This window comes from Rheinheimera tangshanensis, from assembly GCF_014645135.1.
In the GTDB taxonomy this organism is placed as follows: domain Bacteria; phylum Pseudomonadota; class Gammaproteobacteria; order Enterobacterales; family Alteromonadaceae; genus Pararheinheimera; species Pararheinheimera tangshanensis.
On the sequence record NZ_BMLH01000013.1, the window covers coordinates 1 to 57,671 of the forward strand.

A 57,671-nucleotide genomic window follows, 5' to 3' on the forward strand; every position below is an offset into this window, starting at 1 on the left:
ATGGTGCTTCCTTGGTAGGTTTGTTTGGCGATAGATCTGATCACCGAACACCATGAATGTTCTCACTTACTTAATTTTTTGTATCACCTCTATGATTTTACTCATATTTTTGTGGGGATACCTCAGATTCAGACCCCTTTACCTTAACGCACAGAAGCAGAGCGATGGGCGCTGTCGCCTTGTCTTTTTTGCAATTCCTTGTATAGAAGCTCTGAATGCAAAAACCACTTAAAGTCATACAATTCATTGTTTTTAAAGTTAACTCTTATTCTCGGAGCTCCAAGAAATCGCCTATAGTCGACAGAGACAATATCCTCGTTTTTCTTTACAAAGCTATAACCCGTACTCTTTTGTATAAACTCAAATCCACTCTGACTGAAGATCAACTGCTCAGTACCATGTAGATCAAGCGCATGCTGATAATGACGCAGCAAAGCATCAAAAAACATAAACACAGCCACACCACTGATTAACCCTAGGATAGTGCTGTTGTTGATAAGTTCAGGTTTGTAATAAATCAGAAAAAGCCAAAGTGCTAACAGCAGATAAACAGGTCTTTTCAGGTAACGGATCCGGCGTTTTAATGCGTCGCTATCAGCTATAAATTTATTCATTGATCACCAACTTTTAAACCAGAAAACTCTTCAGTGCAGCTATTTTACTCTGACATTCTGTATTCAAAGTCATCAGGTTGCGCCTTTTTGCATATGAACCAAGGGCAAACCCTGCGGTAGGTTTTGCTTTGACCCAAAGGATTAACTTAGCGCCCAAACTGGCAAAGGTCTTTCACAATGGCTTGAGTTTGCTCAGTAAACAACTCCATTTGCGCATCAGTCAACACACCATTCAGCCTAAGCGCAGCAATTTTAAAAAAGGCGTTGCTGCGTTTCAGGTCATTAAACATTTTGGCTATTTTTTCATCTTCTTTTTCGATTAATTTATAAAGTTTAAGATAAGTTTAATGCTGCTGCCCTGCTCTGCCCGCTGAAAGCTTTTCAATGCGATGGAAAATTTGTTCACAGGCTAAGTTCAGCAGCTCAGGCTTTAGATCCCGGATTATTTTCCAATCTCGTTCAGATATGGTGATCATCTCTACTATCTCCGAAAAATGCAGGGGCTTTACTCAGAAACGAATGCTTAAGATCTTGTCTCCAGGAATCCACTGAGTACAAAACTAACGTTAATGTACCGCTATTTCAACAGAATTTTAGAGGCATCATCAAGGTATAAAAAAACCCGTCACAAGGACGGGTTTCTTAGTAGAAATTACTAATGGGTGAATTACCAGCCAGTCAGTTCTTTCAGTGCTTTACCGATGTCAGCTAAGCTCTTCACGGTTTTCACGCCTGCGTCTTCCAGTGCAGCGAACTTCTCGTCAGCTGTACCTTTACCACCAGAGATGATGGCGCCTGCGTGGCCCATGCGCTTACCAGCTGGTGCAGTTACACCGGCAATGTAAGACACAACTGGCTTAGTCACGTGTTTTTTGATGTAAGCAGCAGCTTCTTCTTCAGCTGAACCACCGATTTCACCGATCATGACGATGGCTTCAGTCTGTGGGTCTTCCTGGAATAATTTCAGGATGTCGATGAAGTTAGAACCAGGGATTGGGTCACCACCAATACCTACACAAGTCGACTGGCCGAAACCGTAATCAGTCGTTTGTTTTACTGCTTCATAAGTCAGAGTACCTGAACGTGAAACAATACCTACTTTACCTGGTAAGTGAATGTGGCCTGGCATGATACCAATTTTACATTCGCCTGGAGTGATTACGCCTGGGCAGTTGGGGCCAATTAAGCGTACGCCTAATTCGTCACATTTTACTTTGGCATCCAGCATATCCAGAGTTGGAATACCTTCAGTGATACAAACGATCAGTTTGATACCGCCGTTAGCAGCTTCCAGGATAGAATCTTTACAGAAAGCAGCTGGTACATAGATTACTGATGCTTCAGCACCAGTGGCTTCTACCGCTTCTTTTACTGTATTGAATACTGGTAAACCTAAGTGAGTCTGACCGCCTTTACCAGGAGTCACACCACCAACCATTTTAGTGCCGTAAGCAATGGCTTGTTCAGAGTGGAAAGTACCCTGAGCACCAGTGAAGCCCTGACAAATTACTTTGGTATCTTTATTAATTAAAACGCTCATGGATTACCCCTTATGCCTTAGCCGCTGCAGCAGCTACAACTTTTTGTGCAGCGCTTGTCAGGTCTGTGTCAGCGATAATGTTCAGGCCGCTTTCACCCAGCACTTTAGCACCCAGTTCAGCGTTGTTACCTTGCAGACGAACTACTACTGGTACTTTTACGCCAACTTCTTTCACTGCGCCAATTACACCTTCAGCAATCATATCGCAACGTACGATACCACCGAAGATGTTGATGAATACGGCTTTCACAGCGTCATCAGACAGGATAATTTTGAAGGCTTCAACAACACGTTCTTTAGTCGCACCACCGCCAACGTCCAGGAAGTTAGCTGGTTGGCCACCGTGTAATTTAACGATGTCCATAGTACCCATAGCTAAACCGGCACCGTTCACCATACAGCCGATGTCGCCACCTAAAGCTACGTAGTTCAACTCCCATGAAGCAGCGTGTGCTTCACGTGGATCTTCCTGTGAAGGGTCTTGCATGGCTTTTAATTCTGGGTGACGGTACAGAGCGTTGCCATCGATCACCAGTTTGGCGTCTAAGCAGTGCAGATCGCCAGCAGGAGTGATCACCAGCGGGTTCACTTCCAGCAGAGCTAAATCTTTATCTTTAAACAGCTGAGCCAGACCCATGAAGATTTTCACGAACTGGTTCACTTGCTTGCCTTCCAGGCCTAATTTGAAGGCTAATTCACGACCCTGGAATGGCTGAGCGCCAACCAGTGGATCAATTGCAGCTTTCAGAATTTTTTCTGGAGTTTCGTGGGCAACAGTTTCAATTTCCACGCCACCTTCAGTAGAAGCCATAAACACGATACGACGTGAAGAACGGTCTACTACAGCACCTAAATACAACTCTTTAGCGATGTCAGTACAGGTTTCAACCAGAATACGACTTACAGGCTGACCTTTTTCGTCTGTCTGGTAAGTCACCAGATTCTTTCCAAGCCATTTTTCAGCGAAAGCGCGGATATCTTCTTTGCTTTTCACCAGCTTCACACCGCCCGCTTTACCGCGGCCACCAGCGTGAACCTGAGCTTTGACAACAAACATGTCGCCGCCGATTTTATCTGCAGCTTCTACCGCTTCTTCAACAGTTGCTGCGGCGATGCCTTTGGATACAGGCAAACCATATTGGGCAAACAGTTGTTTACCCTGATACTCGTGCAAATTCATGGCTATTTTCCGTTCATTTTGACATTGAAGGCCACACCTATGGTGCGACCTGACCTTTAGATCGGCGCGTATTATAGTGCCAATCAGTCTGATAAAAAATGCTGTTGCCCGAAAACAACAGCATTTTTAGTTACTTTTTCCAGATATTAGATATCCAGCAGAATACGGGTTGGATCTTCCAGTAACTCTTTAATGGTCACCAGGAAGCCGACTGACTCTTTACCATCGATGATACGGTGGTCGTATGACAGTGCTAAGTACATCATTGGCAGAATTTCCATCTTGCCGTCAACAACCATCACACGGTCCTGGATCTTGTGCATGCCAAGAATAGCAGACTGTGGTGGGTTGATGATTGGAGTAGACATCAGAGAACCAAACACACCACCGTTGGTGATAGTGAAGTTACCGCCTGTTAAGTCGTCCATAGACAACTTACCGTCACGGCCTTTGATGGCTAAATCTTTGATGGCTTTTTCGATTTCAGCCAAATTCATTTTGTCACAGTCACGCAGAACTGGTGTCACCAGGCCACGAGGTGTAGACACTGCGATACTGACGTCGAAGAAATTATGGTACACGATGTCATCGCCATCGATAGCAGCGTTCACTTCAGGGAAACGTTTCAGCGCTTCGGTTACAGCTTTGACATAAAATGACATAAAGCCTAAACGGATGCCGTGTTTCTTCTCGAACACGTCCTGGTACTGCTTACGCAGATCCATAATTGGCTTCATGTTCACTTCGTTGAAGGTCGTTAACATGGCTGTAGAATTTTTCGCTTCTAACAAGCGGTTCGCGATGGTTTTACGTAAACGTGTCATAGGCACACGTTTTTGTGAGCGATCGCCTTGTACCGGAGCTGGAGCAGCAACAGCAGCAGCTTTAGCAGGAGCAGCTGGTGCACCGGCCAGGAATTTCTCTACATCTTCTTTCGTCACACGGCCATTTTTACCAGAACCCTGGATTTTAGCAGCGTCTAAGCCTTTTTCAGCGATCAAGCGGCGCACAGATGGAGTTAACACCTCATCTGATTCTGCAGCAGTAGCAGCAGCGGCCGGAGCAGCTTCAGCTTTAGCAGCAGGTGCGGCGGCAGGAGCAGCAGCGCCAGCGTTCATGTGACCAATCACTTGTTCAGCCAATACAGTCGCACCTTCAGCGTGAACGATTTCGCCCATCACGCCATCAGCCTGAGCAACAACTTCTAAAACAACTTTATCGGTTTCAATGTCAACCAGGACTTGATCACGGCTAACGGCTTCACCTGTTTTTACATGCCAGGTGGCGATTGTTGCGTCTGCAACTGATTCTGGTAGTACCGGGACTTTAATTTCCACTTTGTCACCTTTTTTAAAATTGGGTTTTGTTTCGTTACTAAAACTAAAATCAGAGCGCCTTACGGCCGCACTGACAGAATACAAAAACGGCGCAGCTGATGCTGCGCCTTAATTTTTAAGCAATAGTTAAAGCTGCGTTGACTAAAGCCTGTTGCTGTTTGTTGTGAACAGACAAGTAACCTACCGCAGGTGAAGACGACGCTTCGCGGCCGGCATACGTCAGTTTTCCAGTTGCTGGTATGGAAGACCAGAAATGGTGTTGACTGCAGTACCAGGCGCCCTGGTTTTGCGGTTCTTCCTGACACCAGACAAAATCTTTTACATGCTGGTAGTCTTTCATGATGGTTGCCATCTCTTCCGCCGGGAAAGGATACAACTGTTCAATCCGAACTATAGCAATGTCAGTGATATTACGTTTGCGGCGTTCTTCCAACAGATCGTAGTACACTTTACCGCTACACATCACCACACGTTTCACATCAGCTGGCTTAATTGGATCAATTTCAGCGATAGCGTTCTGGAATACACCAGAAGCGATTTCTTCTAACGAAGAGGTGGCTAACGGGTGACGTAACAATGATTTAGGTGACATCACAATCAGAGGACGACGCATTGGGCGTACCATCTGACGGCGGATCATGGCATAAACCTGAGCCGGAGTGGTTGGAACCACCACCTGCATATTGTGATCAGCACAAAGTTGCAGGAAACGCTCTAAACGGGCTGAGGAGTGCTCCGGGCCCTGACCTTCATAGCCATGAGGCAACAATAATGTCAGACCACATAAACGACCCCACTTCTGCTCGCCTGAACTTAAGAACTGGTCAATCACCACCTGAGCGCCGTTGGCGAAGTCGCCAAACTGACCTTCCCAAATCACTAAAGCACGAGGTTCAGCTGTGGCATAACCGTATTCAAAGGCTAATACCGCTTCTTCAGACAAGGCTGAGTCGTACACCTGGAATGGACCTTGTGAGTCGCTGATATGTTCCAGTGGTGTATAGGTGCTTGCATCGTTCTGATTGTGCAGTACCGCATGGCGGTGGAAGAACGTACCACGGCCTGAATCCTGACCGACGATACGGATACGACTGCCAGCTTCCACAATAGAAGCGTAGGCCAGAATTTCAGCGAAACCCCAGTCGATTTTTTTCTCGCCTTTAAGCATTAACGCTCGGTCTTCATACACTTTGCCAACCTGACGTTGCAAAGTATGAGATTCAGGCACAGCAATGGCTTTTTCACCTAAAGTGACTAAATCCGCCACTTTCATACTGGCATCGTAAGCCGTAGTCCAGTCGTGGCCAATGTATGGAGTCCAGTCGACTGACACTTCAGTCATAGGACGCCATTCTTCAACCACGCAGTCGCCTTTATCTAAGGCATCGCGGTAGCTATCAACCATCAGCTGGACTTGTTCAGCAGTCACCACACCTTCAGCAATCAGCTTCTGGGCGTATAACTCACGTGGAGTTGGGTGTTTTTTGATTTTCTGGTACATCAGCGGCTGAGTTGCATTTGGCTCGTCCGCTTCGTTGTGACCGTTACGACGGTAACAAACTAAGTCAATCACCACATCACGTTTGAAGGTGTTGCGGTAGTCTACAGCCAGCTGAGCGACAAAAATCACAGCTTCCGGATCATCCCCATTGACGTGGAAAATCGGTGCCTGAACCATCTTGGCGATATCAGTACAGTATGGCGTAGAACGGGTGTCTTCCGGGTTAGAGGTAGTGAAACCAACCTGGTTGTTTATCACCAGACGGATAGAACCACCCACTTTGAAAGCACGGGTTTGAGAGATATTAAAGGTTTCTGCAACCACGCCCTGACCAGCAAAAGCAGAGTCACCGTGAATGGTGATAGGCAGAGCCAAGGTACCGTCAGTGCTACCGCGGCGGTCTAAACGGGCGCGGACAGAGCCCATTACCACAGGGTTCACGATTTCTAAGTGCGACGGGTTGAAAGCTAACGCTAAATGGACATTGCCACCTTTAGTTTCGAAGTCAGATGAGAAACCCATATGGTATTTCACATCACCTGCGCCAACTACTTCGTATTTACCGGCGAACTCATCAAACAACTTGCTTGGGTTTTTGCCCAGTACGTTGATCAGGGTGTTCAAACGACCACGGTGCGCCATACCGATAATACAGTCTTTAGCGCCCTGCTCGCCTGCTCTGTGGATCATGGCTTTGAGCATTGGGATCATGGCGTCGCCGCCTTCTAAACCAAAACGCTTGGCGCCAGGGAATTTAGAAGCCAGATATTTTTCCAGACCGTCTGCAGCCACTAAGCCTTGCAACAGTTTGGTTTTTTCTTCTTTGCCAAGCGCACGTGAGGCCTGTTGGCCTTCTAAACGTTGTTGGATCCAACGTTTTTCGTCCGTCGACACTATATGCATATACTCAGCACCGATAGAACCACAATAAGTGGACTCCAGCGCTTTGTATAAGTCGCCTAACTTCATACTGGTTTCGCCACCAGCAAAAGAGCCGACATTAAATTCGGTATCAAAATCAGCCTGAGTCAGGTCGTGGTAGGACAACTCCAAATCACGCACTCGCGGCTGCTTCCACAGGTTCAGCGGGTCGAGGTTTGCATGCTGATGGCCACGGAAACGGAAGGCATTGATTAGTTGCAGAACTTTCACCTGACGTTGATCTGAACCACCTGCATTCACCGTAATGACTTCACGGTGTTTGTTTTTGGCAAGTTCAGCGAACTGCTGGCGAATGTCACTGTGACGGGATTCGAGTTCTACGCCGTCAATTTTGGGCAGACTGGCAAAAAACTCACGCCATTCATCACTGACGCTGGTAGGTTCAGCTAAGTAGGATTCATAGAGCTCATCTACATAGGCCATGTTACCACCGCCTAAATGAGAAGACTCTAACCACGCCTTCATTACACCTTCGTGCATTTAGTTTCCCTTATTCGAAGCACCTGGAAAAAATTAGCAAAAAGCGCCCCATACATATGAGCGCGCTTCATTTTATACCAATCAGGGCTGTTTCGCTCTGACAAAGGGCGCTTACAGCGCCCGGTTTAACAGCATAGATTTGATCTGACCTATAGCTTTGGTCGGGTTCAAACCTTTAGGACATACGTTGACACAGTTCATGATGCCGTGGCAGCGGAACACGCTGAATGCATCGTCTAAATCGTTTAAACGCTGTTCAGTGGCAGTATCACGGCTGTCAGCTAAGAAGCGGTAGGCGTGTAACAAACCAGCTGGTCCGATAAATTTATCCGGATTCCACCAGAATGAAGGGCAAGAAGTTGAACAGCAGGCGCACAAAATACATTCGTACAGGCCATCTAACTTTTCACGATCTTCAGGCGATTGCAGGTATTCACCTGCTGGCGGTAACTCGTCATTGATCAGGTAAGGTTTGACCTTTTCATACTGAGTGTAGAACTGAGTCATATCGACCACTAAGTCACGCACTACAGGTAAACCTGGTAATGGACGGATCACCAGCTTGCCGCCTTTGCCTTTGCCCAATGCAGACAATGGAGTGATACAAGCCAGACCATTTTTACCATTCATGTTCAGACCATCTGAACCACAAACCCCTTCACGGCAGCTGCGACGGAATGATAAGGTTGGGTCTTGTTCTTTTAATTTCAACAGTGCGTCTAACACCATCATGTCACGACCCTCTGGATTATCCAGAGTATAGTCTTGCATACGTGGCGCTTTATCAACGTCAGGGTTGTAACGATAGACAGAGAATACTAACTTCTTCATTCTGCATCCCTCTTAGTACGTACGTGCTTTAGGCGGGAAAGCGTCACGGAACTTAGGTTCCATATTCACTTTACGCTTAAACATTGATTCAGTATCTGGCGTGTAGACGCTGTGGCATAACCAGTTTTCGTCGTCACGGTCCGGGAAGTCAAAACGAGCGTGGGCACCACGGCTCTCCGTTCTGTAGTTGGCAGCAACTGCAGTAGAAAACGCGGTTTCCATCAGGTTGTCCAGTTCTAAACATTCAATACGCATAGTATTGAAGTCTAAGCTCTTATCATCCAGACGTGCATATTTCAGACGCTCACGGATTTCTTTCAGCTCAGCTAAACCTTCAGCCATAGCAGCACCTTCACGGAATACCGAGAAGTTCAGTTGCATACATTGCTGTAAGTCTTTTTTGATTTGAACCGGATCTTCACCCTGACCTGGCTTCGTCTCTTCCCAACGTTGAGTACGGGCTAACGCAGCTTGCAGATCGGAATCAGATGCAGCGCGCTGTTCAGTGGTCGCAGCCAGAGCTTCACCCAAGTGTAAACCTGTAGCTCGGCCGAACACCACTAAGTCTAATAAGGAGTTACCACCTAAGCGGTTCGCACCGTGTACAGACACACAAGCGATTTCACCACAAGCGAATAAGCCTGGAACTACAGACTCAGAACCGTCCGCTTTTGGATGAATAACCTGACCATGTACGTTAGTAGGAATACCACCCATCATATAGTGACAGGTTGGAATCACAGGAATTGGCTCTTTCACCGGGTCAACGTGAGCAAATGTCTTCGACAATTCACAGACACCTGGTAAACGGCTTTCTAAAACTTCCGCACCTAAGTGGTCAAGTTTCAGCTTGATGTGTGGACCCCATGGACCATCACAACCACGGCCTTCACGGATTTCAGTCATCATAGAACGAGCTACAACGTCGCGACCCGCTAAGTCTTTGGCGTTTGGTGCATAACGCTCCATGAAACGCTCGCCGTCTTTATTCAATAAGTAACCACCTTCACCACGACAACCTTCAGTCACCAGCGTACCGGCGCCTGCAATACCTGTCGGGTGGAATTGCCACATTTCCATATCCTGCAGTGGCACACCGGCGCGTAAGGCCATACCCACACCGTCACCGGTGTTGATGTGTGCGTTTGTGGTTGAGGCGTAAATACGACCTGCACCACCAGTCGCTAATACGACTGCACGGGATTTGAAATAAACAATTTGACCGGTTTCAATTTCAATGGCAGTACAACCCACCACGGCACCATCCTGGTTTTTCACCAGATCTAAGGCGTACCACTCAGAAAATACCTGAGTTTTGTTTTTTACGTTTTGTTGGTACAACAGGTGCAATAAGGCATGACCAGTACGGTCTGCTGCAGCTGCGGTACGAGCGGCCTGTTCGCCACCAAAGTTTTTCGACTGACCACCGAAAGGACGCTGATAGACACGGCCGTTCTCAAAACGAGAGAAAGGTAAGCCCATGTTTTCCAGTTCAGTAATGGCTTCAGGACCAGTTTTACACATGTACTCGATAGCGTCCTGGTCACCGATATAATCAGAACCTTTAACGGTATCAAACATGTGCCATTCCCAGTTGTCCGGGTGAGAGTTACCTAACGCAACAGTGATACCACCTTGCGCAGATACAGTGTGAGAACGGGTTGGGAATACTTTGGATAACAAAGCACAGGTTAAACCTGATTCAGTAATTTGCAGAGCGGCGCGCATACCTGCACCACCTGCGCCTATTACTACGGCATCAAATTCGCGTACTGGAATATTCACTTAAACACCCCACAGAACAAAGAGACCAACAGCTACATAGCCAAAAGCTAAGGTGTATAACAGGAACTGCAACACGCCACGCAACGCTGCGTTTTTGACGTAGTCAGTTAATACCTGCCACAGACCGATTTTGGTGTGCACTGCGATACAAACTAAGGTTAATAAAGTGAAAGCTTTCATCAGCATACTGGAAAACAGCGCTTTCCAGACATCGTAGGTTACTTCAGGAGTAACCAGGAAAAATCCCAGAATAAACAGAGTGTACAGCGTCAGAATAACTGCTGTGGCACGTAACGAGACGTAGTCCTGGACACCGTCGCGCTTTAAACTGGCTTGATTCAGAACCATAACCAAACTCCTGCTAAAACAGCTAATACAATCCACAGTACGATAGTCACTACTGCGCTGGTTTTACCGGATTGAAGTTCTTCCCAGTGCCCCATGTCCATAATCAAATGACGAATGCCACCAATCATGTGATACAGCAAAACTGTGATAGTACCCCAAGCGATAAACTTGGCGATGAAGGATTGTAATACCAATTTCACTTGCTCAAAGCCTTCCGGAGAAGACAAAGAGACTGCCCAAGCCCAGATCACAAACACCAGAGCGAAAAACATGGCTACGCCAGTTACGCGGTGCAGGATCGACGCTAACGCAGGAGCAGGAAAAGATATTGTTGTAAGGTCTAGATTTACAGGTCTTTGCTTTTTCACAGTTTCTTGCCCATCGACGCTCTTTATAGAGCTTTGTTGTCATTATGTGTTGCTGAATAATCAGTCAACGCCCAATGGATATACAGGCTACAGCTCGTTGTGGTTCAGCCTGTTTTTTTATCGATCAAACGCTGAACAGGTTTAAAACCCGCGACAGTATATAATTCACTACTTCGGATTACAATTTATGTTTGATTTGGTTATCGAATTTCTGCGTAGACAGAGAGTACAGCATTCCACTTTGATGACAATACGACCAGAGTCGAATACTTATTATCCAATCACGCATTAAAATTGACTTTTAGGCAGCACTTGACGTTAGAATAGGTGCAATGAAGGTTTAACCCAATTAAAACAACAGGAGAAATCCAATGGCAGATAAAAAAGCTGTCGTGCAGATCGAAGGACAGGCACCATTTGAACTTCCTATCTATTCTGGCACTGCAGGCACTGATGTTATTGATGTTCGTGCTTTAGGTCAGCAAGGATACTTCACCTTCGATCCGGGCTTTATGGCTACGGGTTCGTGCGAATCAAAAATCACCTACATCGATGGTGACAATGGCGTGTTGTTACACCGGGGTTACCCAATAGAACAATTGGCAGAACATTCAGATTATCTGGAAACCTGCTACCTGTTACTGGAAGGCGAATTGCCGACGAAAGCTAAGTACGAAGAGTTTGTGCATACCATCACGCGCCACACCATGGTGCATGAAAAAATTGCCTCATTTTTTCAGGGCTTCCGCGTTGACGCTCACCCTATGGCCATGCTCTGTGGCGTGGTTGGCGCGCTGTCGTCTTTTTACCATTCAGACCTGGATATTAACGACCCGGAGCAGCGTAAACGCAGTGCTCATCGCTTAATTGCCAAGTTACCTACTATCTCTGCCATGGCGTATAAATACACTGTGGGTCAGCCTTTTGTGTATCCACGTAATGACTTAACTTATGCAGAAAACTTCCTGCATATGATGTTCTCTGTGCCAGCTGAAGATTACAAAGTCAGTCCAATTCTTGCTAAAGCTATGGATCGCATTTTTATGCTGCACGCAGACCATGAGCAAAACGCATCTACCTCTACAGTGCGTTTAGCGGGCTCTTCAGGCGCTAACCCGTACGCTTGTATCGCTGCTGGCGTAGCCTCTTTGTGGGGCCCTGCCCACGGTGGCGCTAACGAAGCCTGCTTAAAAATGTTGCAGGAAATCGGCTCTGTAGAGCGTATTCCTGAGTTTGTCGCTCGTGCTAAAGACAAAAACGACAGTTTCCGTCTGATGGGCTTTGGTCACCGCGTTTACAAAAACTTTGACCCTCGTGCCAAAGTGATGCGTGAAACCTGCCACGAAGTATTAAAAGAGCTGAACATCAAGGATCCTCTGCTGGATGTGGCGATGGAGCTGGAGCGTATTGCGCTGTCAGACCCGTACTTCATCGAGAAGAAACTCTATCCAAACGTTGATTTCTACTCAGGCATCATTCTAAAAGCCATTGGTATTCCAACCAGCATGTTTACAGTGATTTTCGCTATGTCACGTACTGTAGGCTGGATCTCTCACTGGGACGAAATGCTGTCCGACAAAGGCCACAAAATTGGTCGTCCGCGTCAGTTGTACACCGGCTACACCAAGCGCGATTATAAAAAAGCCTAACCAGCTCATGAGGCCGGATGTTATGATCCGGCCTCGTTTTTTCTGTCCGGTTGGCCATCGTGAACTTCGATCTACGCTCTTTACGTCAACAATTCCCGTTTTTTAGCGCACATCCTGATTGGATCTATCTGGATAACGCCGCCACTTTGCATAAACCTCAAGCCGTGCTTGATGCTATGAATACCTTTTACAGCCAGCATAACAGTAACGTGCACCGCTCCGCCCATGGCTTAAGCCAACAAGCCACAGCGGCGTTTGAAGCGGCCAGAAACACAGTAGCTCAGTTTCTAAATGCCCGTTTTTCGCATGAAATTATCTGGACCAGCGGCACTACAGCAGGTTTTAATCAGCTGGTATTTGGTCTGATGGGGCCAGTGTTGCAGTCCGGCGATCGGGTATTAATTTCATCTATGGAACATCACGCCAATATTGTGCCCTGGCATATCCATGCCCTGCCCTTTGGTGTGCAGCTGGATGTGGTGCCTTTAACAGCCGACCATAGATTTGACCTCGCTGCTTATAGCGAATTATTAAAGCTTAAACCTAAGGTGGTTAGCATCAGCCATGTCTCTAATGCGCTGGGCTATATTCAGCCGATAGCCGACATAGTGCGTCTGGCTAAGGAGGCAGGCGCTATAGTGGTGCTGGACGGCGCTCAGGGCATTGTCTGGGAGAAGATCGATGTGCAGGCTCTGGATGTAGATTTTTATCTGTTCTCTGGTCACAAGCTGTATGGCCCAACAGGTATTGGCGTTTTATATGGCAAAACACAATATTTAGAGCTGCTGCGGCCACTGTTGGGCGGTGGTGAAATGATTAAAACTGTCAGTTTTTCGAGCAGCAGCTGGAACGATTTACCTTACAGATTAGAGGCTGGAACGCCCAACATGGCGGGCGCTATTGGTCTTGCTGCTGCTATTTTATGGCTGCAACAGCAGGATTTGACCGCATTTCAGCAGCACAAATCAGCGCTGGTACAACGGTTTTATGCCGGTTGTCAGCAAATTTCTGCTTTGGAGCTGTTATCTGGTCCGACAACTAACGCAGGAATTGTGGCGCTCAACCTGAAAAATGAGCACCCTGCCGACCTCGCCACCTTACTCGACCAGCAAAATATCGCAGTTCGGGCCGGAACTCACTGTACTATGCCGTTGTTTCAGGCATTAAATGTCAAGGGTTCTGTACGTTTCTCATTCGCCTGCTATAACAGTTTCGACGAAATTGACCGAACTTTGACCGCTTTAGCTACAGCAGTGGAGTTACTTGCCGAATGATCCGACCAGATATCTTTACAGAAACCGCTACTGCGCTAAAAAAAATTTACGTTAACCACCTGCCACAGTTGCGCCAATTAAGAGACTGGCAAAGTAAATACCGGATTTTAATGACACTGGGCAGGGAATTACCTACTTTTGACAGCGAGTGGCACAGAGATGAATTTTTAGTACAAGGTTGTGAGAGCAAAGCCTGGCTACTGCATTATCAGGACCCAGTCACAACTCAGCATTTCTGGGCTTTTGACAGTGATGCCCGTATTGTAAAAGGTTTAGTTATTCTGATTTTGACGCAGGTAAATGGCCTGACCGCGGAAGAGTTAGCAGAGGCGACACCAGAGTTATTATTGACTGAATTGCAGCTGCAACAAAATATCAGTCAGTCCCGCAGTAATGGTTTGCTGGCTGTATTGAATCGGGTCAAGGCCTCGCTCTGACCCACACCTAAATTTAAGCGTCAGGCTTTATTGGCTTTCTCAGCGAGTTTTTTCAAAACACGGGAGACGGCCACAAAAGCAAAAGAGCCTGTCACTACAGTAACGGCACCAAAACCACCACTGCAATCTAAGCGCATTGGGCCATCCAATTCTGGTTTAGTCTGACAGACAGTACCATCGCCTTTTGGATACACCAATTGCTCAGTTGAATACACCGCATCTATGCCAAAACGTCGTTTGGTATTGCGGCTGTAGTTGTAGTCACGACGCAAGGTATTGCGCACTTTGGATAACAAAGGGTCGTAGACCGTCTGGCTTAAATCGGCCAGCTGAATTTGAGTGGGATCCACCTGCCCGCCTGCACCACCCACTGTGACTATCGCGATTTTATTGCGTTTGCAGTGCGCTATCAGCGCCACTTTGGCTTTGATGGAATCGATGCAGTCCACCACATAGTCAAAATCGGTGCTCATCAGCTCAAATAAATTGTCATGACTAACAAAATCTTCGACCTGGTGTACTTTGCAATCCGGGTTAATGGCTTGAATACGTTCAGCCATTACCGCTACTTTATCTTTGCCTATGCTATCGGATAAAGCATGCAGCTGCCTGTTGGTGTTGCTGATACAAATATCATCTAAATCAATCAGAGTTATTTCGCCTATGCCGGAGCGAGCCAAAGCTTCAGCAGCCCAGCTACCGACACCACCAATGCCCACCACACAAACATGGGCACTCTGAAAGGCGTCCAATGCTTTGGTACCATACAAACGGCCTATGCCGGCAAAACGTAATAAATAATCGGACACGTAAATTACTCTTTTACTCAACAACTTTAGACGTAGTTGGTTTTTGATAAGAAGGCCAATCCAGTAATACAGGTTCTGCCCAGTGCTGATTCAGGTGCTGCACCAAGGATGGCGATAAAAACTCTGTACCATCCGAGGGAGGCAACACCAGCTTAATTTGCGCACCATCCCAGCTAAAATACAGTGCATAAGCGTGCAGGTAGAGACGATCGGCGGCGCTGCCCTGATACAACGCATCACCCAAAATAGCAGCGCTGACACTTTTTAAAGCCACCCGCACCTGATGAGTTTTACCGGTAAAAGGCTTGACCAAAAAAACTCTGCGCCCTTCCACCTCGTAAAAAGCCGAGACAAAATAGCTGATAGCAGGATTGCTTAAAGTGCTGATCAGCTTCCAGGCCGAACGGCGCGCCTGCACCATATCACCTTTAACCCAGCCTTGTTTTTTCTTTGGTTTTTGATCGGTCAGCGCTAAATAAAACTTTTGGATCTGTTGGCTTTGAAACAATTCAGCCAACTTCGCTGCCGCTTCACTGCTTTTAGCCAGCAGCAATAAACCTGATGTGCCTTTATCCAACCGATGCACAGCATACAACTTCAGCCCAAACTGGGCTTCAGCTAAAGCGACAACACCGGGTTCAAACTCGGAATGAAAACTGATACCGGATGGTTTATCCAGCACCAGAAAATCGGTGTGCTCAAAAACCAGTTTTAATGTCATTTACAGAGTAGCCGCAACCAGGCGGGCACGTTCTAAATCCTCTGGCGTATCCACGCCCACAGCAGGAACTTCAAGCGCAGTAGCAACATGAATAGCCTCGCCTTGCCATAAGACCCTCAGCTGCTCTAAGCATTCAATCTGCTCAAGCTGAGATGCCGGCCAACGGACGTACTCTTTAATAAAACCAGCACGGTAGGCATAAATACCTATATGACGACGATAGATATCAGCCAGTTGTGTTGTAAAAGCTTTATCTCTGTCAAATGGGATCACAGAGCGGCTGAAATACAGTGCATAACCATGTTTGTCGCTTTGTACTTTCACCACATTAGGATTTTGTATTTCGTCGCTATGCTCGATAGGCACAGATAAAGTGGCCATACGGGCTTTGCTTTGACTCGCCAGGTTCTGTGCGACCTGACGGATAATAGTGGGCGGAATAAAAGGCTCGTCGCCTTGTACATTCACCACCACTGTATCGTCCGCCAGATCCAATAAAGACACGACTTCGGCCAGACGTTCAGTGCCGGAGTTATGGGCCGGACTGGTCATACAAACTTCAGCGCCAAAGCCTTCGCATGCCTGTTTCACACGGGCATCGTCAGTTGCAATCACCACCCGCTCTGCACCACTTTTAATAGCCTGACTGTACACCCGTTCAATCATGGTCTGACCTGCAATATCAGCCAGAGGTTTGCCCGGCAAACGGCTACTGGCGTAACGGGCCGGAATAACGACCAGAAACCCAGTTTTTGCTAACGCCGCCTGTACTAACGCCATTGCTCAGCCTCTTCCAGACTTAAGGTGCGAGCTTCAGAAGTAAGCAGCACAGGAATATGCTTCTTTACCGGATAAGCCAAACGATCTGCTGTGCAAATCAGTTCCTGCTTTTCTTTATCCAGTTTCAATTTGTTTTTACACAAAGGACAAGCAATGATGTCCAGTAAGGCAATATTTAAAGCCATTAGTCTTCTCTCCATTGACGCAGTTGGTGCTGCAGCCAGAATTTAAATTCGTCCGACAGGTCGGCCTCGACCGGCAGGTAATACCAATTGGGTTTAGCAAAAGCACGGCATTTGACCGCATCTTTTTCTGTCATTAATACCGGGCCTTCGATATTAGCCAGACTCTGTTCATCAAAAGCAAAATGATCACGGAAAAAGACGCTGGCTTTCACCTCAATACCAAAGTTCTTTACCGTATCAACAAAACGTTGTGGATTGCCTATGGCTGCCACTAAAGTCACAGCTTGTGCTTGTTCTGGCCATTGGCTTTGACCATCTAATGCCAGAGGCTTAACAGGCTTTAACAGCATTTTATACTGCGCCGATTCAAAGTCACCGCTATTCACAATAACCGCATCGACACTTTGTAAACGCGATACAGGTTCGCGCAAAGGCCCTGCGGGCAATAGCTGCTGATTGCCCAAACCTCGTTGACCGTCGATCAGCACCAGTTCTAAATCGCGCTGTAACCTATAATGCTGCAGACCATCGTCGCTAATCACTATATCGCAGTCTGTAGTCTCCAGCAGATACTGCGCAGCTGCCACTCTGTCCGGACAGACCACTACAGGACAATGACTTTTGCTCGCCAAAAGCAAAGGTTCATCGCCAACATCTGCGGCCAAATGCAACGAAGTAACGCGCACAGGCGCTGTGATACGGGCACCATAACCCCGGCTGACAATACCAGGAGTAAAGCCCTGCTCTGCTAAAAACTTACAAAGCCACAAAGTGAAAGGTGTTTTACCTGTGCCGCCGACTGAGATATTACCGACAATAACAACGGGTTTTTCTACAGAAAAAGATACAAACCAGCCGCGCTGATAGCCAAAACGGCGGATCACAGCGACCAGCCGATACAGCAGACTCAGTGGCCAGAACAGCAATGTAAAAGAGTGCTGGCGGTACCAGCCTTTCTCCCACCAGTTCATCCGACTTCGCTAAATTGCATTTTATACAGCTGAGCATAGTAGCCATTTTGTGCCAGCAAGGACTGATGGTTGCCCTGCTCGACAATCTGGCCCTGATCCATCACCAATATCTGGTCGGCATTTTCAATGGTAGACAAGCGGTGCGCTATAACAATACTGGTGCGGCCTTTAAACAATTCATCCAATGCGCCCTGAATTTTACGCTCTGATTCTGTATCCAGCGCAGAAGTCGCTTCATCCAGAATCAGCACAGGAGCCTGACGTAACAAAGCCCGGGCTATGGCAATACGCTGGCGTTGACCACCGGACAAAGTCACACCGTTTTCACCAATTTCAGTATCAAGCCCTTCCGGCATCTGCTGCACAAATTCCATCACATGAGCTTTTTCTGCCACTTCCAGTAAACGTTCAGGACTTAATTCACCACGATAACCATAAGCAATATTATTGGCGATGGTGTCGTTAAACAGCACCACATGCTGCGATACCACAGCCATTTGTGAGCGTAATGAATCCAGCGTACAGTCTTTGGTGTTAATGCCATCGAGTAAAATTTCACCTTGCTCAATTTCATAAAAACGTGGCAACAAGCTGGAAATAGTGGTTTTACCGCTGCCGGAGCGACCGACTAAAGCCACTGTCTGACCAGGTTCAACGTTGATATTGATCTGCTTTAACACTTGTTTTTCATGACCAGGGTAGTGAAAGCTTAAGTCTTTAATTGCAATAGCACCTGTCACCTGTTTCAGTTCAATGGTTCCAGTGTCCTGCTCTGGTTTTTCATCCAAAACAATAAAGACGTTAGCCGCTGCTGCCATACCGCGCTGAAAATCACTATTGACTGTGGTCAGTTGTTTTAGCGGTTTTAACAGCAACATCATGGCCGTGATCATCTCACTGAAAGTACCAGGCGTTAAGGTGTCCAGCATAGCCGGGAAACTGGCTAAATAAATCACAAAAGCCAAAGCAAAAGAAGCAATCAGCTGGATCAGCGAAACGCTGATAGCGCGCGTCGCTTCCATCTTTACATCCAGCTGCCGGTTGCGGTTATTCACTGCTTTAAATCTGTTGTTTTCCAAATCGCCTGCGCCAAAAGATAAAATCACTTTATGGCCGTTCAGCATCTGCTCTGAACTGGTGGTGACATCACCCATAGCGTTTTGCATATTACTGCTGATTTTACGAAAACGTTTCGATACCTGCGCTACTATGACGGCAATTAGTGGTGCTATGACTAAAAAAATCAAGGATAGCTGCCAGCTGTTGTAAAACATCAGGGCTAAACAACCTAAAACAAACACACCTTCATGAATAAGCACAACTAAGGCTTTGCTGGACGCTTGCTTAATTTGCTCAGCATCGTAGGTGATTTTTGAAATAAGCTCGCCCGTCGAGTGTTTGTCATGGTAACTGACAGGCAAAGCAATCATCTGACGGAACAGTTGCTGGCGTAAGTCTTTGACGATATGAGTACCAGCCCAGTTCAGGCAGTAGCTGGAAATAAAATGAAACACACCACGCAGGAAAAACATACCGACGACAAAAACCGGAGCCCAGGCTAAATAAGCCGTATCTTTTTGGGTGATCCCACGGTCAATAAAGCTGGAAAACTGAGAAATAAAATAAATATCGACACAGGCGTAACCCGCCATACCAAACATCGCCAGAGCAAACCCCGCTTTGTAGGGTTTTAAATAACGCATCAGGCGCTTAAAGGTACTAATTGAACCCGTTGTTTGTGAAGACAAATTTAACCCCAAAGAATAAGAAAACCGTCGCCATTCTACCTTGTTGTGCAGGCGCTTTCAGCAATTGTTCACTGCTTTTGCAGCCAAAATGGCAAAGGCTGCTGCCGATAGGGCCAGATATGGAGCTGTTGCTCAGTCATTTCAATCCGCACAGCGCCTTGATCTGCAGTATTGAGTAGTGGAATTTGCAGCAATGCCAGTCGCCCCAACACCTCTGCACTGGGGTGACCGTAGGCATTATTGGCAGCGGCACTGTTCAGCGCCAATAGTGGTTGTAGGCTGCTTAAGAAATTCAACTGACTAGAGCTTTTACTGCCATGATGCCCCAGCAACAACAAATCGGCCTTTAAGTTAGGCTGAGCAATTAATAACTCAGCTTCGACGCTATGAGCTATGTCGCCAGTCAACAAGGTTTGCCATCCGGCTGTTTTTATTGCCAGCACACAAGAGCTGTTATTGCCTTCCTCTGTCTGGAATTGACTCCGAAAAGCCCACAGCTTTGCATCCAGATAATGAGCTGGCAAAGATAAACAAGGACGCTGCGGGAAGCCTGTGTCAAAGTCAGCAATCAATTGCACTCCGGGATAAGCCTTTAACACTTCAGCAAAAGCGCCTGTGTGATCAGTATCGGCATGGCTTAACACTAAATAATCCAGTTGCCGTACCCCTTGATAATGCAAATAAGGCAACACATAAGCTTCGGTGGCATTAAAACTGCCATACACAGGCCCAACGTCGTACAACAAGCCTCTATCGCCTTTTTGCAACAGCACGGCCGTGCCCTGCCCGACATCAATAACATGCACTTGCCAGTGCGCTGCTTTGGGCCACAACAAAAAAATAAAAGGCAATAACAGCAGCGCCATTCTGTATTTTGGTGCAGCAGCGGGCAGAAAAAATAACGCGAGCAATAACAAGGCGATACAAAGGGCAGAAAATACCGTTTGCGCCGGTAGTAACCACCAATAATCCATAGAAGCTCCTGCCATCAGCCACTGCTGTAATGGAGATAACAACAGATCCGCCAGTTGCCAGTGCCAAAGTACTTCTGCAGGCAAAATCAGCTCCAGTAGTAAAGCAATCAGCAGATAAGGGATCACCAAAAGCGAGCACCAGGGCACAAAAATCAGATTCGACAGCAACGCCAGAGGCGCTATACCATGGAAAAATAATAAAGTAGGCGCACTCATTAACAGCGTCATTACCGCCTGAAATTTTAAAGCATGCTTGATGACGCCGCAGTCGCTACGATCGCTCAGCGGATAACTCCAGACGAATAAAAAAATTAAAGCCACCGCATAAAGCGTCAGCCAAAAACTAATGCTCATCACCCATAAAGGATTAATGAACAACAAAAGCCCGCAGACCAAAAGCCAGCTTTGGCTATAACTTAAGCGCCTGTGCTGCTGCAGCAAATACACAGTCAAAGCCAAAGCGAGTAAAGCTCGTAACGTAGGAATGGCAAAACCTGCCAATAAGCTGTAATACCATGCAGCGAAGAGAGCGACAAAAGGTGCTGCTTTTCTGCACCACAGCAGCTGGATATGCATTTTGGCGAAGCACAACATCAAGCCATAGACCCAGCCAAACAGCAGACCAATATGAAAACCGGATATCGAAATTAAATGACCTAAGGCTGTGGCTTGTAACCCCAACCACAACTCGTCACTAAAAGGCCGTTCACCTAAAGTAAAAGCTGTGATCAGTGAAAAAGATGGCAGGTCGCCAATTTTTTGCTGCAAGCGCTGATACAACTGCTGACGATGATCCCAGTCTGCATTAAGTAACAGTCCATCTTTCACCACACAATTACCAATAATACCCAGCACATAAGCATTGGCTTCAATATGCACTGAGCCAGGATTGGCAGGCGCCCTTACGGCTTTGCAGCGTACCTTCAGCCACCAGTCTTGCCCCTGACCCAACAGCTCTGGTGCACGCTGCCAGCGCATTCTTACTAAGTAACCTTGCAGTGGCCCTTCATTGATTTGCCATAAAAATCTGCTGAAGTCCTGATCCTGTTGTCTGATACTGACAACCTGACCTTTGAGCCATGGTTCGGACAAGTGAAGTAACAGTTCAGTATGCGATTGATGCTGCTGTACCTGCCACAACCAAAGGCTTAAAGCGCAACAAAGACCAGTGAAAAACAACAAACGATAGTAAATGCAGATCAGGATCAAGCACAGCAGGAAAATAAGCCACAAAAGCTCTGGCACTATTGGTAAAAATAATGACAATAGGCATCCGCTGATCACGCCAATGAAAAAACGGTTCACGTTAATTATTCATTAATGAGTTGTAATGGCAAAGAATCTAATTAAGAAATATCTACCAGATACAGAAAAAATCAAGCAACACCCTTCGCTAAAGATCTTTGGCACTTTGTTGCATGACAACAATTTGTGGCATTTTAACCGCCGCTCAGCCCGTGGTGCTTTTGCAGTAGGTTTGTTTGTTGCACTGATCCCTATGCCATTTCAGATGGTGTTAGCCGCTGCTTTGGCCATTTTGTTCAGAGTCAACTTACCCTTGTCAGCTGCTTTGGTCTGGCTGACCAATCCATTAACCATGGGGCCTATATTTTTTGTCTGCTATCAGTTAGGGGCACTGATTTTAGGTCATCCTGGTCATCATGTAGAAGCTCAGGTAAGTTTAAGCTGGTTACTCGATAGTCTGGATACCATAGGTAAACCCTTCTTGCTCGGCAGCCTTATTGTGGGCTCTACCTTGTCCGCCTTAGGTTATGTACTGGTGGATTACTTTTGGTGCTTGTCGGCGAAAAAAGCCTGGAAGGATCGTATTCAACAACGTCAGAGTCAGATTGAATCCGACTGACTCTGACGTTTTTTATCAACTAGCGTTGTCCTAAGACAAAAGCAGGCTGTACTTTACTGGCGCTAAGCGCAGGATAAATAGTGGCCAGCAAGCTCATAACCAAGGCGATGCCTATGGTCATCACCACTTGCACCGGCTCAATATGAGAAGGTACATAATCGACAAAGTAGATGCTGGAATCGAGCAAACTAAAGCCGGTTAAGCTGGTGATTAAACGAAACAGCGGCTCTATTTGCCAGGCCAATACTAGCCCCACGGCACCACCGACCAAAGTCCCGGTTAAACCGTTTAGCCAGCCAAGCCACATAAACGCCTTAACAATGCGACGCCTCGGCATGCCCATGGTCAATAAAATAGCGATATCCCCTTGCTTTTCCCGCACCGCCATGACTAAAGTGGCAACAATATTAAAACAGGCCACAGCCAATACCAGCACTAACACCAGATACAAAATACTGCGTACCATCTGAATATCATTGTACAAATGACCCTGAGTACGGAACCAATCCAGCATATAGACATAATCAGTGGCCATATTACCAAGCTCACGTGACAAAGTGGGCGCTTTAAAAATATCAGCAATTTTAAAAGCAAAGCCCTGCACTGCACCTGGTGGGTAATTCAGCCACTGACCTAAAGCATGAATATCAACCCAGGCTTGCTGATAATCCAGCTGACCGCCAATACTGACGATAGCGACTAGTGTTAAGCTGACATGCTTATGGCTGGCGAGCTTACCGTCTGCTGTCACTTGCGGCAGCATAAGTTGTACTTCGTCCCCTACTTTCGCTTGCACTTCGTCCGCTATGCCTTTGCCCAAAACAATCTGATGTTCGCTGATGTGGCTTAAATCCCCAGCCACCACAAAAGAGCCTAACGCGCTGATGCCTTGCTCCAGCTGCAAATCAATACCGCGTAAATTGGCCGCTTTGACCTTAGCGCCGCTACGGATCATGGTATTGGTCTTGATGTAAGGAGCACCAGCCACCACGCCGGGATGCTGTTGCAAGGGCCTGATTTTCTTCTGCCAGTTGCCAATGGGGTCAGACACCGCCTGCAACTCAACATGAGGGATCACAGACAACAGCTTGTCTTTTAATGCCAGCTCAAAGCCATTCATCACTGACAAGGCCAGAATAAGAATAGCAACCCCCAGACCTATGCCTATAGTGGAAGATGCCGCGATAAAACGAATAAAAGCGTTGCTGTTACGGCTTTTGCGATAACGCTGCGCCAGTTGCCAGGACAAACTAGCCATGAGGTAAGCCATCCATCGTTTTACCTAAATGACCATCCCGCATCCAATACTGTTGATCCAGTTTCTTCGCCAGCGCCAAATCATGAGTCACCACAATAAAACTGGTTTTCAGCTCCCGGTTTAATTCACGCAGTAGCTTATAAATACTCTCAGCGGTTTGATGATCCAGATTACCCGTAGGCTCATCCGCCAGCACCAGCGCAGGTTCCCCAACTAATGCCCTGGCTATAGCCACACGCTGACGTTCACCACCACTGAGTTCAGCAGGTCTGTGCTTGATACGATGCGCAAGACCGACACGAGTTAACATAGCTGCGGCTTTTTGCTCTGCCTTTTCATTGCTTTCACCACGAATAAGTAATGGCATAGCCACATTTTCCAGCGCAGTGAAATCCATCAACAGATGGTGAAACTGATAAATAAAACCCAGTTTTTCATTGCGCAGTTTAGCTTTGGCATTGGCCGATAACTTAGCGACAGATTGCCCCAAAAGCACCATTTCACCGCTGTCTGGCTGGTCCAAAGTACCCAGTATATGCAACAAGGTGCTTTTGCCAGAGCCAGAGCTACCGACGATAGCCAGCATATCGCCGGCTTTTACTTCAAGACTGACCTGATGCAACACAGGCGTGACATTAGCACCATCTGTGTAACTTTTACTGATTTGACGGGCCGTTAAAATACTGGTCATTAGATCCTATCCAAAAAATTGAAAGTACAGCGCGACGACACTGTAGAGGCGGGTCTTGTACCCGCCCGTCTTGTAGATAAACCGGTGTTTGAGCGAAAGCGCGCCGTCAACAAAGCTGCTGCACCCAATGACGAGGTGTCCTCTAAGTAATTGGAGTTGTAGCGCGGCGACAAGTGATTGAGCCCCCGGGAGCATAGTTCACCTATGTGCCACAGATCTTTGTAAACAGGGCGAAAGCGCGCCGTCAACAAAGCTGCTGCACCCAATGACGAGGTTTCCTCTAAGTAATTGGAGTTGTAGCGCGGCGACAAGTGATTGAGCCCCCGGGAGCATAGTTCACCTATGTGACCGGGGCGAAAGCGCGCCGTCAACAAAGCTGCAGCTTCAAGTACGACGAGGAAACTATTCATCGCGAAGAACCTCTGCTGGTTGCACTTGCACCGCACGCCAGGCTGGATAGACCACGGCCAATGCCGTCAGTACTAAAGCACAGACTACGATAAAGAAAATTTGCACGGGCTGAATATCCACCGGCAAAGCCACGCCAGCGACCACACTAATGCCCAACAGCGACAAAATACCGTTTAGTTGCCACGCAATAACAATACCTGCCACAGCACCAGTTAATGTACCGAGCAGGCCGTTATTCATACCTTGCACGGCAAAGACAGTAAAAAGCTGAGTATCTGTCATGCCCTGAGTTTTTAAAATGGCTACTTCCCGCTGTTTTTCCGTCACCATCATCACCAGCGCTGAAACGATATTAAAAGCGGCCACAGCCACTATCAGCAATAACATCAACCACATCATGGCTTTTTCCATCGCCACTGCAGAGAATAATTTGCCATGACTGTCGCGCCAGTCTGTCACTTTAGCGACGGCAGGAAAGTTCGATATTTCGTTGGCTAAAGCAGGTGCGGCAAAAGGCTCTGTTAAACTTAAACGCCACTGCGGTGCTTCTTTGGCTTTGCTGCCAAGACGTTTTAAATCAGGTAAATGCACCAAGGCCACGCCATTATCCACTTCAGAGCCGGTATTAATTAAGCCTGCTACCGTAAAGAGTCGCTGGCGTGGTAACCAGCCCATAGGCGTAAAACTGCCACCTTCGGCCAGTAATAAACGGATTTGCTGACCAGGTCCAACCTTTAGCTCATCGGCAAGACCTGCCCCCAGGATCACTGAATAAGGCTGTTTTGTTAAATCAGACCAAGCACCGGCGACCAAAGACTGCTGTAAAAAGGCGGGGATTTGGGTAGGTTCAACGCCTTGCAATAAAACAGCCGTCAGTTGACCCGGGCTTTGTGCTAAGGCTTCAAGCTGCAAATAAGGTGTAGCCTGCAGAATTTGTGGATATTGTTGCTGTAAAGCTGCTATATCCACCTGCTGAGTGGCTTCGCTTTGTACTATTAAATGCGGGATCACACCAAGGATGCGTTTTTTTAGTTCAGCTTCAAAACCGTTCATGACCGAGCTGACGATAGTCAGTGCCATTACCCCTAAAAAAATACCTGTGACAGAAAACAGCGTAATAAAGGATAAAAAGCCATGACCTTTCCGGCTTTGGCTATAACGCAAACCGATACGGACACTCAGGGGGAATTGCAGGCTTTTCACAGACTTCCACTTGGGTTGATGAAGAAATTGCTGCGATAATAGTGATTATCCGTTAAGGTTACAAGCTTGCTACCCGAGGTATCCTTATGCAACAGCCTGGCAATACAACCCTAGCCGCAGAATTAGCAGACGAATTTGCGGATTACTTTCAGATTGAACATCAGACGACTGTCAATTTAGTGCCATTTTCCGGGCCGCTGCCGGATCAGGATGGCTTTTTACGCCTTATCCCTGATGCGTTTAAAATGACCAGTGAGCTCAGTCAGTTAAACAACTCCTCGATTCGCACTTTGAATGCAATAAAAGATTTATCCAGCGATTTAGCACTGTATTTACAGCAACAAGCCCGTAAACTGGATGCACTGACTCATTATGTGTTGCGCTCGCAAGACGACCCCAAACAACGTTTTCATACCTTCAGTTATGGCGGTTCTGGTGTTCAGGTGTGGACGAATGAGGTGATAAAACAAGGCCAAATTTACGAAGTAAAACTGTTTTTAGATAACAACGACGGTGCTTTGTATTGCTTGGGTCAGGTCATTCAAGTGACTGAACAGCAAGAAGCAGAACCAGGACAGCCACCGCAGTATCTGGTGAAAATTTTATTTCGCCGCATACGCGATGAAGACAGAGACATGGTGGTCAGAGCCAGCTTGCATGAACAATCCAGACAACTGAAACGCAAAGCTGAGTTGCGTCAGCAGCAAGCGCAGCAGACTCAACAGCAGTAAAATACCCTTCGTACGTGAAGCTGCAGCTTTGTTGACTGCGTGCTCTCGCCCTGGTCACATAGGTAAACTATGCTCCTAGGGTCTCGCACTCTTGTCGCCTCTGTGCAACTCCAATTACTTTGGGTATAGATTGAGCAATGTTGAAACTAAATCAAACAACAGACCGTACTAACATGCGGTTTTTTTATAACGAGTAAAGAATTTCCCTGATGATCCGTATTGAAGCATTACCTGCCCCTACCTCCAGCAACGATGTAAAACAATGGGGCCGTCTATCCGGCGCTGCCTTGCCCTGGGCTATTTATCAGCTGTATCAGCGTCAGAAAGGTCTTTATGTCGTCATAGTGCCGGACACCACCACTGCACTGCGTTTGGAGCAGGAGTTGATGGTGTTTTTCCATGAACATGCTGCTGAGGTTTGGACTTTCCCTGACTGGGAAACCTTGCCTTACGATGTATTTTCACCCCATCAGGATATTATTTCTCAGCGCATAAAAACTCTGTACAGCTTGCCACGTTTACAGCATGGCATAGTGATAGTGCCGCTGAATACGGCCTTACTGCGTTTAACTGATGCCAGCTATTTACAGCAATACAGTCTGGTACTGAAAAAAGGCCAGCAGCTGGATTTAACAGCACTGCGTCAGCAATTGGCCGCTGTGGGTTATCGTGCTGTGGATCAGGTGATGGAACATGGCGAATTCTCAGTGCGAGGATCCTTGCTCGATCTGTATCCAATGGGCAGCACCCTGCCGTATCGGATTGACTTTTTAGACGATGAAATTGACGGTATTCGCCTCTTTGATCCGGATAATCAGCGCACTGTGCAGCAAGTTCATGAAATTGAACTGCTGCCTGCCCACGAGTTCCCGCAGGATAAAGCAGCGATAGAGCGTTTCCGTATTCGTTATCGTGAACGCTTTCCGGCGCGTAGCGAAAAAGAATCACTCTATATGCAAGTCAGCCAAGGCCTGATGCCTGCTGGTATTGAATATTACCTGCCGTTGTTTGCAGAACAAACAGTACCGTTATTTTCGATGTTACCCAAACAAACCGTGATGCTGGCTGTGGGTGATTTGGAAGCTGCGGCAGCGCGTTTCTGGCACGACTTACAACGTCGTTATCAGGACAGAGCGATAGATTTACTCAAGCCTATTTTAAAACCGCAGGAATTGTATTTAGCGGTTGATGAATTTTTTGCAGAGCTAAAGCAGTGGCCGCGCTTGCGTTTAAGTCGGGCTGAACTGCCGGAACGCGCTGGACAATCCAACGCTGCTGTGGCTGATTTACCTGAGCTGACGGTCAATCACCAGCTGAAAAATCCACTGGAAAAGCTGCAGCAATTTATTATTGATATCAAGAAACAGCAAGGGCGAGTGCTGTTTTTCGTAGAATCTGAGGGCCGGCGCGAAAGCTTGTTGCAGCTGATGCAACGCAATCAAATTCGCTTGCAGCAATTTGCTTGTGTCGAAGAGTTTTTAACTGATCAGGTTGATTTGGGCATAGTCATTGGCTCGTTAGAGCAAGGCTGCTTGCTGCAGAATAAAACCAAGACCAAAGCAGGTGAAGAGCCTTTAGCTTTAGTCAGTGAAAACGAATTATTTGGTCAAAAAGTTACCCAAAGACGCAAACGTAAACACAGTCAACAAATCTCTGGCGACACTATCATCCGTAATCTGGCCGAGTTGTCTGTGGGTCAACCTGTGGTGCATTTACAACATGGTATAGGTCGTTATCAGGGTTTGCAGGTGTTGGATGCTGCAGGCATTAGTGCAGAGTTCGTCACCATTGAGTACGCAGGTGGCAGTAAGTTGTACGTGCCTGTGTCGTCTTTGCATTTAATCAGCCGTTATACAGGTTCGGATCAAAACAACGCACCGCTGCACAAGCTTGGCAACGACAGCTGGGAAAAAGCCCGGCGTAAAGCCGCAGAAAAAGTGCGGGATGTGGCCGCAGAATTGTTGGATGTGTATGCCCAGCGCGCAGCTCAGACCGGCTATGGCTTCAAACTGGACGCTGAGCAATACGACATCTTTGCCGATGGTTTCCCTTATCAGGAGACAGTGGATCAGCTCGATGCGATAGCCGCAGTGCTGGCCGATATGCAGGCCGAGCGCGCCATGGACAGATTAGTCTGTGGTGATGTAGGTTTTGGTAAAACAGAAGTCGCGATGCGCGCTGCTTTTGTTGCAGTCAATGACAATAAACAAGTAGCGGTGTTAGTGCCCACCACGCTATTGGCACAACAACATTTTGAAAACTTCCGTGATCGTTTCGCCAACTGGCCGGTTAAAGTCGCAGTGTTGTCGCGTTTTATCAGCGCCAAAGAACAAAAAGCCATTTTGGAAGAGACCGAACAAGGCAAAGTCGATATCCTGATCGGGACTCACAAATTATTACAGGACGATATCAAGTTCAAAGACTTGGGCCTGCTGATTGTTGATGAAGAACACCGTTTTGGCGTACGGCAAAAAGATAAAATCAAAGCCTTGCGGGCCAACATCGATATCCTGACCTTAACGGCAACCCCTATTCCGCGTACTTTAAATATGTCGATGTCTGGTATGCGCGATTTATCCATTATCGCTACACCGCCAGCCAAACGTCTGGCCGTAAAAACTTTTGTACGTGAGCATGAAGAAGGCTTAATACGTGAAGCTGTGCTTCGGGAAATATCCCGTGGTGGTCAGGTGTATTTCCTGCACAATGACGTGGCGACCATAGAAAAAGCTGCAGCTGACTTAGCCTTATTGCTGCCGGAAGCTTTAATTGGTATAGCCCATGGCCAGATGCGAGAGCGCGAGCTGGAGCAAATCATGGCTGATTTTTACCATCAGCGTTTCAATCTGTTGCTGTGTTCGACCATTATCGAAACGGGCATAGACGTGCCCACCGCCAATACCATTATTATCAACAGAGCAGATAACTTTGGTCTGGCGCAGTTGCACCAGCTTAGAGGCCGGGTCGGTCGCTCGCACCATCAGGCTTATGCCTATTTACTGACGCCGCCACCAAAACGCTTAACCAAAGATGCCGAAAAACGCCTTGAAGCTATTTCAGCCTTAGAAGATTTAGGCGCTGGTTTTGCACTCGCCAGTCAGGATATGGAAATTCGTGGAGCCGGTGAGCTTTTAGGTGATGAGCAAAGTGGCCAAATTGAATCTGTTGGCTTTAATTTGTATATGGAAATGCTGGAGCAAGCGGTAGAAGCGTTAAAAGCGGGTAAAGAGCCGAGCCTGGATGCACTTCTAACCCAACAAACTGAGCTGGATATGAAACTGCCTGCCCTGCTGCCAGATTCGTATATACCGGATGTTAGTTTACGATTATCTTTTTACAAACGCCTAGCCTCCTGTCGCGATGAACAGGAACTGGATGATGTGCAAGTGGAATTGATCGACCGTTTTGGCTTATTACCGGATGCTGCGAAAAATCTGGTCAAAATTACAGAGTTAAAAATGCAGGCGCAACAGCTTGGAATTAAACGACTGGAAGCCAACAGCAAAGGTGGTGTGCTAGAATTCGCCGAACGGACCTCAGTAAACCCATCTTACATTATTCAGCTTATTCAGACTCAGTCGAAAGTCTTTAAGCTCGAAGGTGGCAATAAACTGAAATTTATCAAAGAATTACCTGATACCAACAGCAGATTCGCCTTTGTCAGCTTTATGCTGGATGACTTTGCTAAACATCAGACAGGAGCATCATGAAACCTCTGCGTTTAACATCGCTGGGACTGACGTTAGTGGCTTTATTCACCACAAGCACAGCCTTTGCCAATAGCTGGTATGAAATTGAACTGATCGCTTTTAGCCGCAGTGCGGACAAAAGTTTAAAAGAGCAGTTTGACGCACCAACTCAAGAGCTTAAAACCAGCAATGCTATGGACTTAATGCGTCCACTGGTGCAACCCGCATTGGCTGATTTAATTAAAGCCATACCTGCTTGTACTGCTAATTCTGTCACGTCAAGCACAGCCTCCCCCGCAGTTTCTGCGACTGTACAGCAACAAATTCAGCAACTATTAAGCGAACATCAGCAAAATAAGCAAGCCGTAACTGCTGAGCCTGACGCTCTTGATGTGCAATCAGATACGGCTGCTGTAGCTGCATCTTTGTATCAACTGAACATTCAGAATTGTCAGATGGAACAGTGGGATGCAGATGGCCAGTTAATCAGCAGGCCATTAACAACAGAAGAGCTGGCCTTACAGTTACCTGCACCTGCGCAAATTCCAGCCACCTTTACCGGTGATGGTCAGGCTAAAGAGGGGGCCTATCTGGTAGGCTCAGATGGGTTACAACTGAAAAACCTGGCCTATCAATTACAACGCGAAGCGGGTAAACAGCTTCTGTTGCATACAGCATGGCGCCAGCCTTTAGTGTCAGGCCGCAACAGCCGCAGTCGTTGGTATGCAGGTATATACCAGAATGAAACAGAGACCCAAACTGAACAAAACATTGATTTGATGCAGCAAGTACAACAACAGTTAGCGGCTGTGCAACAAGGTCAAAGTGGCTTGCAATTATGGTACAGCCCGTGGCAATTTGATTCTTTAGTTCAACTACGTTTGGGTCGCTTTATCCAGTTTGATGGTACTTTTTATTTGCGCCAGAGTGACGACGCCGCTCAGCCAGCCCAAATTGCCATTAAACAAAGTGCGCGCTTAACTTTAGGCCAAATCCATTATTTGGATCATCCACGTTTAGGTGTGATTATTCAGGTGAAACGTTTTACTCCGCCCGAATCAACAGGGACGGCAACACTTTAGACAATTAAATAACACAAGGAATCTGTTATGAAAAAAATCATGGTTTTGTTAGCTGCACTCAGCCTGCTGGGAGCTTGTAGCAAACTGACTCAAGACAATTACAATCAAGTCAAAGCTGGTATGACCTACGACGAAGTGTCCGGTATATTAGGAGCCGCGACGCATTGTGACGAAGCGATCGGCACAAAGAGCTGCCGCTGGGGTGATGATGAAAAAAATATCAAAATTACCTTTTTAGCTGACCGTGCTACTGTTTTTTCCAACCACGGTATTCAGTAATCATCAGCTTAAGTCACCAAGGGGCTGTAACTGGCCCCTTCTTTCTGCGTAAATCTCTGTAATGCTGCAACTTAGAGACTATCAACAACAGGCTGTTAAAGCTGTCTTAGTGCATTTTCGCCAAAAAACTGATGCTGCAGTGCTGGTATTGCCTACGGGCGCAGGCAAAAGTTTGGTGATAGCTGAATTGGCCCGCCTGGCACGTGGTCGGGTGTTGGTATTGGCTCATGTCAAAGAACTGGTGGAACAAAACCATGCCAAATACCAAAGTTATGGTTTAGAAGCCGCCATTTTTTCTGCCAGCCTCGGCCGCAAAGAAACTGCAGCCAAAGTAGTGTTTGCCTCAGTGCAGTCAGTAGCGCGCAACCTGGCTGAATTTACTGAACAGTACAGCTTATTGGTGATAGACGAATGCCACCGAGTGGGTGATGACGAGGACAGCAGTTACTTAAAAGTGATTCGCGCGTTACAAACACAAAATCCGGATTTGAAAGTGCTGGGGTTAACGGCGACTCCATACAGGTTAGGTTCCGGCTGGATTTACCAGTACCATAGCCGGGGCCTTATTCGTACCGAAGACCCCCGCTTTTTTAAATACTGCATTTTTGATTTACCTATCCGTTTTTTATTAGTTGAAGGTTATTTAACTCCAGCCGTACTGATGGATGCGCCTATATTAAGTTACGACTTCGCCGGTTTAAAACCGACGGCAAGTGGCTATTTTAAAGAAGCTGATCTGGATTTACGTATTCATCAGCAGCAGCGCGCTACCCCACAAATCATTCAGCAAGTGATACAACATGCGAAAAACCGCACTGGCGTGATGATTTTTGCCGCGACCACAGCCCACGCCCGCGAGATTTTAGGTTATTTGCCTGGCACAGAAACTGCGCTGATATTAGGCGACACCCCACAAAAAGAGCGGGATGAGCTGATCCATAGCTTTAAACAAAAACAACTGAAGTACCTGGTCAATGTGGCTGTATTAACGACTGGTTTTGATGCGCCCCATATCGACTTAATCGCTATTTTACGCCCTACTGAATCTGTCACTTTGTATCAGCAAATTGTTGGTCGGGGACTTCGATTAAGCCCAGGAAAAACTGACTGTCTGGTTTTGGATTATGCCGGGAACCGCTTTAATCTGGAGCAGCCCGATATCGGCGAGCTGCGACCAGCCCCCGGCACAGAGCTGGTGACTGTGCCTTGCCCACTCTGTGGCTTTTTTAATAATTTCTGGGGAAAAACAGAGGATAGAGGCTTAGTACTGGAACACTATGGCCGTCGCTGTCAGGGCTACAAGGAGGATGAAAACGCCAAACCTCAAGCCTGCGGTTATCGCTTTAAAGCCAAGTTTTGCCCGGACTGTGGCGCTGAAAATGATATTGCAGCCCGCAACTGCGGTGACTGCGGCCTGGTGCTGGTCGACCCGGATAAGAAACTCAAAGAAGCCTTAAGCTTAAAAGACGCATTGGTACTATATGTCACACGAATGCAGCTGCAAAGCCATCAGAGTAAAGAAGGTAAAACCTCACTCAAAGTGAGTTACTTTTCCGCTGAAGGCGCCGAAATTTCCGAATACTGGAGCTTGCAGACCAAAGCGCAAAAACAAAAGTTTTTAACTTTGTTTGTACCACCTCACCTGGTAGACAGACACAGACCTTTTACGGAAACCACGGTCAGTAAAGTGCTGCACCAAGCCCATAGATTTCAACCGCCAGAGGCTATCATAGCGCGCAAGGACGGTCGATTTTGGCAAATCCGTGACAAGTTGTTTCAAATTCAGGGTAAAGACGCTGAATAATTCCCGGAATATGGACGAAATGAAAAATTCTTTTGCTTTACTACTGGGCAAAGCCAATAAAATTCGCTAATAATCAAGCTGTTCGTCTACAACAAAATAAAAGACACCACACAGTTAGTTCTCCTTTTTTGTCACAGGGTTGCAGTTTATGTCAAACGAAAACGCGTTATTAAGCTTGCTGGTTGAAAAAATCCAGAATGATACCTTGGTGCTGCCAAGTCTTCCTGAAATTGCCTTACGAATTCGTAAAATGGCGGAAGATCCAAATGTGAATTTAAACCAGATGGCAGACATTATCTCGCACGACCCTGCCATGTCAGCACGTATGATGAAAATCGCTAACAGCGCCTTTTTAGGCCGCTCTGTTCATGTCAATTCCCTGCATCAGGCAGTGACACGTATTGGTTTACGTTATATCAAAAACATAGTGACTGCTATGGCGGTAGAGCAATTGTTTGTTTCTCATTCAACTTTAATTAAAGGCATGATGAGCAAAGTATGGCAAGACACCTTAGAAGTAGCGGCCGTAGCGCTTGCAGCTATGCAGCTTTACAACAGCAACTTAAAAGTCAGCCCGGTGAATTTTGACACTATGACTTTAGCTGGTTTAATTCATAACATCGGCGCTTTGCCTATTTTGACTGAAGCCGAAAAACATATGGATCAGTTTGGTGACAAAGACTTTATCGCAGGCTGCATCACAGATTTAGCTGGCGGTATAGGTGGCAGCATTTTACGTAAATGGGAATTCCCGGACGAGCTGGTAGAAGTAGCTGAACAATGGAACACCAAATTGCCACATACTGATAAAGTGAATTATCTCGACTTTATCCGAATAGCCACTATTCAAAAAGGCCATTGCAAAGATAAAACAGAACCTCGTCTGGCATTAAAACCTTTTGCGGATCGCGGTTTAATTACAGGTGTGGATTTCTACCGCTCTCCTGAATTTACTGTGATTTATCAGGATATGAAGCAGCTGTTTGTTTAATTTAAATTGGGGCCAAATCATTGTTAACAATATGATTTGACCCCACTCTGGTTTTTAGTTAAATAACTTCTGGTGTAACTCTTTTACTACTGAAGCAGCTGATGCATCCTGCACTAAAAAGCACAGGTTGTGGCGCGAAGCACCATGACAAATCAGCCGCATATTAATTTGTTCCAAAGCACTAAACAGCTCACCTGTTACGCCTTTGGTGCTATGCAGATGATTGCCTATCACAGCCACCAGACTTAAGCCCTGCTCTACCGTTACTTCACAGAATGCTTTGAGCTCATCCAGTGCAGGTTCAATAGCAGAATTAAAAGCACTTCCTGAAGACTCGTCCAGCGTTAAAGCCACCGAAATTTCCGACGTCGTCACTAAATCGACTGAGATCTGGTGACGGCTTAAAATATCAAAAACACGGGCTAAAAAGCCTGCCGCATGCAGCATTTCCGGGCTTTTTACTGTGATCAGCGTCTGGGATTTACGCAAAGCTATAGCGCGATAGGCTGGTTTATGTTCAACCGATTTTGCAATCCAGGTACCACCGGCTTCTGGTTCGCGGCTGGAGCCGACAAAAACTTTGATATTGCGGCGCATCGCCGGAATTAAGGTCGCAGGATGCAATACTTTGGCACCAAAAGTGGCCATTTCGGCAGCTTCATCAAAACTGATTTCATTGATACAACGGGCATCTGAGGTCAGGCGTGGATCTGTGGTGAAAATACCCACCACATCAGTCCAGATTTGTACAATGTGAGCGTTTAAAGCTTCACCTAACAAGGCTGCGCTGTAATCAGAGCCGCCACGGCCTAGAGTCGTAGTTTGCCCTGCTTCATCAGCACCAATAAAACCTTGGGTCACTACTATCTGTTCTGACAGCAAAGACTGTAAATGGCTTTGTGCCAGTTCTGCAATCAGGTGAATTTGCGGCTCACCTTTACCAAAACGACTGTCGGTACGAAGCACACGGCGCACATCAAAGCACTCTGCTGCTGCGCCGCGTTCCACTAACACCTGAGTAAATAACACCGAACTTAAACGCTCACCAAAAGACTGGATCAGATCTTTGTGCGCACCAGAATACACAGCGCCACCGGTTTCAATCAGATTACGTAAATCATCCAGCAAGGTGTTGATTTGTGCAGCCACAGCTTCAGGTTGCTGCAGAGCATTGAGCACCGCCAGCGTAATACGCTCTATGCCCTCATAGGAGGTGTAACGGGCCTGAACTTCGGTTTGTTTAGTAATATCGACCAACAAGTTAGTCACACCTGAACTGGCACTGACAGCCACCAGACGGATATTCGGATCGGCTAACACAATATCAGCACAACGGGACATAGCCGGAAAATCGGCCACTGAAGTTCCGCCAAATTTGGCGACGATAAGTTGATTAGACATTCGAGTCTCTCCTTATTCAAAAAGTCATAAGGCAGAGCATGGCATTTGCAGGCAGTAAATAAAGTTGTGATGCAGGCTCGATGCTGCAAACAACTGATCACAGACACACAAAGGCCAGAAGCTCTCCACCACAAAAAACAGGTGACAGTCGTAAGGATTCAGCCTTAACAACCGAATCATCTGCCGCTACAGCATCTGATCCTCGGCGTTAATCCCCCTCAAACATCCTGCGGCTTGTAGCAGCCTGAGATGTTCTACCTGGTTAACGCTCCTCTTCTGGTCTATACCCGTCGTTCTTGAAGCTGCAGCTTTGTTGACTGCGTGCCCTCGCCCCAGTCACATAGGACTCCTATGCTCCTGGAGACTCACGCACTTGTCGTCGCGCTGCAACTCCAATTACGTCAGGTATCTCATAATCACGTATGATTGACGGCGCTGAGCTTAAGTGACTTTTTTACAAAAGGCAACAGCCGTTTAGCCGTCTTTTCAAAAAAGCTGCAATTTAATTACAGCTTTTTGCGGTTAGCTCAGTGCAAACTGCCCAACAAAATAGACGCCAACATAACCTAGGCTGTAGCAGCCCAGCAGGTAACCTGCCATTTTAAAGTAAGTGCCAAAGGTCAGCTCTTTTACTTTACTCATGGCAATAATACCGGCGGCTGAACCTATGATCAGAATAGAACCACCTACCCCAGTCGCGTACGTCAATGTCAGCCATTCAGCAGTCGTCATGGTTAAATCTGCTTTTAATAAAGCCGCAGTTAAAGGCACGTTATCAATCAGAGCTGACATTAAGCCCATCAGGTAGTTGGCTTGTACAGGCTCTAAATACTGATACAGATGGGTGATATTGGTCAGCACACCGATTTCTTTCATAATGCCAACCAACAATAAAACACCTAAGAAAAACAGTAAGGTATCAAACTCAACTTCGCGGATATAACTTAAAATATTGACGCCGGTTTTCTTACGCAGCAGGTACTGAGCGGCCAAAAACATCACACCTAAACCAAACAAGAAAGTCAGTACAGGTGGGATCTGGAACAGAATATTAAACAGCAGTGTAGAGCCTATAGTGGATGCAAAAATGGCGGCGATAATCACATCCGCTTTTTCAATCGGCTTAGGTGATTTGTCCAGCACGATACGACCTTTCATTTTGCGGGATAATAAAATCGCCAGCACAGCGACAGCAAACAAAGACGGCAGAATTAGTAACAGTAAATTGGCAATAGTGACTTTACCCGCTAAAAAGAACATCAGCGTCGTAACATCACCTGTAATCAATGACACGCCGCCACTGTTCACTGCAAAGATAATCAAAGTGGCGTACTGAATACGTTTTTTCACTTCCAGTTTGATGCTACTAATCACCGCAATAGCCACTAGCGTGGCAGTCACGTTGTCGGCAAAAGACGAGAAGATAAAAGCGAATACCGCGATAATAAACATCAGGCGACGCTCTGATAATTCAGCCGGCAATAAGCGCTGAACGACCTGAGAAATAAAGCCTTTGCTATTGAGATATGCAACAAAAGTCATAGTTGACATTAAAAACAGCCACAACGTAGCGATTTCTAGTAAGTTATGATTCAGCTGCTCGCTGATTTCGCTGCTTGTAGCACCGTGCATTGGAAAGATAAAAGCAAGGATCCAGCAAAGAGTACCGAAAAAAAGTGTCGTTTTTGCCTTGTTTACGTGGATAATATCCTCTATAACGATCATTACAAAGGCTATTGCCACCAGAGCCAAAATTACTGCGCTTACCATGATGTAGTACCAGCTTTAAAGTTGTGGAAAAGGAAGGAATTTGCGGGGCGGTATTCTACCAGTCCGCGCCAGATGCCACTACCCTACCAAAGTCACATTTGTGAAATATTTATGATCAGCATGAAAAGAAAGGACAAATGATAGCGCCACGTAAAATTATCCGCTGCTTAGATGAGCACTGGACTGTCATTGAGCAGTTGGTTGAACGAAGTATCAGCGGTAACTTCAGTTTTCAGGATGTACAGCATCTGATCCTGCGCCACAACAATGGCATGAGTAGTGAACAGGTGTTCCGTGAAGCACAACGTTTTTTGCAACTGGAAATTCTGATCCCACTGGCTAAATCTAGTCAGTTAGAGCTAAATCGTTCTGTGCTGGAATTTGCTCAGCAACTGATGCAAGAGCAGCAATTAGGCCTTGCGACCGATATTGAAAGCCGGATTCTGGAGCTGAAACGTTTATCCGAACGTATGCAGGAGGCTGCTCAAAGCCGTGATAGCAGTGAGCTGCGTCGCTTCTCCCGTGTCATGGACGAACGTATCCGTGAAGTACTAAAACATTTTGGCCAGAATGAAAGCGCCATTTTGTCTTTAGTAGAACGCGCCAAAGCAGATGAAGGCAAGTTGAGTTTAGCGCGGCGTTATGCTGCTGTGATGGATGCTTTTGATGACTACATCGATCCTGTTTTGGCGCTGGTCGATATCAATGGCCCTTTCCAGCTGACCGTCTCAGCTGTTGAGGTTATGCTCAGCGAGTTGCTGCAAATTATCGAAGTCACAGGCACACTGAACACTGAAAAAGAGACACTCATTCAGCTGCGCACCCGATTGATTGAAATGAACCAGGTCGGCCGTGAAAGTTTAAGCCGCTGTGCTGACTTGCTGATGCCACTGCGAGACGAGCTGCGCCGTAATACATTGCTGTCCCGTAACGCCAGTTTCTTATTAGGACAGATGCGTAAAAAAGGCATAGATCTGACGTTAGAACCTTTAGTACCAGCCATCAGCTCTGACAGCCAACGTTTCTCTTTAGGCTCTGCCAATCAAATCACCAGCTATATGGCGGAGCTGTGTCAGTACGAACATGATGCTTATCAGCTACCGGAAGAAATTCTCAGCAATCACAGTATGCTGATGCAGGTACCTGAACTTAAAGATGTAGTGCACAAAGCCAAAACACTGAAAAAACTACCGGATTTAAGTCGCTGGCTGGCTGAGAGCTACCCTGAACTACCAGTGGATGAACTGCTTTTCCTGTATCAGGAGCTTTCACGCTCAGATGAGCTGACGTTAGAACACAGCGAACACCACACAGAATTGACACTCAATGGCTACAAGCTGACCTTACACCCTTTTCAAAGCAGCGAAGCCGGGACTTTATAAATGCAATTAAATTTAGATGAACTGACCCAACTGGCTGAAATCAGCAAAAAGCTGTCCAACGGTTACCATATCAGCGAACAGGATTTTGCCTTGTGGCAGGAACTGGATCTGCAGGAAGACTCCTATACCGCCTTGTTTGGCGCTTTAGGCAATACATTAAAACGCGACAGTCGTGGTTTCTTTTATTTTGAAGTCGACGACGCCACCGCCAGCATGGGTAAAATTTCCCGTCTGTTTGCGTTGACCTTATTTGCTTTGGTGGAGTTTTATGCCGATAAAGGCCAGGACCCGTTGCGCGCCTTGTTTGAACATGAAATCACCACAGAAATCTGGGGCCAGTTGCTGCAGCAGCAATACCACTTATTCGAACAATTGGAAATATTCTCAGTCACCGACATGAAACGTGAAATTGCCAACCGCTTATTACGTTATGGCCTGGCACGGCCAAGCGGCGATCAGATCAAATTATTATCCCCTGTGTATCGTTATTTAGATGCGTTAATGGATGTGGATCACAGCGCAGTCACAGAGGAGAACGCAGATGTCTGAGCAACAAAAACAAGAACTATATGGCTTAACCAAACTGGCGCTACTGAATACAGCGGGCTACGCCAAATGTGTGATCCCGCTGGATGATTCATCCTCTATTTGCGCCCCGAATAATACGGGTAAAAGTTCGGTGATTAACGCCCTGCAGTTCCCACTGATTAACGATTTGCGTTTAACAGAGTGGGACGGCCACGACTTAGACGAAACCCGTAAGTTTTATTTCGGTACAGACCAAAGCTACATACTGCTCGAAGCCAATTTGCCAGACGGCCCTGTCGTCATTGGTGTAGCAGGCCGCGGTAAAATTGCAGGTTATGCGTTTCAGTATTTTTGCTACAAAGGCAAACTGGACTTAAACCATTATTTAGATGGCAAAAGTTATGTGCGTTACAACAAGCTGGACCATCATTTACGCAGCTTAGGTTTTGATCCTATTGAATTAAAACAGTCTGAACTCAATGCGATGCTGACGGGTGGCGCTACCCCTTTTGACAGTCGCATTAACCTTCGGATGATCCCACTGGCTAACGTGTCGGATGCGCCCGTCTACAAAGACATTTTCCGTCGCATTCTAAACCTGCACCGCTTAACAGCGCAGGATGTCAAACGGCTGTTATTGCCTGTCTTTGCCCGGCATTTAGGCGACCCTAAGGTCGATTTTTATCAGGTCTGGCACAACGCCTTTGAAAAGGTCAATAAAGACAGACGTGAACTTAAAGCCCTGGAAAACCAGCAGGAAGCCGTCACAGCCCTTGAAAGCCTGCTCGACAACCGCTCAGTATTAAAAGGTCGTTTAGCCACGTATGCCCCTAAACTGGATGTGGCTTTAACTGAATTTCATAGCTACTTTGACGATCAACAAGAGCTTCTGAACGAGCAGTTGACTGGTCTTTTGGCTGAAAAAAGCCAGTTGGAAGAGCGTCAACGTTTGTATGTTGGCCAAATAAAAGAACTGTCGGGTCGTCAGCAGCAACTGCAACAGTGGTTTGGCGAATTTGATGCGTTACATCAAAAATTCAGCTTAAGTAATGAAGCTACCTTGCAGACCAATTTAAGCAATATCCGCGCAGCCTACGAGCAACTAAGTCACAGCTTACAAGGAGCCAGTCAGGTTAATGCCACCACTTTGGCGCATCAGAAAAGCCAAAGTGCCAAACAGTTGCAAAGCTTAAAACTGCAGCTGAAAAACCTCGAATTTAACCTGTATTCCCGTCTGCGCGAAGATTTAAGCTTGCCGGAAGTACAGCAAATCACCCGCATTCTGAATCCGGATTTGTTGTCGCTTTCCACTACTGGTGGCGGTGATATTGAAATTCTGGATGATGCATTGTTCTCAGAGCAACTGGAGAAAATCGCTGATTGCTTTAAACAAGGCAAACTGCATTTACCTGGTGTAGTGATAGACCTGCATCATTTACAGCCGGTCGAGCAAAATAGCCTCGAGAACAAAATCCAGCTAAAAGAGCAAATTGATGCGCTGCAGCAAACTTTACATACGCTGGAGCAGCAGCTAGCTGTTGCTGGAGATTTGGCCGGTAAAACCCGCGAAAAAGACCGTTTGTATCAGGATCTGTTGCAAGCTGAAGAAGACATCAAGAAGTTTGGCCGCTATCGGCAAATGCTGGAAATCAGCGACGAGCAACAGGCGCTGCAATCAGAGCTTGAAATTGAAGAAGACAAGCTGCAGGAACAGTTGGCTGAAGTACAGCACAAGGCCTCTACCCTGTCCGACCGTCGCAACTTAGTTTCTAATAAGCAGGAACAGATTAAGCGTCAGGCGGAGCGAATTGAGCAGGAGAAAAAAGAGCGTATCGACTTCCAGCTCGATTTCTACTCCGGCAAAGTTACGCCTTATCCTATTGAAGTAACCTTAGATTTTGACAACTTAGCCGACGTATTACGCGACTTTAATAAGCAGTGTAATGAGCTGAAACTGATTGATGTGAATATCAAAAATACCTACTTGTTTATATTTAACGCCGGTATTACCAAGTTTGAAGTCGAGACGGACGAAGAGCTGAAGTTCCAGAAACTCATCAGTGCTTTCCATCACCTGGACAAAGAGCGTGAAGCCATTGAACGTCGTGCCCGCGTTGCTTTGACTGAAGTGGCGTCTACGCTTAAAGGCTTACGTGATGACTTAAACCGTTTGCATCGTGAGCTGAACAGCTTTAACCGCGGCATCTGGCGTCATCAGATTTCCAACCTACAGGATTTTAAAATTGAAATTGTTGACCGCGCTTTATTGGTTGGCCATATCGATACTATTCTGACCACCTCAGAAGCCTACCAGCAAGGCGATACGCTGGATTTATTGGCACCAAACGCCAGCAGCAATGAACGTGAAGTGCAGGCTGCAAAGGACTATTTAATTCAGGCGGCCAGCGAAAAAGGGGGTTTAACTTTATCGGACTTGTTTGATATCCGTTTTAAAGTAGTGAACCGGGCCGGTGAAGTAGAATTTTTCGACAAAATTGACTCGGCGGGCTCCAACGGTACCCGTATTACTATCAAGTTGTTGTGCGGTATGTTATTCATCCGCCAGTTATTGTCCGAGCGCGAACGCGGTAAATACCGTATTCCAATTTATATCGACGAAGCAGCCGATATTGACCCGCATAACCAGCAGGCCCTGATTGAAACCGCGCTGAACTTCGGTTTTGTGCCAATTTTTGCATCGGTTAAACCTCAGACTTCGTGCCGTTATATAGTGCCAATCCGCACTGTCGCTGGTGGCGCGCAAAACTGGGTGGATGAAAAAGACTGGATTTTATGTGAAAAAATTCCGGTAGCGGGTGAAATTGAACAACAAGTTTCGACAGAAACAGAACCTGCCTGAACCTAAACACAACTTCAGCTCAGCCGTTTTAGCATAGAAAGCGGTTGAGCTGATAGTCAGATGGCGTCAGCTTTCGTCTGATAAATAGTACCCTATGCCTCTTAACGTTCTGATATAACTCTGGCCAAAAGGCTCATCGACTTTTTTTCGTAAACGTCTGACATAAACATCAACCACGTTAGTGAGCGGATCTTCATTAATACCCCATACCGTTGAAAGCACCCGCTCGCGACTAAATACTTTTTGTGGGCTGGACATCAGTAGCTCGAGCACAGCCAGCTCTTTGGCGGTCAGCTGCAGTAGTTGGCCTTGTCGTCTGGCCTGCATAGAATCCAAATCTAATTCCAAATCACCTACTGTCAGTTGGCGCCGAACCGCAGCAAAAGGATTACGTTTAGATAACGCCTCAATCCTTGCTAATAATTCTTCAAAAGCAAAAGGTTTCACCAGGTAGTCATCAGCACCAGCTTTTAAACCATCCACCCTGTCAGAGACTTCAGCCAAAGCCGATAACATCAGTACCTTTACCGGTAACTGTTGGGAACGTATTAACCGACAGATTTGTAAACCATCCATTTTGGGCAGCATCCGATCCAGAATCACCAGCTGAGGTTTCTGCGCCAATAATGCTGGTAAAGCCTCACTGCCATCGCCGACCCAATCGACAAAATAGCCTTCGGCTCTCAGTCCCCTGATCAGAAAGTCCGCCACCTTTTTTTCATCTTCCACGATCAGGATATGCATGCGTTGTCCTCTTCAACTAAAGGTAAAATAATTCTGACACAAGTACCTTGTTGATCATCGCTGCTCAGTGTCAGCTCTGCATGCTGGCTTTGTACTAAGGTCTGACACAATGATAAACCTATCCCTAGTCCGTCAGGTCTGAGCTGGCGGGCATTATCTGCTCTGAAATAGCGGTCAAATACATGAGGTAAATCACCAGGCAAAATACCTATACCATGGTCCTGCACCTGAATAACACATTGCTCTGCCACTACCACACTTAATTCAACCTGCTGCCCTGTACTGCTGTACCTCACTGCATTATCGAGGATAATTTGTAATGCCTGCAGCAACTTATCCAGATCAAGCCACAACAACGCTGTGGCTGCGTTAGCAGGCAATTCTGCACACTGGATCTGCACTGACTGACTGGCAGACAACTGCCGGGCTAATGCAGTGATCTGTTGCCATAACTCGCCAAGGGTCAGAGTCCGCGGCCGCACCTGTAGTTGTTGTGCACCTCGCACCAGCATCAGTAGATCATCAATACGACTGGACAACTGCACACTGGTTTGAGCGATGCGCAGCAAGCTGTCCTTATAAAAATCAGCGGTTTTGTCTGCACCACGCAGACTAATTTCGGCTTCCCCCCGAATCGCTGTCGCAGGAGTACGCAACTCATGACTAACATCAGCCAAAAAACGTTGCTGTTGCTGTTCTGCATGCTGTAACTGTTCAAGTGCGTGTCGCAATTGAGCCGTGCGCTCTGCGACCTCAAGCTCCACTCGGCGGGTATGATCCTCTTCTTGTTGTCTGGCCCGCTCCAAACCTGTAGCCATCAGATTAAAGCTTCGGGCAAGCATGCTGAACTCAGCCGGTCCCTGCTCTGGCAAACGGTAATTCAGTTGGCCATCAGCCAGAGCTGAAGTACCTGTCAGTAACTGCTGCACTGGCTGATACAAAGCTCTGGATAACACAAGTGCAAGACTGACAGCACAAGCCACGCCAAACAAAGACACAACCACGACCAGAACTTTGACCTGTTGCAATGCTGTTGCCGCTTTTTCTTCGGCTTGCTCTGAGCGCTGGCGTTGTAATTCAATAGAGTCAGCAATCAGATGCTTCAAGTCCAGCCCTTCCAGATTATCGAAAGTTTGGATCAACAAGCGCCATATTTGCGCTTCGCGCTCGGGTCGGACTTGTTTATTCTTTAAACTTTGCTCCAAAGCTGCAACGTTCGTCTCAAGAATAGACAGGGACTTTAGCTGCTGGCTTATAGCAGCAAAGTCATCCGGATGTTCCGACAACCGCTGATCATGCTGCAATAAGGTATTTAAATCAGCCAGACTTTGCTGCATTTGCCCAAGGTATTGATCCCGTTGCTCTACAGTACTGTCTTTCGTTAGCAACGACTGAGCAAGCCAGACTTTAAGCCGCTGCTTATCAGCTCCAAGTGTAATAAATTCAGCCAGCATCTGATTGGCAACCCTACTGCGCTCTACATGATAACTGGCCACACCGGAAGCCCATATCGCAAGGCCAGCCTGCACCAAGGTGATTGCCAGCAACAAAAAAAACGCAAGATACAGTTTACTTCGAAACACAACCCCTCCGGTTCCATGCTCATTGATGCAAACAGAGTAATGCAAGTTAGAGCTAAAGGCTGCTTTGTTCATCTGTTTTTAATCTTCAGTGCAGGCAAACTTCATGGTAGATGCAGCAAATTGCTTTGTTGACTGGCAGATACTGAACCCAGACCAATCATTCAATAAAGCAAGGAAAAAAATATGAACCTTAAAATAACCAGCATACTTGGACTGACTTTTGTAGCCTGGTACGCTCCACTGGCCTATGCCAACACAGCCATCACGGAAGCCGAGTTAAAGGCGGCTCAGGACGCCTGGGGGCAAGCACTGATCCAGATCAGCTCTGATTACGAAAAATCCGGACTTGAAAAAGCAAAAATTACCGCAAAAACTGTGCTGGACAAGGCTTATGGTTACAACATCACTCCTGTGTTATTTAAGCCAACCCTGGCCACAGGTGCACAAACTTTCCGTACCACCTATCAGGGAGCACTAGCCTATTTTGTTGGCGGTGACAAAAACTTTCCTGCAGACACAGGTTTTGCACTCAAAGGCTGGACAGCCTATGACTATAAAAACGCCGCGGTTTATATCAATGGTGATATGGCGTTAACCACGGGTCATGTGATGCTGACGGATAAAAATGGCAAAGTCACTACAGTAGATAAAAGCTGGGGCTTTAAAAAAGCTGCAGATGGTAAATTACGCATAGTACTGCACCATTCTTCTTTGCCTTATCAACCTCAGTAGCACCAACAGGTTAGAACGGTATCAGCTCCAGAGTTTGCCCACTGGAGTTGATGCCGAAAGATGCCGTGCCACCTGAGCCTGAAATAATTCAGCACAGCCCATGGCGTCTGTCACCGCATGATGAGGTTGATAAGCTGGCAGTTGGTAACGCCGCCGGCAGTCTGCGAGTCTTAAGGATGGCTTGGCTTGTGCTGTCATACTTCGCCACCAGCCTTTTAATCCAGACTGTGTAAAACCCCGTTCTAACGCCAATGTATCAATCATTGGAAATACGACACCTTCTTTTATCCGGCTCATTAATCCATGATACAAAAAGGCGCGCTCTATAGGCAGATGATGCACCAGCACCACTTTTCCAGCTAAGGCCTGCAATAAAGGCTCAATATACTGCTCTAGATCAGGTGCCTGCGCTATGACGCTATCGGTAATACCGTGCACTATCACCGAACTGTCTTTGAGCTGTATTCTGGGTTTGACCAAATAACTTTGCGCCTTGCTGCTATAAATTCGCTCTAACGTCAGCGGCACCAACCCTATACTAACAATGCCGTCACGCACCGGGTCGAGGCCTGTGGTTTCGAAATCCAAAGCAACATAATGGATATCTTGCAAAGCAGTACCAGCAGCTACAGCGCCAGCCTGATAAAAAGCTTTTAATCTGGCATCTTTGGCGCTTAACTCCAGCTGCTGCATGGTTTTTTGCCAGTTTTTGCTTAGCAGTTGCAGCGGATCTGTTTTTAATTCCTGCTTTTTCAGATAAAACATAACACCTCTGTTACTGTCGCCCGCCGGGGTAGCGAAACTTCAGAAACTTTTGCGCGTAGCTTAGAATCTGAAAGGCTTCTTTTAAGGTCTTACGCTCAAACGCAGAGAGTTCTTCAGGTTTAACTTTGTTATCCGCCACTCTGCCCGCTTGTATCGCTTTGGCTTGCTGACGAATTCGTACCATAGCTATCAGCTCCAGCGCATCTAGCAAGTCATCCGCCCTGCCCTTAGGTAATATGCCCGCCGCTTTGACTGCCACTAATCGCTCATAGGTGTTTGTAGCAGCGCAGCCAATAGAGAGAGCATGGACCCGGACCAAATCAGCCAAGGGTGCTGTGCCTCTGCGCTTAATGTCCAGTGAGTTATTTTGCTGGCCATCATTTTCCAGCACAAAATCCTTAAAGAAACCTAAAGGTGGCGTCCGGCTGATGGCATTTCTGGCCATACAGGCTAAAAAATCCGGATTGGCTTTGACCTGGCGTCTGATTTGCTGATTTAGTTGGTCGGCCCAGCGAACCTGTCCCCAGACTCCTTCTAAATCAAAAAATATACCGCTGTTGAGCAATCGCTGCGCATCAGGTCTTTCTATCCAGTCGGTGAAATACTGCTGCCAGACCCGCAGCGGCTGTCGCCATTGACTGTTGGTCGCCATAATATCGCCACTGCAGTAGCTGTAACCACAAGCGGCCAGACCATCACAAACAAACTGCGCCAGCGCAGCAAAATAATCCTGATGTAGCTCTGGGTCATAATCATTATGCAGCACTAAGGCGTTGTCCTGGTCCGTTACTATCAGCTGTTCATCCCGTGCCATAGAGCCCAACGCCAGAAAACAATAAGGCACAGGTGGTGGTCCCAATTGTTGCTCTGCCAGCTCAAGTAAACGTTGTTTAAAGCTACGACCTGTTACCGCCATAGCAGCGCCAATCATTCTGGAGTTGGCATCTTCATTGACCATACGGACAAAACAGGAGGCTAATTCAGTGCTCAGGCTTTGCAATTCAGCTACAGTCTGCTGGCGGAAAATGCTGCTGACAATGTACAGGCTGTTTTGTGACTCATAGCGGATCACATCGGCGATAGTGATAATGCCAAGTACCTTGCCGCCAGCCAATACAGGTAAATGATGCACATTGTGGCGCAGCATCACTAACATGGCCTCAAATACAAACTGCTGTGACTCAATACACACCAGCTCTGTCGTCATAATGCCGGATACAGGCTGCTGATAATCAAGGCCTGCAGCTATCAGTCGGTTACGTAAATCCCGGTCTGTCACTATGCCAACCAAAGCCGCATCCACAGAGTCATCAGCGACAATCAACAAAGACGACACAGACTCTTGCTGCATCAACTGGGCAGCCTGCTGCGCCGTGGCATCTGAGGCTAAAGTCACAGCAGGCCTGCTAATCAACTGCCGCACCTCAGAGCTCATTAAATCATTATTGCTTTTGTCGGCTAACACCCCGCCTTTTTTTCGTTGGGTATCGCCTATTTCCACATAGTCGGCAAACACTTCATCAGATTGATACAGCAGGTCAAAACACTCAGCGGGAATAAAATAGATCAGGCTATCTTCGATAGCCGTCGCAGGAAAAATCACGGTTTTGTCGCGCAATAAGCCTTGCTCTGCAAAAATACCGCCTTCACTGAGTCTGTTGTACAACACGCCGTTGCGTCTGTAGGTTTCAACGGCACCGCTACGCACCAGATGCAAAGCTTGTAGCGGTTCACCAAAACGCAAAATAGGCGTACCGGCTTTAAAATAGCCAATATCCACCTGCATCGCAGTGTGCCGCAATAAATCATCCGGCAACTCTTTAAAAGGGCTAAAGCGTTTTAAAAAATTCAGGATTTCTAGTTGTTCTATCTGCATCCGCTTGCCTTAAAAACTTCAATGGGGAGGCTTAGCTCTCCCCCTTATTTAGTTGTTAACCACGAGGTTCTGATCTCAGCCCTATCACAACAGACACACAAGAGGCTAATAACACCAGAGCAAAAGGAAAGCCGGTCGATACCGCCATGGCTTGTAAGGCCACTAAACCGCCTCCCAGCACCAGTGCGATAGCGACCAGTCCTTCGAAGGTACACCAGAACACGCGCTGCGCTACCGGGACATCCACTTTGCCGCCTGCCGCTATGGTATCTATCACCAGTGAACCAGAATCAGAGGAGGTGACAAAAAACACCACCACCAGCACTATGGCAATAAAGGAGGTGATATTAGCCAGCGGCAACGCCTGCAGCATCTGGAACAATTGCAGTGGCAATTCAGCCGACGCTGCGGCCTGATAACTGTCTTGTACCACTTGATGGATAGCGGTAGAACCAAACACAGTCATCCACAGCACACAAGCAAAGGAAGGCACCAGCAGCACTGAAATTAAAAACTCACGCACTGTACGGCCTCTGGATACACGGGCAATAAACATGCCGACAAAAGGCGACCAGCTGATCCACCAGGCCCAATAAAAGGCAGTCCAGCCTTGCAAGAAGTTGGTGTCTTCGCGTCCGACCGGGTTGGCCAGCGCAGGTAAATACTGCAAATAAGCCCCCAGGTTATCCAGCACACCACTTAAAATCACTAGCGTTGGCCCAAGCACAATCACCGCCAGCAATAACAAAGCAGCCAGTGCCATATTGATTTCAGATAAACGTTTTACACCCGCATCCAGGCCTGCTACCACGGAGACTAACGCAATCAGAGTAATTACTACCACCAGCACTATCTGCGTGGTCTGGCCTTCTGGCACACCAAACAACAAGTGCAAACCGGCCGCAGCCTGAGCAGAACCTAAGCCCAGTGATGTTGCCAAACCAAATAAGGTGGCAAATACCGCAAGAATATCAATGCAATGGCCCGGCCAGCCCCAAACTCTTTCCCCTAACAACGGATAAAACACCGACCTGATGGTCAGTGGCAAACCTTTATTAAAAGAAAATAGTGCCAAGCCTAAGGCAAGAATGGCGTAAATAGCCCATGGATGCAGCGCCCAGTGGTAAATAGTAGCTGCCATACCCAAACGTGCCGCTTCGACCGAGTCGCCGGTAGCGCCAGCAAGTGGCGCCCAGTCGGTGCGGCTGCCATTTTCCAGGACAGGCCCGCTTAACGCGCTGCTAAAATGCGACAAAGGTTCTGACACGCCATAAAACATCAGCCCTATGCCCATACCGGCGGCAAATAACATCGAAAACCAGCCGACATAGCTGTAATCAGGTTTGGCTTCTGTTCCTCCCAGCCGGACTTTGCCCAAAGGCGACACAATTAGCGCCAGACAAAGCAGCACAAAAATATTAGCCGCACTGATAAAAAACCAGTCCAGATTGCTGGTCAGCCAGCCACGCATGGCAGAAAATACCGGCGCGGTCTGGTTTTGAAAGACTAAAGTAATCAACACAAAAGCCACAATGCTCAAGCCTGAAATCAAAAATACTCTGTTATGAATATCCAGACCAAAGGGGCCAAGCTTTACCAGTATATTGTCTTGCCCGACCTGGTAGTCGGTGTCGATGGCATTGACCTTGCCATCAGGGATCATTGGATCTTTTTGTTCGTTCATTCTGTACCTGCTGTAGTTTTAGTGTTCGCCTACACTGCTCCCCTTTTGAGTGAACAGTTATTGCGGGTTTCGCGGTTGAAATGTCAGGAAAAAGACCGGCTAAAAGTAATAGCCAATATTGATATTAAAGCGTTGTTCCTCCTCCACACTGTCGCCAGCCATGCTGCCGCCGACAAAAGGTTGGTTACGGGCATGCACATAGTCCACGTAAGTAAAAAGCGAACCTGCAGCAAGAGAAAAGCCTGTCACATTCATCAACGTAGTGCGGCTTTGATCGGATTTGTCGTACACCAGACTGTAGTTGTTATAAAACTGCACATCAGTTACAGGGCCCCATTGCACTGGCAAATCGTAAGCCAGATTGACTGTAGCTGATTTTGCTTCTGCTGCTATAGAGTCATAAAAACCATAAGCCCCTACAGCAATGCGCTCTATACCATCCACATCATACTGATACTGGCTATGTTGCAGTTGTAGCTGCCAGCGCTGATAACGGCTATTCAGATGTAAGGCATAGGCTTGGTAATCACCGGCATTACGCACACCATCGTGCAGCTTGCCGGACAAGACGGAAAAACCAAGTTCGGTAGTTAACTGACCTTGCGTCAGGTGATAACCAAAACGACTGACCAGGGTATTGGTTTCAGCAAGCGCCTGAATAGGTTCACCATAAATATCCTCGGCCGCTCCGCGAGCGCCCACTATATCGTAGGAATAGCGGTCGGTTTTATCTGAGACATAACCATCTATGCCACCGAGTTCATCATTTTTGAAAAAGCCGATATCCAGTTGCCACTGATCAGAAAGCTGGCGCTTAAACAGCAAGCCCAAATCGTGGTCGTCTTCTAAACCCAGGTAATAATTGCTGCTAAAAAAGTAGTTATTGGAGTTGTAAGGCCAGTTGCCAAAAGGCACCTGTGTAATCCCCAACTGGGCTTGCCACAGCTCGTCCAGTTGATAAGCCACATAAGCTTTTTTTACGACTGTCATGTAATCAAAAAAACGGATTTCGGCATTTAAACTGACATCCCCGACTGTACCGCGAAAATCCAAGCGCATTAGGTCGAAGTCAAAATCACCACCGCGATTTTTATTGCCTTCATCATAAGAGGTGTGACTGAAATTAGTGCGCACAGCGCCGCCAACTTCAATGCCATCTTTCGCTATTTCAGCGGCCGATTTTTCAGCTTCGGCTGCTGCTATGTCTTGCTGATCGTTGTCTTCAGCTTCTTGTTCAGATTTTTTGGTTAAACGGCTTTCCAAAGCCTCAACCTGGAGTTTTAGTTGCTGTAGCTGGGTCGCTAAATCCTGCTGCTCTGAGCGGTTTAAACTATCCGTTGCATACACAATAGAAGGACAGGCCGCTGTGATAGACAGAGCCAGAAGTGTGGGCTTGACCATTGAATAACCTTTGGTAAGTAGTGAGAAGAAATACCTAAGTACCAGCAACAGCGGAGTTGACTAAGCTGTTGTGTCTGTCCAGGACAAACATTACTTTGGGTATAGAACGCTTATCTAGGGTAACGCAGCACAAAGCTCAGGCCAAATTTGAACAGGAAAAACGGGATAAATGGGGAACTCAGCAGGATAGATGGCTAATTAGAGGATTATTGTTTATGGAAATTGCCCCATAAATTTTAAACAATTCAGCACTTTTGATGCTGTTCGCTGCAAAATATCGAGGGTCAGAGCCTAAGCTCTGACCCCGTTATGCTACAAACCCAATACGCCTTTACCCTGGTTAAAGATAATATCCACCGGGATATTAGCCGTAGTCAGTCGGGCTAAATCATCGGCTAATTGCTGTTTAATCACGCCTTTATCCGCCATCAAAGACGCTACACCTTCGTAGTTACCATCCCCTTGTAACGTCAGGATCAGTTGTGACAACGACGTCATCGCCTGTTTCATTTTGACGTAATCCACCTGATAGGTGCCATCGTCATTACGGACGAAAGCGCCCTGCTCGGCAAAATAGTTAAAACACACCATATTGGCTTTGCCGTGTGCGCTTGAAGCACCAAAACGTACTGAGCGGAAAATACCGGCCATAAAGGTGGTATAAAAATCTTCCATTTTGGCGTCAGGCAATAAACCCTGCTCTGACAACTGGGAAATCATATACAAGCCTAAAATATCGGCTTTGCCTTCTTCCAGCCCACCAGACAGCTCTTTTAAGCTCTGACGCACAGTACCTTTACCATTGATGGTGTTTTTAATACCTAAACCATGCGCCACTTCGTGGAACATCACGTTGTTAAAAAAGGCATCAAAAGTCACATGCTGGCGCTGCGAAGGCGCGATCAGTAAGTCGGCAATAGGCGACATAATATGTTCAAACTTGGCTTGCATCGCATTTTTTAACTGCAAACGGCGGGTGCCTTTTTCCAGTTGTACCTGCTCGTCGTTTGGCAGGTTAATAGCGATAGTTTTGCCACCTGAGTTGGAATGACCAGCGTAATAAATCACGTCATAAGCATTTAAGTCGGCATCCGATCCCGGGCTTTCAGTTTTGTATTGCTCAGGTACAGGCAGGCCTTTTTGCAATGCTGGCAAAGTGGCAGCGTATTTAGCCAAACGCTCACTCCAGGCTAAATCTTTCACCAGCACATAAGCTTCAAAGGCAGCACGGTAGCCGAATAATTGATCTTCATAGGTTTCAATAGGACCTATCACCAGATCGATAGGGTTGGTTTTCATCGCCATCCAGGCAAAGTCTGAGGCTTGGTACTTATCCGTCATTAAGGCTTCAGCGCGCATCGTCAAGTAGTTAGCGAAGTCTTTATCTTCCGATAAAGCCGCGGCTTGTTTTAATAAATCCGCTGCTGCTATCAATTCAGTTTTGTAGACTTGTGAATAAGGCACAGCCACTAATTTGCCGTCTTTGTCGCGCTGCACTATCGAATACAGGCCGTTTTTATCGGCAAAGTCGGCTTTTTCAAACTCTTCTTTGCTCATATCCGCAGGATAAAATTGCGCGCCTAAAGGCTTAGCGGCATACCCAGTTAAAAACACCTCATCGCCTTGTAATCTGTCCCATGGGCCATAGTTTACATCGGCAAAAGCTTTGGTTTTGGCATCGGTAATTTTGGCTAAAAAGCTTTGTTTATCTTCTGAAAAAGCCTGTTTCCAGAATAACTGATCCATGATTTCCGCCGCTTCAATTAATTTACCCAACATTTGTTTATGCTGTGCTGATACAGCGGATAAATCTGCCGTTAAATCTACAGTGCGGTAAATATCCAGGCGTTTTTCAAAGCCTGAAACTAAGGCTGTTGCTGATCCGGCAGGAGCAGCTTGCTCTGTGACTGCTGCAGTCTGTTGTTCTGCCTTCTGCTCTGGCGCTGGCTTACAGGCCGTTAAAGCCAAAGCGCCACCAAGGCTTAACGCCAGCATGATTTTGTTATAGTTCATCTGATGATCCCTAAAGTTGTTCATGGTCAGTCTTCGAGTTATCAAAGCTGAGTGTCAAAGCAAAAGGTAACACAGAGCCACTAGCAGACCCAAACCAAGACTCATTAAAAGGCTACAGTTTTTGTTCAGGCTCGATGTTAAATTAAAAGTTAAACCAGCAACCCCCAATCGTCATAAGCCGCTTTTGCCAATTGCTGCCTAAATTGTGGCGCTGCTATCTCAATTAAAGCTCTGGCCCGTTCGGTTAAACTACGTGCACGCAAATTCGCCACACCATATTCAGTCACCACATAATGCACATGGGCACGGGTGGTCACTACACCAGCACCTGGCGACAATAAAGAACTGATACGGGACACTGTGCCTCCAGCCGCTGTAGCCGGTAATGCAATCACCGAGCGGCCGCCTTCTGATAGAGCCGCACCACGAACGAAATCCATCTGACCACCTACGCCGGAATAAATGCGGGTGCCCAGTGAATCAGCACAGACCTGACCTGACAAATCGACCTGCAAGGCACTGTTTATAGCCATCACCTGCGGGTTTTACCGGATCACAGCGGTGTCGTTGGTGTAAGCCACATCCAAAAATACCACTTCCGGATTGTCATCGACAAAGTCGTATAAGGCCTGGCTGCCCATCGCAAAGGTCGTCACTATTTTGCCCGGATGTTTTTTCTTATTGTGATTGGTGAACACGCCTTTTTCCAGCAGGGGCAATACACCATCGGAAAACATCTCGGTATGGATCCCCAGATGCTGCCGGTCGCCAAGGCAAGCCAAAGTCGCATCCGGAATTGCGCCTATGCCCATCTGCAGGCAATCGCCGTCCCGAACTAAAGTCGCAACATGACGGCCTATTTGCGCTGTGATCGGATCCTGTGCCGCGGGCAGATGCAAAGGAATTTGACTTTCCAGTTCAACATAAGCAGCAAAGTCAGACAGATGCACAAAGGAGTCGCCGTGAGTGCGCGGCATATTTGGATTAATTTGCGCGATGATTTTTTTCGCCGATTGCAACGCCGCTATGGTCGCTTCCACTGAAATCCCCAGGCTGCACAAGCCATGTTTATCCGGTGGTGACACCTGAATAATGGCGGTATCAAGCTGTTGTTCGCCGCTTCGGAATAACTTAGGAATTTCCGACAAAAAAGCCGGCACATAATCGGCCAATCCCGCATTCACCGCGGGACGACTGGGGCGGCCAACAAAAAATACCCGCTGACGTAAATGCCCTTGTAGCTCAGGAGCTGCTAATACGTCGCTATGCTCGGTATGTAAACTAAGCAAAGTTAAATTCTGCTTATCAAGCGCAACTTTAGCCAGACTATTGAGCATTGCATAAGGGGTTGCGGCCATAGAGTGGCACCAAATAGTTTCATCATTTTGGATCAGTGAAAGTGCTTGTTCGGCTGAGTGGCAACGCATAAAAGTCCAATTTTAATTAAACACCAGATCAGGTTAAGCCTTTTTACAACCTTTGATTGTGACCAGGATCAAGTTCTGTTGCTGGCGACTAATGAAACAGCTCAATCAACAGCGCTATGCCCTGCCCGCCGCCAATACACATGGTGATAAGGCCATAACGCCCTGCGGTTCTTTGTAATTCTGCCAAAGCTTTCACCACCAATATGGCACCCGTCGCGCCAACCGGATGCCCTAAGGCTATAGCGCCACCGTTTGGATTTACTGTAGCAGGGTCAAAACCAAGAGTCTGACTGACCGCCATCGCTTGCGACGCAAAAGCCTCATTGGATTCAATCACATCAATATCACTCAGCGCTATACCCGTCTGTGTCAGTAGTTTCTGTACCGCAGGTATCGGCCCTAATCCCATCAAGGCAGGTTCAACACCGGCAAAACTATAACCAACGATGCGGGCCTGCGGCCTTGCACCAAGACGATTCGCCTCACGCAAACTGGTGAGCATCAAAGCTGCGGCACCGTCATTTAAACCTGAAGCATTGCCCGCTGTCACTAGTCCGTCTTTTTTAAACGCAGCTTTAAGAGTACTTAAGCTCTCGACCGTAGTCTGCGGCCTTAGGTGTTCATCCTTATCGATCCAAAGTTCAGACTGGCGCGATTGCACTAAAACCGGCGTAATTTGCTGGTCAAAACAACCTTGTTGCTGGGCATACGCAGCTCGGCGCTGGCTTTCTGCAGCAAAACTATCCAGCTCTGCCCGGCTAAAGCCATACTGAGTAGCAATAGTTTCGGCCGTCAGGCCCATATGACCAGTACCAAAGGGGTCGGACAAAATACCTAAAGTTAAATCTGTAACCGCAGCATGACCCAAGCGCAAGCCCTTACGCACCGCAGGCAACAAATAAGCGCCATTGCTCATACTCTCAGCGCCACCTGCTAAAGCGATTTGGCTCTGCCCCAACTGAATAAGCTGAGCAGCAGAAATCACAGCTTGCAGCGCCGAACCACATAAACGATTGACATTAAAAGCCGCGCTGCTGACAGGCATAGCAGAATTCAGCGCAATATGACGGGCCAGATAAGCATCTTCAGGACCTGTGGTAATAATATGACCAAAGACAGCATGATCGATTTGCGCAGCAGCCACACCACTGCGCTCTATGGCCGCTTTAGCTGCAGCAGTTCCCAGCTGTACAGGGCTTAAGGACGAAAGCGCACCAGCAAAACTACCAATAGCAGTGCGGGCACCAGCAAGAATAACCACATCAGATAATTGCATACTATCCCCGAAAACAGGCGGTAAATGGCCAGCTTATCTCAGTTTTGCCCGATCTCGCCACTTTGCTGCAAAATTGTCCCTTGTTGGATCGGACGACCTGTTCCATAGTGACTATTCAGAGCAGAGCGCTTACCAAGGAAGAAATGCAAAGAATGAACTACCACGGACATTTTACACTCTGGCGGGAAAATCAGCTGATAGTTGCAAAGGTATACGGTGCATGGAGCATGGATACTGCACAGGATTACGCCACTCAGTTAAAAGATCTGGCGCTATCCATGAATGGCCAACCATGGGCACGGGTGGTCTTTTTGGACCAGTGGCAACTAGGCACACCGGATTTTGAAAAAGTAATGAAAGATCTGATGAGCTGGTGTGTATCGCATCAGTTGAAGTATACAGCTTATGTTTTTCAGCCGAGCCACCTCAGGGAACATCAATTAGATAAAGTGATAAACCAAGCAAGCGACACGAGCCAAAAAAAGATATTCACCCATCAGCAAGACGCTTTAGACTGGCTAAACAGTGTCGGCTTTGCGTTGCCCAGCCTATCAAACTCAAAGTGTTAGCAACTTGCTGACCCTGCGTTGTGGCAATCAGCTGGGTTGTGAACCGCAATCTTTGACTCTTAAAAACGTCAGTTGCTTTATTGCAGAAAAAAGCCTGCAACCTTTCTGCCGCAGGCTTTGAAGCATCTTTAGCCGGATCACTCAGCTGATTTTAAACTTACCCACCAGATTAAAAAGTACGTCAGATAACTGCCGGATCTCCGCCGATAACTTATTGTTTTCTTTGGCTACATCACCAGCTGCGCTGGCCTGATCGTGCAATGCGTAGAGGTTCTTAGTGATCTCTTCCGATACCACAGCCTGCTCTTCTGTTGCTGCTGCAGTACGAATAGCCATATCGTTGACTTGCACTGAAGATTGCATAATCAGATGGAACACTTGCTCAGCCTGCCCAAAATTCTCTACAGTCAAATCGGCGTTTTGCTTACCGCTCGTGATGGCATGAGTCGACTCAGACACCCGGTTTTGTAACTGGACTATAATCTCCTGAATATGATTGGTACTTTGTTGGGTTCTTGACGCAAGAGTTCTCACTTCATCTGCCACCACCGCAAAACCGCGGCCCTGTTCGCCTGCACGAGCAGCCTCTATTGCCGCATTTAATGCCAGTAAATTGGTCTGCTCGGCAATACTACGGATCACTTCAAGTACAGAACTGATAGTGCCCGAACTTTTTTCCAAATCGGTGGAGAATCCCAAAGCAGCATCTACATCAGCAGTTAGTTTATCCATGCTGTGAGTCACTTTGGCCACAACCTCCAGACCAAGGCCTGCACTTTTACGAGCCTGGTCTGACTCCTGAGCTGTTTCTGTGGCTACTTGTGCCATTTCTTTATTGGCTAATGTCATCTCGTGCACAGCACTGACAATAGAATCAGAGGCAGTATTCAACGACGAGGTAATGGCATTGGTTTTTACTGCTGAATCAGACAACTGGGTAGTCAACTGACTAAGTTGCCGGGCCTGCTGCAAAATAGCCGCAATCATGTCGCATTGATTGGCAATAAAACTGTTGAACTGTACAGCCAAATCAGCAAATTCATCTTTACTGCTGATCTGAAGACGCGCCGTTAAGTCACCATCACCGCTCGCTATTTCACCAAGACGCTGAGTCAATGCATTAATTTGTCGGGTCAGATCGCGTGGGCCTTTATAACTAAACCAGCTGGAAATCAGCAACAAT

47 protein-coding genes and 1 riboswitch (1 of these 48 running past the window's edge) are annotated in these 57,671 nt (G+C 47.0%); of the genes, 15 read left to right on the plus strand and 32 right to left on the minus strand.

Annotation, left to right across the window (positions count from 1 at the left end; all coding sequences use genetic code 11):
• Window positions 1-143 precede the first annotated feature (143 nt).
• From IEW88_RS17730 to sdhC, 9 genes are all read right to left on the minus strand, one after another.
• A complete protein-coding gene (locus tag IEW88_RS17730; protein ID WP_147905325.1) occupies window positions 144-614 on the minus strand; it encodes a hypothetical protein in 471 nt (156 codons plus the stop codon).
• A gap of 667 nt (window positions 615-1,281) precedes the next feature.
• Window positions 1,282-2,154: a succinate--CoA ligase subunit alpha gene (gene sucD, locus IEW88_RS17735; protein ID WP_046518783.1), complete on the minus strand. Its 873-nt coding sequence runs from the start codon at window positions 2,152-2,154 to the stop codon at window positions 1,282-1,284.
• A 10-nt stretch (window positions 2,155-2,164) separates the two neighbouring features.
• On the minus strand, window positions 2,165-3,334 hold the full coding sequence (gene sucC / locus IEW88_RS17740; RefSeq protein ID WP_053424931.1) for an ADP-forming succinate--CoA ligase subunit beta: 1,170 nt from the start codon (window positions 3,332-3,334) through the stop codon (window positions 2,165-2,167).
• Window positions 3,335-3,480: 146 nt separating this feature from the next.
• Window positions 3,481-4,671 (minus strand): 2-oxoglutarate dehydrogenase complex dihydrolipoyllysine-residue succinyltransferase, encoded by a 1,191-nt coding sequence (gene odhB / locus IEW88_RS17745; protein WP_147905324.1) that lies wholly within the window; start codon window positions 4,669-4,671, stop codon window positions 3,481-3,483.
• Between the two features lie 115 nt (window positions 4,672-4,786).
• Window positions 4,787-7,594: a 2-oxoglutarate dehydrogenase E1 component gene (locus IEW88_RS17750; RefSeq protein ID WP_147905323.1), complete on the minus strand. Its 2,808-nt coding sequence runs from the start codon at window positions 7,592-7,594 to the stop codon at window positions 4,787-4,789.
• 111 nt (window positions 7,595-7,705) lie between these two features.
• Window positions 7,706-8,425, minus strand: coding sequence for a succinate dehydrogenase iron-sulfur subunit (locus tag IEW88_RS17755; RefSeq protein WP_046518779.1), 720 nt, complete (start codon window positions 8,423-8,425; stop codon window positions 7,706-7,708).
• A gap of 12 nt (window positions 8,426-8,437) precedes the next feature.
• A complete protein-coding gene (gene sdhA / locus IEW88_RS17760; protein ID WP_147905322.1) occupies window positions 8,438-10,210 on the minus strand; it encodes a succinate dehydrogenase flavoprotein subunit in 1,773 nt (590 codons plus the stop codon).
• The gene (gene sdhD / locus IEW88_RS17765) at window positions 10,211-10,558 is read right to left on the minus strand and encodes a succinate dehydrogenase, hydrophobic membrane anchor protein (protein ID WP_147905321.1); all 348 of its coding nucleotides are present in this window, start codon (window positions 10,556-10,558) and stop codon (window positions 10,211-10,213) included.
• The gene (gene sdhC / locus IEW88_RS17770; RefSeq protein ID WP_147905320.1) at window positions 10,549-10,926 is read right to left on the minus strand and encodes a succinate dehydrogenase, cytochrome b556 subunit; all 378 of its coding nucleotides are present in this window, start codon (window positions 10,924-10,926) and stop codon (window positions 10,549-10,551) included. The genes sdhD and sdhC overlap by 10 nt, the downstream gene beginning before the upstream one ends.
• A gap of 371 nt (window positions 10,927-11,297) precedes the next feature.
• Between sdhC and gltA the strand changes: the two genes are divergently transcribed.
• From gltA to IEW88_RS17785, 3 genes are read left to right on the plus strand one after another with little or no spacing between them, the layout of a single operon-like run.
• Window positions 11,298-12,575 (plus strand): citrate synthase, encoded by a 1,278-nt coding sequence (gene gltA / locus IEW88_RS17775; RefSeq protein WP_053424928.1) that lies wholly within the window; start codon window positions 11,298-11,300, stop codon window positions 12,573-12,575.
• A 59-nt stretch (window positions 12,576-12,634) separates the two neighbouring features.
• Window positions 12,635-13,849, plus strand: coding sequence for an aminotransferase class V-fold PLP-dependent enzyme (locus tag IEW88_RS17780; RefSeq protein ID WP_147905319.1), 1,215 nt, complete (start codon window positions 12,635-12,637; stop codon window positions 13,847-13,849).
• Window positions 13,846-14,286 (plus strand): SufE family protein, encoded by a 441-nt coding sequence (locus IEW88_RS17785; protein WP_147905318.1) that lies wholly within the window; start codon window positions 13,846-13,848, stop codon window positions 14,284-14,286. Before IEW88_RS17780 ends, IEW88_RS17785 begins: the two co-directional genes overlap by 4 nt.
• Window positions 14,287-14,306: 20 nt before the next feature.
• On the opposite strand, the gene tcdA is transcribed toward IEW88_RS17785, so the two are convergent.
• The 7 genes from tcdA to IEW88_RS17820 are packed head-to-tail and all read right to left on the minus strand — an operon-like array spanning window position 14,307 to window position 21,740.
• On the minus strand, window positions 14,307-15,095 hold the full coding sequence (tcdA, locus tag IEW88_RS17790) for a tRNA cyclic N6-threonylcarbamoyladenosine(37) synthase TcdA (RefSeq protein WP_053424926.1): 789 nt from the start codon (window positions 15,093-15,095) through the stop codon (window positions 14,307-14,309).
• A gap of 13 nt (window positions 15,096-15,108) precedes the next feature.
• Window positions 15,109-15,816, minus strand: coding sequence for a TIGR01621 family pseudouridine synthase (locus IEW88_RS17795; RefSeq protein WP_147905317.1), 708 nt, complete (start codon window positions 15,814-15,816; stop codon window positions 15,109-15,111).
• On the minus strand, window positions 15,817-16,596 hold the full coding sequence (gene kdsB, locus IEW88_RS17800) for a 3-deoxy-manno-octulosonate cytidylyltransferase (protein ID WP_147905316.1): 780 nt from the start codon (window positions 16,594-16,596) through the stop codon (window positions 15,817-15,819).
• The gene (locus IEW88_RS17805) at window positions 16,587-16,781 is read right to left on the minus strand and encodes a Trm112 family protein (protein WP_147905315.1); all 195 of its coding nucleotides are present in this window, start codon (window positions 16,779-16,781) and stop codon (window positions 16,587-16,589) included. Before IEW88_RS17805 ends, kdsB begins: the two co-directional genes overlap by 10 nt.
• Entirely contained in the window at window positions 16,781-17,752 is a 972-nt protein-coding gene (gene lpxK / locus IEW88_RS17810) for a tetraacyldisaccharide 4'-kinase (protein WP_147905314.1), read from the minus strand. Before lpxK ends, IEW88_RS17805 begins: the two co-directional genes overlap by 1 nt.
• A complete protein-coding gene (msbA, locus tag IEW88_RS17815; protein ID WP_308936427.1) occupies window positions 17,749-19,512 on the minus strand; it encodes a lipid A export permease/ATP-binding protein MsbA in 1,764 nt (587 codons plus the stop codon). The genes lpxK and msbA overlap by 4 nt, the downstream gene beginning before the upstream one ends.
• A 56-nt stretch (window positions 19,513-19,568) precedes the next feature.
• Window positions 19,569-21,740, minus strand: a complete 2,172-nt coding sequence (locus IEW88_RS17820) for a DNA internalization-related competence protein ComEC/Rec2 (protein WP_185148652.1) — start codon at window positions 21,738-21,740, stop codon at window positions 19,569-19,571.
• 64 nt (window positions 21,741-21,804) lie between these two features.
• On the opposite strand from IEW88_RS17820, the gene IEW88_RS17825 reads away from it, so the two are divergent.
• Complete coding sequence (locus IEW88_RS17825) at window positions 21,805-22,338, plus strand: DUF2062 domain-containing protein (RefSeq protein ID WP_053424919.1); 534 nt, start codon at window positions 21,805-21,807, stop codon at window positions 22,336-22,338.
• Window positions 22,339-22,357: 19 nt separating this feature from the next.
• On the opposite strand, the gene IEW88_RS17830 is transcribed toward IEW88_RS17825, so the two are convergent.
• From IEW88_RS17830 to IEW88_RS17840, 3 genes are all read right to left on the minus strand, one after another.
• Window positions 22,358-23,596: a lipoprotein-releasing ABC transporter permease subunit gene (locus IEW88_RS17830; RefSeq protein WP_147905311.1), complete on the minus strand. Its 1,239-nt coding sequence runs from the start codon at window positions 23,594-23,596 to the stop codon at window positions 22,358-22,360.
• Entirely contained in the window at window positions 23,589-24,287 is a 699-nt protein-coding gene (lolD, locus tag IEW88_RS17835; RefSeq protein ID WP_147905310.1) for a lipoprotein-releasing ABC transporter ATP-binding protein LolD, read from the minus strand. The genes IEW88_RS17830 and lolD overlap by 8 nt, the downstream gene beginning before the upstream one ends.
• 402 nt (window positions 24,288-24,689) lie before the next feature.
• Window positions 24,690-25,901, minus strand: a complete 1,212-nt coding sequence (locus tag IEW88_RS17840) for a lipoprotein-releasing ABC transporter permease subunit (RefSeq protein WP_147905309.1) — start codon at window positions 25,899-25,901, stop codon at window positions 24,690-24,692.
• Window positions 25,902-25,987: 86 nt separating this feature from the next.
• On the opposite strand from IEW88_RS17840, the gene IEW88_RS17845 reads away from it, so the two are divergent.
• From IEW88_RS17845 to IEW88_RS17870, 6 genes are all read left to right on the plus strand, one after another.
• A complete protein-coding gene (locus IEW88_RS17845; protein ID WP_147905308.1) occupies window positions 25,988-26,632 on the plus strand; it encodes a PilZ domain-containing protein in 645 nt (214 codons plus the stop codon).
• A gap of 209 nt (window positions 26,633-26,841) precedes the next feature.
• A complete protein-coding gene (gene mfd / locus IEW88_RS17850; protein ID WP_147905307.1) occupies window positions 26,842-30,342 on the plus strand; it encodes a transcription-repair coupling factor in 3,501 nt (1,166 codons plus the stop codon).
• Complete coding sequence (locus IEW88_RS17855) at window positions 30,339-31,403, plus strand: CsiV family protein (protein ID WP_147905306.1); 1,065 nt, start codon at window positions 30,339-30,341, stop codon at window positions 31,401-31,403. The genes mfd and IEW88_RS17855 overlap by 4 nt, the downstream gene beginning before the upstream one ends.
• Window positions 31,404-31,430: 27 nt before the next feature.
• The gene (locus IEW88_RS17860) at window positions 31,431-31,682 is read left to right on the plus strand and encodes a hypothetical protein (RefSeq protein WP_053424912.1); all 252 of its coding nucleotides are present in this window, start codon (window positions 31,431-31,433) and stop codon (window positions 31,680-31,682) included.
• Window positions 31,683-31,743: 61 nt separating this feature from the next.
• On the plus strand, window positions 31,744-33,486 hold the full coding sequence (gene radD, locus IEW88_RS17865; protein WP_147905305.1) for a DNA repair helicase RadD: 1,743 nt from the start codon (window positions 31,744-31,746) through the stop codon (window positions 33,484-33,486).
• 148 nt (window positions 33,487-33,634) lie between these two features.
• Entirely contained in the window at window positions 33,635-34,477 is an 843-nt protein-coding gene (locus IEW88_RS17870) for an HDOD domain-containing protein (protein ID WP_147905304.1), read from the plus strand.
• 54 nt (window positions 34,478-34,531) lie between these two features.
• On the opposite strand, the gene lysC is transcribed toward IEW88_RS17870, so the two are convergent.
• Together lysC and nhaD are read right to left on the minus strand one after the other, a co-directional pair.
• Complete coding sequence (gene lysC / locus IEW88_RS17875; RefSeq protein WP_147905303.1) at window positions 34,532-35,878, minus strand: lysine-sensitive aspartokinase 3; 1,347 nt, start codon at window positions 35,876-35,878, stop codon at window positions 34,532-34,534.
• 110 nt (window positions 35,879-35,988) lie between these two features.
• Window positions 35,989-36,162: riboswitch (Lysine riboswitch) on the minus strand.
• Window positions 36,163-36,400: 238 nt separating this feature from the next.
• Window positions 36,401-37,648, minus strand: coding sequence for a sodium:proton antiporter NhaD (nhaD, locus tag IEW88_RS17880; protein WP_147905302.1), 1,248 nt, complete (start codon window positions 37,646-37,648; stop codon window positions 36,401-36,403).
• 137 nt (window positions 37,649-37,785) lie between these two features.
• On the opposite strand from nhaD, the gene IEW88_RS17885 reads away from it, so the two are divergent.
• The 3 genes from IEW88_RS17885 to IEW88_RS17895 are packed head-to-tail and all read left to right on the plus strand — an operon-like array spanning window position 37,786 to window position 42,418.
• On the plus strand, window positions 37,786-39,030 hold the full coding sequence (locus IEW88_RS17885; RefSeq protein WP_147905301.1) for an MksB family condensin complex protein: 1,245 nt from the start codon (window positions 37,786-37,788) through the stop codon (window positions 39,028-39,030).
• Window positions 39,031-39,579: a condensin complex protein MksE gene (locus tag IEW88_RS17890; RefSeq protein WP_053424906.1), complete on the plus strand. Its 549-nt coding sequence runs from the start codon at window positions 39,031-39,033 to the stop codon at window positions 39,577-39,579.
• Window positions 39,572-42,418: an Mks condensin complex protein MksF gene (locus tag IEW88_RS17895; RefSeq protein WP_147905300.1), complete on the plus strand. Its 2,847-nt coding sequence runs from the start codon at window positions 39,572-39,574 to the stop codon at window positions 42,416-42,418. The genes IEW88_RS17890 and IEW88_RS17895 overlap by 8 nt, the downstream gene beginning before the upstream one ends.
• Before the next feature lie 66 nt (window positions 42,419-42,484).
• Here the strand turns inward: IEW88_RS17895 and IEW88_RS17900 are convergent, their stop codons facing one another.
• Window positions 42,485-43,162: a response regulator transcription factor gene (locus IEW88_RS17900; RefSeq protein WP_147905299.1), complete on the minus strand. Its 678-nt coding sequence runs from the start codon at window positions 43,160-43,162 to the stop codon at window positions 42,485-42,487.
• The gene (locus IEW88_RS17905; protein ID WP_185148651.1) at window positions 43,150-44,745 is read right to left on the minus strand and encodes a sensor histidine kinase; all 1,596 of its coding nucleotides are present in this window, start codon (window positions 44,743-44,745) and stop codon (window positions 43,150-43,152) included. The genes IEW88_RS17900 and IEW88_RS17905 overlap by 13 nt, the downstream gene beginning before the upstream one ends.
• A 183-nt stretch (window positions 44,746-44,928) precedes the next feature.
• Here IEW88_RS17905 and IEW88_RS17910 point away from each other — a divergent pair, with 183 nt between their 5' ends.
• On the plus strand, window positions 44,929-45,477 hold the full coding sequence (locus IEW88_RS17910) for a metal-independent carbonic anhydrase family protein (RefSeq protein ID WP_147905297.1): 549 nt from the start codon (window positions 44,929-44,931) through the stop codon (window positions 45,475-45,477).
• A gap of 21 nt (window positions 45,478-45,498) precedes the next feature.
• Here IEW88_RS17910 and IEW88_RS17915 read toward each other — a convergent pair whose 3' ends face one another.
• The 8 genes from IEW88_RS17915 to bktB form a co-directional block, all read right to left on the minus strand.
• On the minus strand, window positions 45,499-46,242 hold the full coding sequence (locus tag IEW88_RS17915; protein WP_147905296.1) for a 3'-5' exonuclease: 744 nt from the start codon (window positions 46,240-46,242) through the stop codon (window positions 45,499-45,501).
• Between the two features lie 10 nt (window positions 46,243-46,252).
• The gene (locus IEW88_RS17920; protein WP_147905295.1) at window positions 46,253-48,118 is read right to left on the minus strand and encodes a DUF294 nucleotidyltransferase-like domain-containing protein; all 1,866 of its coding nucleotides are present in this window, start codon (window positions 48,116-48,118) and stop codon (window positions 46,253-46,255) included.
• A gap of 55 nt (window positions 48,119-48,173) precedes the next feature.
• The gene (locus IEW88_RS17925) at window positions 48,174-49,802 is read right to left on the minus strand and encodes a BCCT family transporter (protein WP_147905294.1); all 1,629 of its coding nucleotides are present in this window, start codon (window positions 49,800-49,802) and stop codon (window positions 48,174-48,176) included.
• Between the two features lie 99 nt (window positions 49,803-49,901).
• Window positions 49,902-51,203, minus strand: coding sequence for a putative porin (locus IEW88_RS17930; protein ID WP_147905293.1), 1,302 nt, complete (start codon window positions 51,201-51,203; stop codon window positions 49,902-49,904).
• A 312-nt stretch (window positions 51,204-51,515) separates the two neighbouring features.
• On the minus strand, window positions 51,516-53,216 hold the full coding sequence (locus tag IEW88_RS17935; RefSeq protein WP_147905292.1) for a DUF8614 domain-containing protein: 1,701 nt from the start codon (window positions 53,214-53,216) through the stop codon (window positions 51,516-51,518).
• Window positions 53,217-53,365: 149 nt separating this feature from the next.
• Entirely contained in the window at window positions 53,366-53,749 is a 384-nt protein-coding gene (locus IEW88_RS18745) for an acetyl-CoA hydrolase/transferase C-terminal domain-containing protein (RefSeq protein ID WP_229670607.1), read from the minus strand.
• 12 nt (window positions 53,750-53,761) lie between these two features.
• Window positions 53,762-54,643 carry an acetyl-CoA hydrolase/transferase family protein gene (locus tag IEW88_RS17940; protein ID WP_229670603.1) on the minus strand — a complete coding sequence of 294 codons (882 nt, stop codon included), beginning with the start codon at window positions 54,641-54,643 and terminating at the stop codon, window positions 53,762-53,764.
• 88 nt (window positions 54,644-54,731) lie between these two features.
• The gene (gene bktB, locus IEW88_RS17945) at window positions 54,732-55,919 is read right to left on the minus strand and encodes a beta-ketothiolase BktB (RefSeq protein WP_147905291.1); all 1,188 of its coding nucleotides are present in this window, start codon (window positions 55,917-55,919) and stop codon (window positions 54,732-54,734) included.
• Window positions 55,920-56,062: 143 nt separating this feature from the next.
• On the opposite strand from bktB, the gene IEW88_RS17950 reads away from it, so the two are divergent.
• A complete protein-coding gene (locus IEW88_RS17950; RefSeq protein ID WP_147905290.1) occupies window positions 56,063-56,488 on the plus strand; it encodes a hypothetical protein in 426 nt (141 codons plus the stop codon).
• Between the two features lie 141 nt (window positions 56,489-56,629).
• On the opposite strand, the gene IEW88_RS17955 is transcribed toward IEW88_RS17950, so the two are convergent.
• Window positions 56,630-57,671, minus strand: partial view of a methyl-accepting chemotaxis protein gene (locus IEW88_RS17955; protein WP_147905289.1) — the 3' portion only. It continues 575 nt past the right edge of the window; the window shows 1,042 of its 1,617 coding nt (coding positions 576-1,617); its start codon lies off the right edge, out of view — the gene reads right to left on this strand; it ends in the stop codon at window positions 56,630-56,632.

What these genes read in the sequence shown, in the direction of transcription:
- IEW88_RS17755 (WP_046518779.1), bottom strand. Translation starts at nt 8,425, where the DNA reads ATGAAGAAGTTAGTATTCTCTGTCTATCGTTACAACCCTGACGTTGAT.
- IEW88_RS17860 (WP_053424912.1), top strand. Translation starts at nt 31,431, where the DNA reads ATGAAAAAAATCATGGTTTTGTTAGCTGCACTCAGCCTGCTGGGAGCT.
- IEW88_RS17785 (WP_147905318.1), top strand. Translation starts at nt 13,846, where the DNA reads ATGATCCGACCAGATATCTTTACAGAAACCGCTACTGCGCTAAAAAAA.
- IEW88_RS17935 (WP_147905292.1), bottom strand. Translation starts at nt 53,216, where the DNA reads ATGAACTATAACAAAATCATGCTGGCGTTAAGCCTTGGTGGCGCTTTG.
- IEW88_RS17940 (WP_229670603.1), bottom strand. Translation starts at nt 54,643, where the DNA reads ATGCGTTGCCACTCAGCCGAACAAGCACTTTCACTGATCCAAAATGAT.
- IEW88_RS17920 (WP_147905295.1), bottom strand. Translation starts at nt 48,118, where the DNA reads ATGCAGATAGAACAACTAGAAATCCTGAATTTTTTAAAACGCTTTAGC.
- sucD (WP_046518783.1), bottom strand. Translation starts at nt 2,154, where the DNA reads ATGAGCGTTTTAATTAATAAAGATACCAAAGTAATTTGTCAGGGCTTC.
- IEW88_RS17855 (WP_147905306.1), top strand. Translation starts at nt 30,339, where the DNA reads ATGAAACCTCTGCGTTTAACATCGCTGGGACTGACGTTAGTGGCTTTA.
- IEW88_RS17910 (WP_147905297.1), top strand. Translation starts at nt 44,929, where the DNA reads ATGAACCTTAAAATAACCAGCATACTTGGACTGACTTTTGTAGCCTGG.
- IEW88_RS17825 (WP_053424919.1), top strand. Translation starts at nt 21,805, where the DNA reads ATGGCAAAGAATCTAATTAAGAAATATCTACCAGATACAGAAAAAATC.
- IEW88_RS17805 (WP_147905315.1), bottom strand. Translation starts at nt 16,781, where the DNA reads ATGGCTTTAAATATTGCCTTACTGGACATCATTGCTTGTCCTTTGTGT.
- lysC (WP_147905303.1), bottom strand. Translation starts at nt 35,878, where the DNA reads ATGTCTAATCAACTTATCGTCGCCAAATTTGGCGGAACTTCAGTGGCC.
- gltA (WP_053424928.1), top strand. Translation starts at nt 11,298, where the DNA reads ATGGCAGATAAAAAAGCTGTCGTGCAGATCGAAGGACAGGCACCATTT.
- IEW88_RS17885 (WP_147905301.1), top strand. Translation starts at nt 37,786, where the DNA reads ATGATAGCGCCACGTAAAATTATCCGCTGCTTAGATGAGCACTGGACT.
- IEW88_RS17925 (WP_147905294.1), bottom strand. Translation starts at nt 49,802, where the DNA reads ATGAACGAACAAAAAGATCCAATGATCCCTGATGGCAAGGTCAATGCC.
- IEW88_RS17830 (WP_147905311.1), bottom strand. Translation starts at nt 23,596, where the DNA reads ATGGCTAGTTTGTCCTGGCAACTGGCGCAGCGTTATCGCAAAAGCCGT.
- nhaD (WP_147905302.1), bottom strand. Translation starts at nt 37,648, where the DNA reads ATGGTAAGCGCAGTAATTTTGGCTCTGGTGGCAATAGCCTTTGTAATG.
- radD (WP_147905305.1), top strand. Translation starts at nt 31,744, where the DNA reads ATGCTGCAACTTAGAGACTATCAACAACAGGCTGTTAAAGCTGTCTTA.
- IEW88_RS17750 (WP_147905323.1), bottom strand. Translation starts at nt 7,594, where the DNA reads ATGCACGAAGGTGTAATGAAGGCGTGGTTAGAGTCTTCTCATTTAGGC.
- mfd (WP_147905307.1), top strand. Translation starts at nt 26,842, where the DNA reads ATGATCCGTATTGAAGCATTACCTGCCCCTACCTCCAGCAACGATGTA.
- bktB (WP_147905291.1), bottom strand. Translation starts at nt 55,919, where the DNA reads ATGCAATTATCTGATGTGGTTATTCTTGCTGGTGCCCGCACTGCTATT.
- IEW88_RS17930 (WP_147905293.1), bottom strand. Translation starts at nt 51,203, where the DNA reads ATGGTCAAGCCCACACTTCTGGCTCTGTCTATCACAGCGGCCTGTCCT.
- kdsB (WP_147905316.1), bottom strand. Translation starts at nt 16,596, where the DNA reads ATGGCGTTAGTACAGGCGGCGTTAGCAAAAACTGGGTTTCTGGTCGTT.
- IEW88_RS17870 (WP_147905304.1), top strand. Translation starts at nt 33,635, where the DNA reads ATGTCAAACGAAAACGCGTTATTAAGCTTGCTGGTTGAAAAAATCCAG.
- IEW88_RS17845 (WP_147905308.1), top strand. Translation starts at nt 25,988, where the DNA reads ATGCAACAGCCTGGCAATACAACCCTAGCCGCAGAATTAGCAGACGAA.
- IEW88_RS17730 (WP_147905325.1), bottom strand. Translation starts at nt 614, where the DNA reads ATGAATAAATTTATAGCTGATAGCGACGCATTAAAACGCCGGATCCGT.
- IEW88_RS17890 (WP_053424906.1), top strand. Translation starts at nt 39,031, where the DNA reads ATGCAATTAAATTTAGATGAACTGACCCAACTGGCTGAAATCAGCAAA.
- IEW88_RS18745 (WP_229670607.1), bottom strand. Translation starts at nt 53,749, where the DNA reads ATGGCTATAAACAGTGCCTTGCAGGTCGATTTGTCAGGTCAGGTCTGT.
- lolD (WP_147905310.1), bottom strand. Translation starts at nt 24,287, where the DNA reads ATGACCAGTATTTTAACGGCCCGTCAAATCAGTAAAAGTTACACAGAT.
- IEW88_RS17900 (WP_147905299.1), bottom strand. Translation starts at nt 43,162, where the DNA reads ATGCATATCCTGATCGTGGAAGATGAAAAAAAGGTGGCGGACTTTCTG.
- sucC (WP_053424931.1), bottom strand. Translation starts at nt 3,334, where the DNA reads ATGAATTTGCACGAGTATCAGGGTAAACAACTGTTTGCCCAATATGGT.
- IEW88_RS17795 (WP_147905317.1), bottom strand. Translation starts at nt 15,816, where the DNA reads ATGACATTAAAACTGGTTTTTGAGCACACCGATTTTCTGGTGCTGGAT.
- IEW88_RS17895 (WP_147905300.1), top strand. Translation starts at nt 39,572, where the DNA reads ATGTCTGAGCAACAAAAACAAGAACTATATGGCTTAACCAAACTGGCG.
- IEW88_RS17950 (WP_147905290.1), top strand. Translation starts at nt 56,063, where the DNA reads ATGCAAAGAATGAACTACCACGGACATTTTACACTCTGGCGGGAAAAT.
- lpxK (WP_147905314.1), bottom strand. Translation starts at nt 17,752, where the DNA reads ATGAACTGGTGGGAGAAAGGCTGGTACCGCCAGCACTCTTTTACATTG.
- IEW88_RS17915 (WP_147905296.1), bottom strand. Translation starts at nt 46,242, where the DNA reads ATGTTTTATCTGAAAAAGCAGGAATTAAAAACAGATCCGCTGCAACTG.
- sdhD (WP_147905321.1), bottom strand. Translation starts at nt 10,558, where the DNA reads ATGGTTCTGAATCAAGCCAGTTTAAAGCGCGACGGTGTCCAGGACTAC.